Below are 51,122 nucleotides of genomic sequence, written 5' to 3' on the forward strand. Positions count from 1 at the left end.
AAGCCCGCCGATTGCACCGCCCCGTCCAGCATCGCGGGCGAGCCGTTGGACAGGATCGCGGTGTTCATACCGCCGGCTTTCAGGTCGGACAGCATTTGCGGCACTTCGGGGTAGGCCGAAAGCTCCCAGTAGAGTTGCAGCAGGCGCGCGCGCAGGGCGGGGTCGGACAGGCCCACGGCCTCCATCGCCCAGTCCAGACCATCCTGCGTGACCTGCCAGAAGTCGCAATGCTGGCCCATGACGGCGCGCAGCCAGCTGTATTGCAACTGCTTTTGGCGCCAGTGCTCGGCCAGCGCGGGCCATTTCTCGGCCAGGGCGGCGTTGCCGGGCTCAGTCGCAGCCTCGCGCGCGGCGGCGGCCACGTCGAACAGGGTGCCATAGGCGTCGAAAATGCAGGTCGTGATGGTCATGTGTGTCTCCTCCCGGTCCCGAAGGTGGCACGCGCGGACGCCGCTGGGAAGCCCGGTTTGCAATCCGGACCCATCACGGTTAGGTTCTCTGCCATCGCCAGAGTACCCGTCCGATGGGCGGCCTCTTCACTCAATCCCCTGAAAAAGGACAGGACTAGGCATGACGCAAGTCAAACCGGGCGACAAGGTGCGCCTTCACTATACCGGAACGCTGGAAGACGGCTCGCAATTCGACAGCTCGGCCGGGCGCGATCCGCTGGAATTCACCGTGGGCTCGGGGCAGATCATCCCCGGTCTGGACCGTGAAATCCCCGGCATGGTGGTCGGCGACAAGAAAACCGTCGTGATCGCACCGGCAGACGCCTACGGCGAAAGCCACCCCGACGCCATCCAGGCGATCCCGCGTTCGAACGTACCGGCGGAAATCCCGCTGGAGCTGGGCCTGCAACTGCAGATGCAGTCGCCCTCGGGCCAGATCGTGCCGGTGACCGTGGTCGGCATCACCGAAGAAGAGGTGACGCTGGACGCCAACCACCCGCTGGCCGGCAAGGCGCTGACCTTCGCGATCGAGCTGGTCTCGATCGGCTGACACGGCTGACGACGGAAGGCCCCACGCGGCGGGGCTTTCCCTTCGGTGGCGGCGTGCTAGGCTTTCGACAAAGCCGGAGGACGCCATGCCCAACACTGCCGAAACACTGCTGGAACGCATCCGCACCCTTCAGGACGAATTCGAAGCCGAACTGGCCAAACGCCGCGCCGAGTTCCGCTACCGGCTGGAAAACGGCCGCGTCGTCTGGGAGGAAGAAGCCCGCCGCCAACACCGCGAACTCAAGGTGCGCCTGCTGGCTTTCTTGCGCCGCACCCGCCCGATGGTGGTGCTGACCGCCCCGGCGATCTACGCACTGATCGTGCCCTTCGCACTGCTAGACCTGTTCGTGACGGCCTACCAGGCAATCTGCTTTCCGGTCTACGGCATCCCCAAGGTCCGCCGCATCGACCACATCCGCATCGACCGCCACCACCTGGCCTATTTGAACGGCCTGCAAAAACTGAACTGCGTCTATTGCGGCTACTGCAACGGCCTGCTGTCCTACGTGCGCGAGATCGCCGGCCGGACCGAGGCCTACTGGTGCCCTATCAAACACGCCGCCCGCGTCGATGGCGTGCATCCTCACTACGGCAGTTTCCTAGAATACGGCGACGGTGAGGGGTTTGAGAAGGGGCTTAGCCGGTCTCGAAACAAGCTGAAAAAGCTCAAAGGCACAGATTAGTCTCTCGGCGCCGCGCCACCGGCCCGGTTGGAATTTGAGTATTTGGGTCAGAAAGAAGCAGGGGGCCGGGAAAGCCCCCATCTTGGTTTCTTTCTGATAAAAATACTCTATTCCGCCGAGGGGGCCAGCGCGTGGGTTGTCAGGCGAAGTCGACCAGAATAGCCCCGCTGCGTTTGCCGGCTTCGACCGCCTGATGAGCGGTGGCGCAGTCGGCGGCAGGCAGGATTTGCGCGATGTCGATGTTGAGTGCGCCTTCGGTCAGGGCGGCGTGCAGACGCATGATGGCCTGGATGCGCTCGGGCATGGGCAGCAGGTAGATCAGCACCATGCGCAGTGTGACGTGTTTGAACATCAGCGCGTAGAAGGGCATTTGGAACTCGGGGCGCTGGGCGGAGCCGTAGGCGGCGATCGTGCCGCCGATGGTGATCACTTCGGCGATCATGTCGATGTTGCGCCCGGCTTCGACCTCGATCACCCGGTCGATGGGGCGGCCATCGTTTGCAGCCAGCACTTGCGCGGCCAGGTCGGGGGCGGTGTAGTCCAGCACCGCGTCGGCGCCTGCGGCTGTGACACGGCCTGCAAGCGCGGGGGAGCTGGTGGCGATGACCTTTGCGCCGCCCCATCTTGCCAGCTGCACGGCCAGCAGACCAACCGTGCCCGAGCCGCCTGACACCAGCACCGTTTGCCCGCGCACGTCGCCATCGGCGAAGACGCAATGGGCCGCTGTCAGTCCGGGAATGCCCAGCACGGCCCCGGTTTGCAGCGTTACGTCATCAGGCAGCGGCACCGCCTGGGCCTGCGGCAGGGCGACGTATTCGGCCGCCGTGCCGTGGGCGCGTTGCCAGGCGGCGTTCCAGATCCAGACACGCTCGCCGATCCGGTCCTTGGGGACGCCGGGGCCGACCGCCTCGATCACGCCGGAGCCGTCGGAATGCGGGATCATCACCGGAAAGGGCGGTTTGGTCACGCCGGGCCGCGCGCCACCGCGCAGTTTGACGTCCGAGGGGTTCACCCCGGAAAACCGCACCCGGACAAGTACTTCGCCAGCGCAGGGAACCGGCTTTGGCAGGGTTTCCAGCGTCAGGACGTCGGCGGCAGGTCCAAGGGACCGGTAGGTGATGGCGCGCATGATGATCCTCCCCTCTCATATGGCAGGGGAATGGTATCGCTGCGCCGCGCAAATGCAATTGCGCAAAACGCGTATTGTTCTGAAAGCCCTGGCGCTTACTTGCGGCGCAGGCGGATCACCACGTCGACGCTTGCGATCTCGGCGCCGCGGGGGGCGTCGGGCAGGCGCGAGATCACCAGTTGATCCACGGGCGCATCGGTCAGGCGGCCGTCATCCTCCCAGAAGAAATGGGGGTGGTCGCGGGTGTTGGTATCGAAATAGCTGCGCGAGCCGTCAACGGTGACTTCCTGCATCAGCCCCGCCTCGCAGAACGCGCGCAGGGTGTTGTAGACCGTCGCCAGCGAGACGCTTTCGCCCTGATCCATGGCGGCCGAGTACAGGCTTTCGGCGGTGACGTGGCGGTGTTGGCCGTCGCCCACCAGCAAGGCCGCCAGTGCCGCGCGTTGCCGCGTGGGGCGCACCCCGGCCTCTGCCAGCCAGCTGGCGCCGCGTTCCTTGGCCTGATCCGTCATGATCATGTCGTACATTCCCTTGTTCACCTGTTAATATAAGGGAGCAGGGCAGGCAATTTCAATTGAAAACAGGTCGCAACTGGCGGGGTGCGACATTGGCTTGGCCTTGCGTGGGGGGCAAGCCGGGTGCTACAGGGAAAGGCAACAGAAAAAGACCGATCAAAGGGGTTCCGGCCACATGTCCCAATATCCGAGCAGTTTCGACCGCGACGACCTTCTGAAATGCGCCCGAGGCGAGCTGTTCGGGCCGGGCAATGCCCAGCTGCCCGCGCCGCCGATGCTGATGATGGACCGCATCACCGAGATTTCCGGCGACGGCGGCCTGCACGGCAAGGGCCACGTGGTGGCCGAGTTCGACATCACCCCGGACCTGTGGTTCTTCGACTGCCACTTCCCTGGCAACCCGATCATGCCCGGCTGCCTGGGCCTGGACGGCCTGTGGCAGCTGACCGGCTTCAACCTGGGCTGGCGCGGCTGGCTGGGGCGCGGCTATGCGCTGGGCGTGGGCGAGGTCAAGCTGACCGGCATGGTCCGTCCGGACCGCAAGATGCTGACCTACAAGGTGGATTTCACCAAGGCGATCCAAACCCGCCGCCTGACCATGGGCGTGGCCGACGGCATCGTCGAGGCCGATGGCGAAGTGATCTATGTCGTCAAGGACATGAAAGTCGCGCTGAGCGAGAGCTGAGCTTTCGCGACCACCGAGATCGAAAATGGGGCCCGTCGGGCCCCTTTTTTGTTGCTCACTCCAGCAGCGGTGAGCCGGAGTTCTGGCTCAGCAATTCCTGCACCAGTGGGTTGGGGAAGCGGCGGCGCAGGGTGACGGCGTAGAAGGTTTCCCGGATCCGCGGGTGCTCGTTCGCCTCTTTGAGGCGGCCCGAGGTGAGTTCGTCCTTCACCACGATGGGGGCGACCAGGGCGAGGCCGATATCCTCGCGGGCCAGAAGGCGCATCATGGCCATGTCGTCGACCTCGGCCGCGATCTGGGGGCGGACGGACAGGCGGCTGGCCATCGCGTCGAACGCCGTGCGCAGGCTGCTGTCGGTGGTCGGCAGGATGAAGGGCTGTTCGCGCAGCAGATCGCGGATCGGGCGGTCGGGGTCCAGCCGGTCGGGGGTGCCGACGATGCTGACCTCTTGCTCGCCGATCTGGTGGGTCTCGAACGGGGTCAGGCTGTCGTCGGGGGGCGGGCGGTTCATCAAGACCAGGTCGAGGTTGAGCGTACCCAGCCCTTCGAGCAGTTCCGCCGGGCTGCCGGAGCGCAGGATCACCTCGACGTCCAGACGGGCCAGGATCGGGCGCAGAAATCCGATCTGAAAGTTGCGCGACAGGGTGGCCAGCGCACCGACGCGCAGCGCCTTGCGGGTCTGGACGGTGCCCGTCAGCGTGGCCACAAGCTCTTGTCCCGTCGAGAAAATCGCGTCCGCGTGGTCCAGCGCGATGCGGCCGGCCTCGGTCAGGTGCAACTGGCGGCCACGGCGTTCGAACAGCGGGTGGCCTAGGCGGTCCTCTAGCTGCTTGATCTGCACCGACAGCGCCGATTGCGACAGGTTCAGCCGCTGCGCGGTGCGCGTCAGGTTGCCGTCATGCGCGACGGCCCAGAAGTACCGGAGGTGATGATAGTTCAGCGGCATTCGATATAAATAATCGAACGAAAACTCCATAACAATGAATTTTTCATGGCATTTGGGCTGTTCTAAGTGATCGGGGCAACGACATCCGAGACCCGAAGGAGCCCGATCATGGCGTATCTGTATCTTCCCCTCGTCAGCCCGTTGGTGCTGCTGCTGGCCGCGTCTCTTGCAGCGCGTCACCCCGGCAAACGACCCGGCCGCGTGCCGCATCTGGCCGAGGTTGCTGCCTTTGCCGCCTTTGCCGTCGCGGTGCTGTCGGCGGGGGTGTTGGTGGTCAACGGCCCCGGCACCTCGGGGTTGATCGGGTTTGCCGGGGTGGGGCTGTCGGTGCGGCTGGATGCGGTCAGCGCGGTGATGCTGGTGCTGGTCAGCTTCATCGGGTGGATCGTGCTGCGCTACAGCCGGACCTATATGGACGGCGAGGCGCGGCAGGGTGCGTTCACCGGCTGGATGACGGTGACGCTGGCGGCGGTGCTGATGCTGGTGATGTCGGGCAATCTGGTGCAACTGTTCGCGGCGTGGATGCTGACCAGCCTGTCGCTGAACCGGCTGCTGCTGTTCTACCCCGAGCGTACCACGGCCCAGCGCGCCGCCCGCAAGAAGGCCGTCGTTGCGCGGCTGAGCGAAGGCGCTTTGGTGGGGGCGTTCGTGCTGCTGATCGCCACGACCGGTAGCACGGATATCGCAACGGTGCTGGATTCGGCTCAGGCTGATTGGATGACGGTCGGCGCGGCGCTGATGTTGGCGATGGCGGCGGTTCTGGCCTCGGCCCAGTTTCCGCTGCACGGCTGGCTGACCGAGGTGATGGAGGCGCCGACGCCCGTTTCCGCGCTGCTGCATGCCGGGGTGATCAACGCGGGCGGGTACCTGCTGGTGCGGTTCGCGGACGTGATGCTGCTGGCGCCCGGGGTGATGGCGCTGCTGGTCATGCTGGGCGGCTTCACGGCGCTGTTCGGCGGGCTGGTGATGCTGACGCAACCGGCGGTCAAGACCTCGCTGGCGTGGTCGACGATTGCGCAGATGGCCTTCATGATGATGCAATGCGGGCTGGCGCTGTTCCCGCTGGCGCTGCTGCATATCGTGGCGCATTCGCTGTACAAGGCGCACGCGTTCCTGAGCTCGGGCACGGCGGTGCGCAATGTCGCCGCGATCCGCAGGCCCGGCCCGATCGCGGTGCCGAGCGCGCGCAACGTGCTGCTGGCCTTTGCCATCGCCATCGCGATTTACGCCGGTCTCGGCGCGGTTCTGGGGTTCGAGGGCAAGTCGGTTCAGGCCATCGCCCTGGGCGTGATCCTGATCTTTGGCGTGGCCTATCTGCTGGCGCAGGGCTTTGCGGATACCGCCCCGCGCGAGCTGATGCGGCGCACCGTGGCCTATGCGCTGGTGACCTCGGTCAGCTATTTCGCGCTGCAACTGGTCGCGCTGTCGCTGACCGCCGGAACCCTGCCGCCGACCCCGGCCCCCGGCCCGCTGGAATGGGCGCTGATCGTGCTGGCGCTGGTCAGCTTTGGCGGCGTCGCGCTGGCGCAGGCGACGTTCCCGCTGTGGGCCTCGCACCCGGCGGCGGCGGGGCTGCGCGTGCACCTGACCAACGGACTTTATGCCAATGCCCTCTTTGACAGGCTGCTGGACGGTTGGTCCAGACGGTCGGCACTCTGAAAGGAACCTTGCTGATGTTTGCAAAACTGGAATCCTATCCCGCCGCGCTGCTGGAACTGGTGGCCGTGGCCAACCAGTCCGCCAAGGCGATCCCGCCGCTGTTCCCGCTGTCGGCCTCGGTCGCGGTGAACCCGTTCCTGGGCCAGGCCGGAGAGCCGCTGGCCGTTACCGCCGCCCGTCTGGCGCGGGTCGGGGGTGCGCGGGTTGTGCCCGAGCGGTCCCATTGGGCCGCGAAATGGCAAGCCGGAGTAATCACCGAGGCGGACCTGCGTGAGGCGCTTGCTGCTGTAGCGGGGCGGTTCAACCTGCCCACGTTGGCGGAGGTCATGGAGGCCGCGCGCCAGCCCGCCCCCGCGCCCAAGGCACTGCCGACCGTGGCTGAACTGGCGGCCGAAGTGTCGGGGATTGATTGGCCCGAGCTGATCGACGACCGCATCGGCGCTTGGGCCGCTGGTCATTTCGATCAGGGGCAGGCGCTGTGGAAACAGGCCGACGCGGGCGGGCCGTTCAGCGCATGGCGCGAGTTTGCCACGCGCGATCTGACGCCGGAAATCCTTGGCCTGACAGGGTTTTGCGCCTTCGCGGCGGGGACCAACCGCTCGCATTGGCGGGCGATTGGCCGGGCGTCGGAACGGCTGGGGCTAAGCTCGGCTGCCGCGCCGACGGCGTTCCATCGCTGGCTGATGACGCTGGGCGGCTGGGCGCAATACGGGCGCCATCTGCTGTGGCAGGCCGAGTTGGACGGCGTGCAGGACAGCACCGTGACCGAGCTGCTGGCCGTCCGGATGGTGTTCGACGAGGCGCTGTTCGATCTCTACGAAGACCAGATCGCCACCCGCTGGGCCGAGGCTGTCGCCGCGCATCAGGCTCCGGTCACGCCGTCGCGCGATCAGGTGATTGATGCGGTCTGGCAGGACGCGGCGGAGCGGGCGGAACAGCGGATTTTGGCGGGCAAGTTCGGGGGGGCGTCGCGCAAGGCTGCGGGGCGCCCGCAGGTGCAGGCGGCGTTCTGCATCGACGTCCGATCCGAGGTGTTCCGTCGCGCGCTGGAGGCGCAGGATGCGGGGATCGAGACGCTTGGATTTGCCGGCTTCTTTGGGCTGGCCAGCGCGCACAGGGCGGCGGGGTCCGATGTGATCGAGCGGCGCGGGCCGGTGCTGTTGCGGCCGGGTCTGGAGACGCGGGCGGCTGAACCAGTGCGGACTGATCTGGCGCGGCGTACCTCGGCCCGGGCCAAGCGGGCTTGGGGGCGGTTCAAGCTGGCGGCGGTGTCGTCCTTTGCGTTTGTCGAGGCGACCGGGCCGCTTTACGCCGGTAAACTGGTGCGGGACGCGCTGGGGCTGGGCGGCCAGTCCGCGCCGGAACCCGCGCCGGTGCTGGACCCCGCGATCGGGCTGGAGGCGCGGGTTGGCATGGCCAGGACGGTGCTGACCGCGATGTCGCTGACCGAAGGGTTCGCGCCCATCGTTCTGCTGGCGGGTCACGGGGCCGAGGTGACCAACAACACCCATGAAAGCGCGCTGCAATGTGGGGCCTGCGGTGGCTTTGCCGGCGACGTGAACGCGCGGTTGCTGGCGGGGGTGCTGAATGATGGCAACGTGCAGGCCGGACTGCGGGGGCAGGGGATCGAGATCCCCTTGGACACCGTATTCGTGGCGGCGTTGCACAACACGACGACCGACGCGGTGACGCTGTATGAGCGGGATTTGCCGGTGACCAAGCGGCCGGATGGCCTGAAGCAGCTGAAAAGCTGGCTGGCCAATGCGGGTGCCCTTGCCCGGGCCGAGCGGGCGCAGCGTTTGCCGCGCGCCTTGGCGGGGCGGGATGTGGCGCGGCGGGCGCGGGACTGGGCCGAAACGCGGCCCGAATGGGGGTTGGCCGGGTGCCGGGCCTTTGTCGCCGCCCCGCGCCACCGGACCGAGGGCGCGGACCTGTCCGGGCAGGCGTTCCTGCACACGTACGATTGGCGGCGTGACGATGGCTTTGCGGTGCTGGAACTGGTGATGACCGCGCCTGTCGTGGTGGCCAGTTGGATCAGCCTGCAATATTACGGCTCGGCCGTGGCGCCGGACCTGTTCGGCGGTGGCAACAAGCTGCTGCATAATGTGGTCGGCGGCATCGGCGTGCTGGAGGGCAACAACGGCGCCCCGCGTCCGGGCCTGCCATGGCAATCGGTGCAGGACGGAGAGCGCCTGCAACACGACCCGTTGCGCCTGTCGGTGATCATTGAAGCCCCGCGTGAGGCAATGACGGATATCCTGAGCCGTCACCCGCAGGTGCGCGCGCTGTTCGACAACGGCTGGCTGCACCTGATGGCCATGGACGATCACGGCCAGCTGGCCTGGCGCTATCGCGGTGATCTGAAATGGACGCGGATCGCCGCCCCCGCTGAGAAGGCGCAGTCGATCGCAGCGGAATAGCCATGCCCCCAGCCCGGCGATGATTGTCGCGGTTTCCCATCCCTCCTTGCACCCGGCCCCCCAAGCCCCTAGTAAGACAGTAGCAAATAAGGGAGTGCTCGTATGCGTCGAGTAGTGGTCACCGGGCTGGGCGTCGTGTCGTCCATCGGGAACAATGCCGCAGAGGTTCTGGCCTCGCTGAAAGCCGGGAAATCCGGTATCACCGCCAACGAGGCGATGAAGGAACACGGGTTCCGCAGCCAGATCGCGGGCGACGTGAAGCTGGACATCACCGAGCATGTCGACAAGCGCACGCTGCGCTTCATGGGGCCGGGCGCGGCCTATGCCTATATCGCGATGGGGCAGGCGATTGCCGATGCCGGTCTGGAGGAGGCCGATATCGTCAACCCGCGCACCGGTCTGGTGGCAGGGTCGGGCGGTCCGTCGACCAGCGCGCTGTTCGCGGCACATCAGGTGGCCCTGTCGTCGGGCGCGACCAAGCGGATCGGGCCGTTCGCGGTGCCGAAATGCATGAGCTCGACCATCTCGGCCAACCTGTCGACGGCCTACAAGATCAAGGGCATCAACTATTCGATCACCTCGGCCTGCTCGACCTCGCTGCATTGCATCGGCAACGCGGCGGAACAGATCATGCTGGGCAAGCAGGACGTGATGTTTGCCGGCGGCGGCGAGGAACTGGACTGGACCCTGTCCTGCCTGTTCGACGCGATGGGCGCTATGTCGTCCAAGTATAACGACACGCCGGACCGCGCGAGCCGCGCGTTCGACGCCAACCGTGACGGGTTCGTCATCGGTGGCGGCGGCGCGATCCTGGTGCTGGAAGAGCTGAGCCATGCGCTGGCCCGCGGCGCCAAGATTTACGCCGAAGTGACCGGCTATGCGGCGACCTCGGACGGCCACGACATGGTCGCCCCCTCGGGCGAAGGCGGCGAGCGCGCGATGCGCCTGGCTCTGCAGTCGCTGGAGGCTGGCCGCAAGGTCGGCTACATCAACGCGCACGGCACCTCGACCCCGGTGGGCGATGTCGGCGAGGTTGAGGCGGTGCGCCGCGTCTTTGGCGAAGGTAACACGCCGCTGATTTCGTCGACCAAGTCGATGACCGGTCACAGCCAGGGCGCGACGGGCGCTCAGGAAGCAGCCTACTGCCTGCTGATGCTGGAGAACGACTTCATCGCGCCCTCGATCAACGTGGAAACGCTGGATCCGGCGATCAACGCGGGCGAGATCGCGACGAAACTGGTGGAAAATGCGGGCCTGGATACGGTGATGACCAACAGTTTCGGCTTTGGCGGCACCAACGGTTCGATGCTGCTGTCGAAATACCGCGGCTGAGGTCGGCGCCGCTTTCTTGCAAAGAAAGCGGTCCGAAATCTTTGAAAGATTTCGGGGCCGGGCCGAAAGAGATACTGTCAGCCTGTTGGTTTGAGGGGGATAAATGTCTGCACTTGCTGGAAAACGCGGCCTGATCATGGGCGTGGCGAATGAGCGCTCCATCGCTTGGGGCATTGCTAAGGCGATGGCCGAGGCCGGGGCCGAGCTGGCCTTCACCTATCAGGGCGAAGCCTTCGGCAAACGGCTGGAGCCGCTGGCAGCCTCGGTCGGGTCGGATTTCATGGTCGATGTGGATGTGACCGACGACGCCTCGCTGGACGCGGCGTTCAAGGGTCTGAAAGAGCGTTGGGACCACCTGGATTTCCTGGTTCACGCCATCGCCTATTCCGACAAGAACGAGCTGACAGGGCGCTTCATCAACACCTCGCGCGAGAATTTCAAACAGTCGTTGGATATCTCCTGCTACTCGCTGATCGAGGTGTCGCGCCGCGCCTACCCGATGATGAAGCAAAACGGCGGCACCATCCTGACGCTGACTTACGGCGGCTCGAACCGCGTGACGCCGAACTACAACGTGATGGGCGTTGCCAAGGCAGCGCTGGAATCGGCCACGCGCTACCTGGCGAACGACCTCGGCCCGGACGGAATTCGCGTCAACGCGATCTCGCCCGGCCCGATGAAGACGCTGGCCGGTGCCGCGATCGGCGGTGCGCGCAAGACCTTCAAACACACCGACATGAACGCCCCCATGCGCGCCAACGCCACTTTGGAGGCCGTGGGCGGTACGGCGGTCTATCTGGCCTCGGACGCGGGCGCCTGCACTACCGGCGAGATCATCCACGTGGATGGCGGTTTCCACGTTCTGGGCATGCCGCAGGCGGAAAACCTCTGAAACGGTTAAATCAGTTTAAGCGTTGAGCAAGGAATGGGGGCGCTGCCCCCGCGCCTGCGGCGCTCCCCCGGGATATTTGCGAAAAGAAGAAGACATGGGCACGTGCTTGGCCTTCTTCTTTTTTCAAATATCCCGGGGATGAATTGGCCGAAGGCCAAGAAGGGGCAGCGCCCCTTTTTCTAGAACCATTGGCCGGGTTCCATCAGGCCGAGGTCCAGAAGTTGGCCGGAGTGCCACTGAAACCGTGCTGAATTGTGCCATCGGAAGCTGTCGATGCCGAAGGTCGAGCCGGGGTTGCGTTTCAGCGCCTTGGCGGTGCGGAAGCTGCAGATCGCGGCGGTCAGGTTGTGGTGCCACTGGCAGGAAAAGGTGTTGTATTCCGCTTGGTTGAACGTGTGATCGGCGCAGAGCACCAGTCCCGGCGCGGATTTGAACAGGCCGATGCGGTCGATCTTGCGACGGGCGGGGGGGATGTGTTCCTCGAACCGCCAGCGCAGGCCGCCGTAGAAATCCAGTTGGCGCTCTTTCGGGTGGCCGGTTTTGGCATCTTTGCGGGCCAGGGCGTAATAGCCGGTCTTGTCCAGCCAGGCCTCGTCCAGCGACACGGCGTTGGGGTGTTGCCAGAGGTCGCTGGCGTAGAGGTCAATGACATAGCACAGCATCGCGTCGCGGCGTTCTTCGGTGTGGAAGGCCAGCATTTCGCCGATGCTGCGGTGTTCGCAGAACGGGTAAAACAGGTATTCGGCGTTGAAGCCGTAATACATCCAGATCCCCGGCGCTGCCGCGATCACGCGGTTGATGGCGCGGATTGCGTCCTCGGTCGCCAGGGTGTCGTAGGGGACGCGGTGGATGCGTTCGGCCACGTCCTCGGCTAGGGCAAAGCTGTCGGGCATGAAACTGACCACCGCGCGGAACCCGCAATCCAGGTGGTGGCGCAGGGTCGAGTCGATCTCGGTCTCGTCCTCGCAGAAGATCAGGGCGACGGGACCTTTTTGCAGGGCTTGGGTGCCCTGTTTCAGAAAATCGTCAAGCCCTGCATATCGCATCGTTTTTCGCCCGTTTTCGCCAGTGCCAGAGTCACTTAATTCCCGCTGCATTGCAAGGCGTGGTCATTCTGGTATACGCAGCGCCTTGAAAATGCGTGAACGGGGTCCGGCGACATGAGCGACGTGAAGAAACTCTATATCAAGACCTATGGCTGCCAGATGAACGTCTATGACAGCGAGCGGATGGCCGAGGTCATGGGCGGGTCGGGCTATGTGACCACGGACAGCCCCGATGACGCCGACATGATCCTGCTGAACACCTGCCACATCCGCGAAAAGGCGGCTGAGAAAGTGTATTCGGAGCTGGGCCGCTTCAAGCCGCTGAAGGCCGCGAAGCCCGATCTGAAGATCGGCGTGGCGGGCTGTGTCGCTCAGGCCGAGGGCGAAGAGATCATGGCGCGCCAGCCGCTGGTCGATCTGGTGGTGGGGCCGCAGTCGTACCACCGTCTGCCGCAGCTGGAGGCGAAGGCGCGCGCCGGGGGCAAGGCGCTGGACACCGACTTCCCCGAGGAAGACAAGTTCGAGAAGCTGAAGGACCGCCCCAAGGCGCAACGCGGGCCGACTGCGTTTCTGACCGTGCAGGAGGGCTGCGACAAGTTCTGTGCCTTCTGCGTGGTGCCCTATACTCGCGGGGCCGAAGTCAGCCGCCCGGTCGATCGCATTCTGGCCGAGGCGCGCGATCTGGTGGAGCGTGGCGTGCGCGAGATCACCCTGCTGGGGCAGAACGTGAATGCCTATCACGGCGCCGGGCCGGATGGGGATTGGACGCTGGCTCAGCTGATCTGGGCGCTGGACAAGGTGGACGGGCTGGAGCGTATCCGGTTCACGACCAGCCACCCCAATGACATGAGCGATGACCTGATCGCGGCGCATGGGGAATGCAGCAAGCTGATGCCGTACCTGCATTTGCCGGTGCAGTCGGGTTCGAACAAGATTCTGAAGCGGATGAACCGCTCGCACACCGCCGAAAGCTATCTGAAGCTGATCGAGCGTATCCGCGAAGCCCGCCCCGATATCCTGATGTCGGGTGACTTCATCGTTGGTTTCCCCGAAGAGACCGAGGCCGATTTCCAGGACACGATGGAGCTGATCCGCGCGGTGAATTACGGGCAGGCGTTCAGCTTCAAATACTCGACCCGCCCCGGCACCCCGGCGGCGGAACGTGCTCAGGTCGATGATGCAGAGGCAAGCGACCGCCTGACCCGTTTGCAGGCGCTGATCACTCAGCAGCAGCGTGCCGTGCAGGACAGCATGGTCGGCCGCGAGGTGCAGGTTCTGTTCGAAAAGCCGGGTCGTCTGGACGGCCAGATGGTGGGCAAATCGGAATACCTGCACGCGGTCCACGTCGCGGATGCACAGGCCGCGCGGGGTGATATAGCGCGCGTCAGAATCGTCGAAAGCGGCCCCAATTCGCTGGCGGGCGTTCTGGCCTGATCCACCCCGGTGCGGGTTTTGGTGCGCGATCCGGCGATTTCGCTGTGATCGTGTACAATCAGGTTCGCGCCATATGTATTGTTGGGCTGCGGTCTACAATATCTGGTGGAATCTCCTTCACATAAGCGGCATCTCTGATAGAGTGTCGGTATTCTTTTCGTGTCGGAACCAATAATTCCGTGCCTTTTGGTCTTGGATGGTCAGGTTCCCGCTGGGATATCAGATAAAGGACAGGGGCTGTGTCGAAATTGGTTTCAAAAGCGCTGCAGGCGGTATTCGTCGGCGCCGTGGTTGCCGGGATGAGCGCGGGTGCCGCCTTGGCTCAGCAATACAAAAGCAATGCCCAGGTCGTTGACGGCGAACGCTATGTTCCCACGATCTGGATTGACCCGGATGGCTGCGAGCATTGGGTCATGGATGACGGCGCCGAAGGCTACATGGACAACCACCTGACCCGCGATGGCCGCCCGGTGTGTCACCCCGTCAACGTCTGCGGCGTGATGAACAGTGATCAGCTGTTTGCGACCGACAGCTACCGGATCGGTGCGGCTGGCAAGGCAAAGCTGCAATCGTTCTTCAAGCAGTCCAAGGCCCGTGCGTACATCATCGCGGGGCACACGGACAGCCGCGCGTCTGACGAATACAACATGCGCCTCAGCTTCAACCGGGCCAAATCGGTGGCGCGGGTTGCCTCGGGCGTCGGGGCGAACGTGATCGACGTGCGCGGTTATGGCGAGCGGATGCCCAAGGTGCCCAACACGAGCGCGGCCAACATGCAGAAGAACCGTCGCGTCGAAATCATCTGTGTGCAGTGAGCGAGGGAATCCACATGAAACTGATCAAGATCACCTCGGCCCTGCTGATCGCCGGCGCGCTGGCGGGTTGTGAATATAGCGGCCACGGCAGCGTCGGCGCGGACAAGACCCGCGACCGCGGCACCGACTCCAAGCACCTGAGCCAGCTGAAGGCCGGTATCTGGGTCGATCCCAACGGCTGCGACCACTGGATCATCGACGACGGCGTCGAGGGCTACCTGTCGTCCCGTCTGGACAAGTACGGCAAGCCGATCTGCTCGGGCGTTGCGCCGCCGAATACGGCGGTTGGGCCGTTCAAGAAGGGCTCGAAAATCCCCGATCCGCTATGAGCCGGATCGGCACATATGCCAGCGAAACAGGCCGCCAGGGGAACTTGGCGGTCTTTTTTTGCGCCGATTTCGCGACAATTGACCCCCACCGCTTGCGCGACTCTATGGATGGTGCCACCATATCTGTACATCACACACGCAGGAGACCTGTTTGCATACCAGCATTCTGACCCCGCCCGCCGATCCCGCCACGCTCGCTCAGGCGCTTCTGGAATTTCCGGACAATCGCCTTCTGATCGACCTGTGTGGGGAATATGATCGAAACCTCGCGCGGATCGAGCAGAAACTGGGAATACAGATCATCCGACGAGGCAACCAGCTGATCCTTCATGGCGACGAAACCGCCATCAAGGAAGGGCAAGAGGTGCTGCAATCCCTTTACGATCGTCTGCAGGCCGGCCGCGAGGTCGAAAGCGGCGACATTGACCGCGAGATTCGCATGGGCGGATCCGAGCGCGGCACCGGCATTCAGGACGGCGACCAGCTGGAAATGTTCAAGGGCGGCAAGGTGGAAATCCAGACCCGAAAGAAACTGGTCGAGCCGCGCACCGACGCACAAAAGACCTATGTCCAGAACCTGTTCGCGAACGAACTGGCCTTTGGCATCGGCCCGGCGGGCACCGGCAAGACCTATCTGGCCGTGGCCGTGGGCGTGTCGATGTTCCTGAACGGTGACGTCGACAAGATCATCCTGTCGCGCCCCGCGGTCGAAGCGGGCGAGCGTCTGGGCTTTCTGCCCGGTGACATGAAGGACAAGGTCGATCCCTACATGCAGCCGCTGTACGACGCGCTGAACGATTTCCTGCCCGGCAAGCAGGTCGCCAAGCTGATCGAGGAAAAGCGGATCGAGATCGCGCCGCTGGCCTTCATGCGCGGGCGCACGCTGGCCAATGCCTTCGTGGTACTGGACGAGGCGCAGAACGCCACCTCGATGCAGATGAAGATGTTCCTGACCCGTCTGGGCGAGGGCTCGCGCATGGTGATCACCGGCGACCGCAGCCAGGTGGACCTGCCGCGCGGTGTGTCTTCGGGTCTGCATGATGCCGAACGGCTGCTGCAGAACATCCGGTCGATCAGCTTCAACTACTTCACTGCCAAGGACGTCGTGCGCCATCCCCTTGTCGCCGCGATCATCGAGGCGTATGAGGCCGACGAAGCCTGATCCTGCATCCTGCCCCAATGGGACACGTGGGGGGATGGCCCCCCACGGACCTGCGCGACATGCTGACCGACACGATTTACGAAGACGACCGCTGGGAACAGGCCGACCTTGAGGCGCTGGCCGAAACCGCTGCCCGCGCGACGCTGACCCATCTGGGCCTTGATCCGGAAGGGTTCGAGATCGCCTTGCTGGCCTGCGACGATGCCCGCATCGCCGAGCTGAACGCCGATTTCCGTGACAAGCCGACGCCGACCAACGTGCTGTCCTGGCCCTCGGAGGAGCGCGGCGCCGAGGAGGATGGCGACACGCCCGAGCTGCCGGAAGGCAGCGACGGGGTCTTTGCCGAGGAGGATGGCGACACGCCCGAGCTGCCGGAAGGCAGCGACGGGGTCTTTGCCGAAGAGCTTGGCGATATCGCGATCGCTTGGGAAACCTGCGCGCGCGAAGCCGAAGAGGCCGGCAAACCGCTGGCCCATCACCTGACCCATTTGATCATCCACGCCACGCTGCACCTGCTGGGCTACGATCACATCCGTGACAAGGATGCCACGTTGATGGAGGGGATCGAGACCGAAATACTTGGCAAGATGGGTATCCCTGACCCATATTCAGAACATTCAGCGGATTAGACCGCGCTTTTTGGAAAGGTAAGATGGGCGACAGCACCGACGGGTCTTCTATGGCAGCGCAAAGCGCGCCTTTGGACGACCAAACCGAACCCCGGGTCAGAACCGGGTTCTTCCGCCGCGTGATCGGGGCGCTCAGCCCCTCGGATGTGGGCGAAGCCGCCCCTGATGACAGCGCCCGCACCAATGGACAGGCCCCCGCGCACGTCCCGCTGGACATGATGTCCCTGCGGCGCATGCGAGTCGAGGACGTGGCCATCCCCAAATCCGAGATCATCTCGGTGCCCGATACCATCGGCAAGGAAGAGTTGGTCGAGGTGTTCCGTGACACCGGCCTCAGCCGTCTGCCGGTCTATTCGGGAACGCTGGACACGCCCGTAGGCATGTTGCACCTGAAGGATTTCGCCCTGCGCCACGGCTTTAACGGCAAGGCGGCCGAGGCGTTCGAAATCCACAAGATGCTGCGCCCGTTGCTGTATGTGCCGCCCTCGATGCCGATTGGCGTGCTGCTGCAAAAGATGCAGACCGAACGCCGCCACATGGCGCTGGTGATCGACGAATACGGCGGCGTGGACGGGCTGGTCACGATCGAGGACCTGATCGAACAGATCATCGGCGAGATCGAGGACGAGCACGACACCGACGAAGCCGAACATTGGGTCAAGGAAAAGGAAGGCCAGTATCTGGCGCAGGCCAAATCCCCGCTCGATGAGTTCGAGGCCGAGATCGGCATGTCCCTGACCGAGGCCGACGAGGTCGACGAGGAAGAGATCGACACGCTGGGCGGTCTGGTCTTCATGCTGCTGGGCCGGGTGCCGGTGCGCGGCGAGGTGATCAAGCACCCCGCCGGGGCCGAGTTCACCGTGGTCGACGCCGACCCGCGCCGCATCAAGCGTCTGCGCGTGCGCCTGCCGCAAGCCGCGGCCTGATCCATGCCAATGCTGCGCCTGGCACTGCCTTTGGGGCTGGGCGCACTTGCGGCGCTGGGACAGGCGCCGTTCGGCCTGTGGCCGCTGACCATTCTGGGGCTTGCGGGCGGCGTTCTGCTGTTGCACCGCGCGGCCAGCCTGCGGGCTGCGGCGCTGAGCGGATGGCTGCTGGGAACGGGCTATTTCCTGCTGGCGCTGGTCTGGATCGTGCAGCCGTTTCTGGTCGATCCGCTGCGCTATGGCTGGATGGCCCCCTTTGCGCTGGTGTTCCTGGCGGGCGGGCTCGCGCTGTTTTGGGGGCTGGCCTTCGCTCTGGCCAAACGGGTCGGCAATGGCTGGGCGCTGATGGCCACGCTGACCCTGGCCGAGATTTTGCGCGGATACTTGTTCACCGGATTTCCCTGGGCTTTGCCCGGTCATGTGCTGGTCGATACGCCGCTGGCTCAGCTGGCGGCCATCATCGGCGCGCAAGGGTTGGGGCTGATCGTGCTGGCCCTGTCGGTGGCGCTGGCCGGTCTGGCGCAACGCCACTGGGTGCCTGCGGTGCTGACCGTCGCCGTTGTGGCTGCTGCATGGATCTGGGGGGCGCAACGGCCCGAAACGCTGGATTTGCAGGGCCGTCCGGTCCTGCGGATGGTCCAGCCCAACGCGCCGCAACACCAGAAATGGGACCCGGACTATGCGCCGGTGTTCTTCCGCCGCTCGCTTGAGTTCACCGCGGCCGGGGCGCAGCGCCCGGACCTGATCGTCTGGCCCGAAACGGCGCTGCCTGTGCTGCTGGACGAGGCCGAGCGCGCCTATGAGATCATCCACGACGCCTCTGGCCCCGTGCCCTTGGTGCTGGGCGGCGAACGGCTGGACGGTGGTGCGCTTTATAACTCGGCGGTGGTGCTGGGGGCGGACGGGCTGCCGGGGCAGGTCTACGACAAGCATCACCTTGTGCCCTTTGGCGAGTATATCCCGCTGGGCGATCTGGCCGCGCGGTTTGGCATCCACGGCTTGGCCGCGAAAGAGGGCAACGGCTTTGCCGCCGGTCCCGGCCCGCGCCTGCTGGACCTTGGGCCGCGTCTGGGCCGCGCGCTGCCGCTGATCTGCTATGAGGCGGTGTTTCCCAATGACGCCAGCCATCCCGACCCGCGCCCCGATTTCCTGCTGCAACTGACCAACGACGCATGGTTCGGCACGTTTTCCGGACCGTATCAGCATCTGGCGCAGGCCCGTCTGCGCGCGATCGAGCAGGGCCTGCCGCTGGCCCGCGCCGCTAATACCGGGGTTTCCGGCATGATCGACCCGTGGGGCCGCGTCACTGCGCAAATCCCGCTGGGGCAGGCGGGTTGGGTGGATGCGCCCTTGCCCAAGGCGCTGCCTGCAACGCCGTTCACGCGCTGGGGCGACTGGCTGGCATTGGGGCTGGCGGTGCTGGGTCTCGTGGCGTCAACGGGCTGGGCGCGTACGAATCGCCGCAGCTTAAGCCGTTGACCCCGGCCCCGAGGGGGCGTAACCACGCACTATTCCCTGTCACAACGGCTTCCTGACGTGGCGGGCAGATTTAATGGAGCACACTCTCATGTCCCGACAGAACTATATCTTCACCTCTGAATCCGTGTCAGAGGGGCACCCCGACAAGGTTTGCGACCGCATTTCCGATGCGGTGCTGGACGCGTTCCTAGCCGAAGAACCGAACGCTCGCGTCGCTTGCGAAACCTTTGCCACCACCAACCAGGTGATCGTCGGCGGAGAGGTGGGCCTGTCGGACAAGGCGCGCTTGGCCGAATACATGAACCGCATCGACGGCATCGTGCGCGATTGCGTCAAGGATATCGGCTACGAGCAGGACGCCTTTCACTGGGCGACGCTGAAGGTCGGCAACTTCCTGCACCCGCAATCGGCTCACATCTCTCAGGGTGTGGACAAGGACGGCGCGGGCGACCAGGGCATCATGTTCGGCTACGCCACCGACGAGACGCCGGAACTGATGCCGGCCCCGATCCAATACGCCCACGCGATCCTGCGCCGTCTGGCCGAAGCCCGCAAATCGGGCGCCGAGCCGACGCTGGGCCCGGATGCGAAATCGCAGCTGTCCGTGCGCTACCGTGATGGCAAGCCGGTGGGCGTCAGCTCGATCGTGCTGTCGACGCAGCACATGCACGAAAGCCAGACCAGCGACGATATCCGCGCGATCGTCGAGCCTTACATCCGCGAAACCCTGCCCGAAGGCTGGATCACCGAGGACACCGAATGGTGGGTCAACCCGACCGGCACCTTCGTGATCGGCGGCCCTGATGGCGACGCGGGCCTGACCGGCCGCAAGATCATCGTGGACACCTATGGCGGTGCGGCCCCGCATGGCGGCGGCGCGTTCTCGGGCAAAGACCCGACCAAGGTGGACCGCTCGGCCGCTTATGCGGCGCGCTATCTGGCCAAGAACGTGGTCGCAGCGGGTCTGGCCACCAAGTGCCTGATCCAGGTCAGCTATGCCATCGGCGTGGCCAAGCCGCTGTCGATCTATGCCGACACCTTTGGCACCGGCCAGATCCCGGACGAGCAGATCGAGCGTATCGTCGGCAAGTGCATGGACCTGACCCCGCGCGGCATTCGCACCCATCTGGACCTGTGCCGCCCGATCTACGCGCGCACCGCAGCCTACGGCCATTTCGGCCGCGCCCCCGAAGCGGATGGCGGTTTCAGCTGGGAAAAGACCGACCTGACCGAGGCGCTGAAGGCCGCCGTCTGAATCCGGCGCACAGGTTAAACGACTATAACAGGCCGGGTGATCGCCCGGCCTTTTTCATTTGCGGCGGTCACACGGGCCCAGTTTTGCAGGCATTGATCCGGAAGGCCGGGCGGGGTAAACCGCGCTCCAATCAGCGAAAGGACCCCGCCATGACCAAGACGGATGTATCGGGCCTGTCCCAATTGGGGCAAAATACCGCTCAGCCGACCTCGCCCGAAGAGGCGCAGTTGGAGCGGGTGCCGGCGGGCCATGCGGGCACCGATTATGTCGTGCGTTTCACCGCGCCCGAGTTCACCTCGATCTGTCCGATGACCGGCCAGCCGGATTTCGCGCATATCGTCATCGACTACATTCCCGGCGACTGGCTGGTGGAATCGAAGTCGCTGAAGCTGTACCTGCATTCGTTCCGCAATCACGGCGCCTTTCACGAGGATTGCACGATCGACATCGCCAAGCGGCTGGTCGATCTGCTGGCCCCGAAATGGCTGCGGATCGGGGCCTATTGGTACCCGCGCGGGGGCATCCCGATCGACGTGTTCTGGCAGACCGGCCCCGCGCCCGAAGGCGTGTGGATCCCGGATCAGGGCGTCGCAACCTATCGCGGACGGGGGTAAGCCATGTCGGAAGATCAGCATCCCTCGGGCGCGCCCTGGCGCAATTTCTACGGCCGTATCCGGGGCAAGACCCTGCGCGACAGCCAGAAGACCTTCCTCGCTGAGGATCTGGAGCCCCTCTCGCCCGGGCCCGTGTCGTGGGAGGACAACCCCGAGCGCACGCCGCTGGACCTGAACGCACTTTTCGGTGAACGCGATGTCTGGCTTGAGATCGGCTTTGGCGGGGGTGAGCACATGGTGCACCAGGCCAGCCTGAACCCGCAGGTGGGATTCATCGGCTGCGAGCCGTTCGTGAATGCCGTCGCGATGCTGCTGGGCAAGATCCGTGATGCGGGATGCGAGAATATCCGCGTCCATCCCGGCGACGCGCGCGACATGTTCGACGTGCTGCCCGAAGCCTCGATCAGCCGGGCGTTCCTGCTCTATCCCGATCCCTGGCCCAAGAAGCGCCACCACCGCCGCCGGTTTGTGACGCAAGATCACCTTGTGCCGCTGGCGCGGGTGCTGAAACCCGGCGCGATTTTCCGGGTGGCGACGGACATCCCCGACTACGTGCGCCAGACGCTGGAAGAAGTCCCGCAGGCCGGGTTCGAATGGCTGGCCGAGCGTCCGCAGGACTGGCGGGAGCCGTGGGATGACTGGTACTCGACCCGCTACGAGCAGAAGGCGCTGCGCGAGGGGCGTACTCCGCATTACCTGACCTTCCGCCGCACCTGAGCGGCTGCGCCCCTGATCGGCGGCCCGTTGGGCGGGTGTGTTGGCGCCGTGAGTATTTCTAATCAGAAAGAAGCAGCATTCGGGACATGGACCGGGGCGGCGGGCTGCGCTATGAGGCAGGGGAATTTCCCTGAGGAGGCATCCATGTCCGGCCACGGCACCCCGATCCCGATGACGTCCACCAAATGCGGCCCGCTGAGTGGCGAGGCGCATGTGCCGGGGGACAAGTCGATCTCGCACCGGGCGCTGATCCTGGGGGCGTTGGCGGTTGGTGAAACGGTTGTGACCGGACTGCTGGAAGGCGAGGACGTGCTGGACACCGCCAAGGCGATGCGCGCCTTCGGGGCCGAGGTGGAGCGTGATGCGGATGGCGTGTGGCATGTGCATGGCGTGGGCGTGGGTGGTTTCAAAGAGCCGGGCAACGTGATCGATTGCGGTAACTCGGGCACCGGGGTGCGGCTGATCATGGGGTCGATGGCGACCTCTCCGATCGTGGCGACCTTCACGGGCGATGCCAGTCTGAACAAGCGCCCGATGGCGCGCGTGACCGATCCGCTGGCGCTGTTTGGGGCGCAGTCGGTGGGGCGTTCGGGTGGGCGGTTGCCGATGACCATCGTGGGCGCGGCCGATCCGGTGCCGGTGCGGTACGTGGTGCCGGTGCCCTCGGCGCAGGTGAAATCGGCGGTGTTGTTGGCGGGGCTGAACGCGCCGGGGCAGACCGTGGTGATCGAGAAAGAGGCCACCCGCGACCATACCGAGCGGATGCTGGCGGGCTTTGGCGCCGAAGTGTCGGTGGAGGAGACCGCTGAGGGCCGTGTCATCACGCTGACCGGGCGGCCCGAGTTGAAGCCGCAGACGATCGTGGTGCCGCGCGACCCAAGCTCGGCCGCTTTTCCGGTCTGTGCGGCGCTGATCGTGCCCGGCTCGGACGTGTTGGTGCCGAATATCGGGCTGAACCCGACGCGGGCGGGGCTGTTCTACACCTTGCAGGACATGGGGGCGGACCTGACTTTTGAGAACCTGCGCGAAGAGGGCGGGGAGCCGGTGGCGGACCTGCGGGCGAAATTCTCGCCCAACCTGAAGGGGATCGAGGTGCCGCCCGAGCGCGCCGCCAGCATGATCGACGAATATCCGGTGCTGTCCGTGGTCGCAGCGTTCGCGCAGGGCGACACGGTGATGCGCGGGGTAAAGGAGTTGCGGGTCAAGGAATCCGACCGGATTGCCGCGATGGCGGATGGTCTGCGCCTGAACGGGATCGAAGTCGAGGACGGCCCGGATTGGTGGATCGTCAAGGGACGTGGCCATGGCAACGTGCCGGGCGGGGCGACTTGCGTCAGCCATCTGGACCACCGGATCGCGATGTCCTTCCTTGTGATGGGCATGGCCGCGAACGCGCCGGTCAGCGTGGATGACGGCAGCCCGATTGCCACCTCTTTCCCGATTTTCGAGGGGCTGATGGCCGATCTGGGCGCGCAGCTGTCGCGCGGCTGATGGCGCGGCTGTTCTGGATCTCGTTCCTGCTGGCGGGGGCGCTTTATGCGACGATGGGCCTGTGGTCCAGCCCCTACCTGCTGGAGGAGGCCGACGGCCTGCCGATGTTCGACCTGCGTCCGCTGGGCTATACCTATGACGAGGCGCGGGCTTATCTGGACGCGCTCTCGGACGAGGGGCGGGTGTTTTATCTGACGGTGCAACAGCGGCTGGATATGGCGTTTCCGGGACTGCTGGCGCTCAGCTTTGTTGCGGCGTTCCAATGGTTGCTGCGCGGCTCGATGCGCTGGGGGCTGTCGGCGGTCGCGGTGTTGAGCGCGGGCGCGGATTACCTGGAAAACATGCGGGTGCACGGGTTGCTGATCGCCGACACGGTGACCGAGCAGATGGTGGCCGACGCCAGCCTGGCCACACTGATCAAGTCGGTGTCCGTGACGGTGTGCTTTACGGCGCTGTTGGTGCTGTTCGCACGCGCCGTCTGGAACCGGCGATGACGCGGGGCAGCTGCCTGTGTGGCGCGGTGCGCTTTGAAACGCAGGCAACATTCGGCCCCGCCACGGCCTGCCATTGCACGCAATGTCGCAAGATTACGGGCAGTTACTCTATCGCCGCACCTGTCCCGGCTGACGCCCTAAAGATCAAGGGCGCGCCGCGCTGGTTCGCCTCGTCCGCCCATGCGCGGCGGGCGTTTTGCCCCGATTGCGGCAGCTACCTGTTCTGGGAGGAAGGCGACGGTCTGATCTGGGTCGCGCTTGGCTCGGTTGACGGGGCGACGGGGACGCATCTGGCCAACCACATTTTCTGTGCCTACAAAGGGGACGAATACGACCTGACCGACGCCTTGCCGCATCACGTGCGGGGCTGGTCCAGCCCGGAGGTTACGCCCATGCCGTTCACCATCGCCATCGACGGACCCGCAGCTGCGGGGAAGGGGACGATCTCGAAGGCCGTGGCGGCGCATTACGGGTTTGCCCATCTGGACACCGGCCTGTTGTACCGGGCCGTGGGCGCCAAGATGCTGGCAGGGGTCGAACCGATTGCCGCCGCGCAGGCGCTGCTGCCCGAGGATCTGGCCGATGCCAGCCTGCGCACGCCCGAGGTGGCACAGGCCGCCAGCAAGGTCGCCACGATCCCCGAAGTGCGCGCCGCACTGGTGGATTTCCAGCGCGCCTTTGCCCGCCGTCAGGGGGGCGCGGTGCTGGACGGGCGCGATATCGGCACGGTGATCTGCCCGGATGCCGAGGCCAAGCTGTTCGTCACCGCCAGCGCCGAAGTACGCGCCCAACGGCGTCATGCCGAACAGCAGGGCGCCCAGAGCTATGACGAGGTGCTGGCCGACGTGATCGCGCGGGATGAGCGTGACATGAACCGCGCCGAGGCGCCGCTGAAACCCGCCGCTGACGCGGTGCTGATCGACACCTCGGGCCTGAGCATCGAGCAGGCCGTGGCCGCGGCCATTGCTGCCGTGGACGCACGAAAGGACAACGTATGAAACTGCGCAAACTGGGCAAGAACGGCCCCGAAATCTCGGCCTTGGGGATCGGGGCGATGTCCTTTGCCAATTTCTACGGCCCCACGACCGAGGAAAACTCCTACGCCATCCTGCACGCCGCGCTGGAGGCAGGGGTGACCCATATCGACACGTCGAATGTCTACGGGATGGGCCGCTCGGAAACCACGATCGGGACGTTCCTGCGCGACAATCCCGGCACGCGCGAACGGTTCCACATTGCCACCAAGGCCGCGATCACCAAGGACGCGCAGGGCAACCGGTGCTTTGACAACTCGCTGGCGCATTTGGAGAGCGAGTTGGACGGCAGCCTGAAACGGTTGGGTCTGGACCATGTGGACCTGTTCTATGTCCACCGCCGCCAGGCCGACATCCCGATCGAGGAGGTCGCCGGCCACATGGCCCTGCTGCAGCAAAAGGGCAAGATCAAGGGCATCGGATTCTCGGAAATCGCACCCTATTCGCTGCGCCGCGCGGCCACGGAATGCCATGTGGATGCAGTGCAGAACGAATACTCGCTGGCGACGCGCCTGCCGGAAATGGGCCTGCTGCGCACCTGTGCCGAACTGGGCACCGCGCTGGTCGCCTTTTCGTCCGTGGGTCGGTCGCTGCTGACGGACACGCCGATCCCGCTGGAAACCATCCCCAATCTGGAATTCCTGCGCGTGAATCCCCGCTTTATCGAGCCGAATTATAGCGCCAACATCGCCGCCACCGACGGTCTGCGCACCTATGCGGCCGAGCTGGGCCATTCGACGGCGGCGCTGGCCATCGCCTGGGTGCTGGCGCAGGGAGAGCATGTGGTGACGATCCCCGGTACGCGCTCGGTCGGGCATTTCGCGCAACTGGTCGAAGGCGCGCAGCTGGAGTTGACCCCGGCACAACTGGCCCGCATCGAAGAAATCCTGCCCGTCGGCTGGGCCTGGGGTGACCGCTATAACGAGGCGCAAAACATCGGCCCGGAACGCTACTGCTAAGGGTGTTTTCCCTTGCCAGACAGGGGCGCAGCCGTTATATGCGCCCCGTCTACACGGCGATTTTCGTCGCAGGATGAAGAACTCAGGCAGGGTCGGACTCTACCGGCCCTCTTTGTTTTGTGACACGTCTGACCAACCGTTCGCCCCGGCGGACATCAACCAAGACCGGCGGACACAACCGCATGGCCCGAAAAAACGTTTGTAAAGGAACTGATGCCACATGGCTAAAAACATGATGGAGGAATTCGAAGCCCTCCTGCAAGAAAGCTTCGAAATTGACACCCCCCAAGAGGGTTCGGTTGTCAAAGGCAAGGTCATCGCGATCGAAGCGGGCCAGGCCATCATCGACGTCGGCTACAAAATGGAAGGCCGCGTTGATCTGAAAGAATTCGCAAACCCCGGCGAAGCCCCTGAAATCACCGTTGGCGACGAAGTCGAAGTCTTCCTGCGCGCGGCTGAAAACGCCCGTGGCGAAGCAGTCATCTCGCGCGAGATGGCCCGCCGCGAAGAGGCATGGGACCGCCTGGAGAAAGCCTACGCAAACGAAGAGCGCGTCGATGGCGCCATCTTCAACCGCGTCAAAGGCGGCTTCACCGTGGACTTGGGCGGCGCTGTTGCGTTCCTGCCCGGCAGCCAGGTTGACGTCCGCCCCGTGCGTGACGCTGGCCCGCTGATGGGTCTGAAGCAGCCCTTCCAGATCCTGAAAATGGACCGTCGCCGTGGCAACATCGTTGTGTCGCGTCGCGCCATCCTGGAAGAATCGCGCGCCGAACAGCGTGCCGAAGTCATCGGCAACCTGACCGAAGGCCAGACCGTGGACGGCGTCGTCAAGAACATCACCGAATACGGTGCGTTCGTTGACCTGGGCGGCGTTGACGGCCTGCTGCACGTCACCGACATGGCATGGCGCCGCGTGAACCACCCGTCCGAGATCCTGTCGATCGGCGAGACCGTCAAGGTCCAGGTCATCAAGATCAACAAAGACACCCACCGCATCAGCCTGGGCATGAAGCAGCTGCAAGAAGATCCGTGGGATCTGGTTGCTGCCAAGTACCCGCTGAACTCGGTTCACAAGGGTCGCGTCACCAACATCACCGACTACGGCGCATTCGTCGAGCTGGAGCCGGGCGTCGAAGGCCTGGTGCACGTCTCGGAAATGTCCTGGACCAAGAAAAACGTCCACCCCGGCAAGATCGTTTCGACCAGCCAGGAAGTCGACGTCATGGTTCTGGAAATCGACGGCGCCAAGCGTCGCGTTTCGCTGGGCCTGAAGCAGACCATGCGCAACCCGTGGGAAGTGTTCTCGGAAACTCATCCCGAGGGCACCGAGGTCGAAGGCGAAGTCAAGAACATCACCGAATTCGGTCTGTTCATCGGCCTGCCCGGCGACATCGACGGCATGGTTCACCTGTCGGACCTGTCGTGGGACGAGCGTGGCGAAGACGCCATCCAGGGCTACAAGAAGGGCGACATCGTCAAAGCTGTCGTTTCCGAAGTGGACGTGGACAAAGAGCGTATCAGCCTGTCGATCAAAGCCCTGGGCGGCGACAAGTTCGCTGAAGCCGTTGGCGGCGTGAAGCGTGGCTCGGTCATCACCGTGAACGTCACCTCGATCGAGGACGGCGGCATCGAGGTCGAGTACGAAGGCATGAAGTCGTTCATCCGTCGTTCGGACCTGGCCCGCGACCGCGCCGACCAGCGCCCCGAGCGTTTCTCGGTTGGCGACAAGGTCGACGTGCGTGTGACCAACATCGACAGCAAGACCCGCAAGCTGGGCCTGTCGATCAAGGCACGCGAGATCGCCGAAGAGAAGGAAGCCGTGGAACAGTACGGTTCGTCCGACTCGGGTGCATCGCTGGGCGACATCCTGGGCGCCGCTCTGAAGGGCGACAAGTAATCGCCCGATGCGATTATCGTGAATTGCGGCCTCGCCCTATACGGGCGGGGCCGTTTTCGTTTGCGCGGCGGACCCGGCTGAGGGGGTTTCGGGGTGCGCCTTCTCTGTAAGCAGGGGGCGATTTCGCGCCCGCCGAGGGGGCTTCGGATCGGCGCCAGCCTTGGCCAGCACGGCGCGATGCGTTGCGAATCAATGACTTCTCCGCGCTGCGGCATCTGTTGGGGCGAGGCGTCACGCGGCGGCCGACGCCGGGTCAGGTGGGAAAAAATGCCCCAACCGGCGCATTTCCTGCGACGATTTTTGCCGATAAGTTCAACTGCTTGTTTTCGAACGCGATCTTTCTTTCTATAGTTCTCATAACAATGGGGGCACAAAGCTTATCCCGGGGGAGGGTGCCGATGATCCGGTCGGAACTGATTCAAAAGATATTCGAGGAAAACCAGGATCGGTCTTCTGAGAACCAACTGACCATGCGCGACGCGGAAAAGATCGTGAACACGATCTTTGACGAAATCACCGACGCAATGGCACGTGGCGACCGCGTCGAACTGCGCGGCTTCGGCGCGTTTTCGGTGAAGCAGCGCGATGCTAGGGTAGGGCGTAACCCGCGCACCGGGGATTCGGTGGAAGTCGAGGAAAAGCACGTCCCCTTCTTCAAGACTGGAAAACTGTTGCGCGACCGTTTGAACGGAAAGTGAAGTAACAGACCATGCGCTATATCCGCTATGCCTTCCTCGCCGCTATCGGCGCGGTTCTGATCGTTGTTGCACTGGCGAACCGTGGTGCCGTGACGCTGACCCTGCTGCCTGAACCTCTGGCGGATCTGGTCGGGCTGAACCACTCGATCACCCTGCCGCTGTTTGGCGTGATTCTGGGGGGCATCGTGGTCGGGCTGTTGATCGGCTTTGTCTGGGAATGGCTGCGCGAGCATAAGCACCGCGCCAACGCCGCCGCCAAGCAGCGCCAGGTCCACGATCTTGAGCGCAAGCTGAAGCGCGAGCAGCGCAAGGCCGTCGAAAGCGGCCAGCAGGACGAGGTTCTGGCCCTGCTGGAGCAGAAGTCCTGATCCCATGCCCCGTGACGTCAAGGTCAAGATCTGCGGGCTGACCAAGCCCGAACACGTCCATGCCGCTGCCGATGCGGGCGCGGTCTATGGTGGCTTTGTGTTTTTCGCGAAATCCCCCCGGAATGTCTCGGTCGAGTTGGCCCGCGATCTGGCGCTGGAGGCCCCCGTCGGGCTGGCCAAGGTCGCACTGGTGGTGGACGCCGACGATGCGACGCTGGACGCGATCCTGAACCATGTTCCGCTGGACATGCTGCAACTCCACGGCAAGGAAAGCCCCGCCCGCGTGGCCGAGCTGCGCGCGCGCTATGGCCTGCCTGTGATGAAGGCGATCGGCATCGCTGAACCCGCCGACTTGGCGCAGATCGACGCCTATGCCGGGGCTGCGGACCAGCTGCTGATCGACGCCAAGGCCCCCAAGGGCGCGGCGCTGCCCGGTGGCAACGGGCTGTCCTTTGACTGGCGTCTGGTAAACCGCAAATACTGGCCTCTGCCCTGGATGCTGGCTGGCGGGCTGACCCCTGATAACGTCGGTCTGGCCGTACAGATGACCGGCGCGCGGCAGGTGGACGTGTCCTCGGGCGTGGAAAGCGCGCCGGGGGTCAAGGACGCGGCGCTGATCCGGGCTTTCGTTGCGGCGGCGCATGCCTGACATTGCGCGCAGGCCGCGAAATCTGTAGGAAACGGCAGGATAATCGGGCTCGGACGCATTGAAATGTCCGGGCTGGCACCATATTCACGAACGAACTTCACATCCCACCAAAGGGGAGCCGCATGGCCGACGATCTTTTCAACAGCTTCATGAATGTCCCCGATGAAAAGGGCCGTTTCGGCCAGTTCGGCGGGCGTTTCGTCTCGGAAACCCTGATGCCGCTGATCCTCTCGCTGGAGGCCGAGTACGAAAAGGCCAAGACCGATGACAGCTTCTGGGCCGAGATGGACTATCTGTGGAAACACTACGTCGGCCGTCCCTCGCCGCTGTATTTCGCCGAAGGTCTGACCCGCGAGCTGGGCGGGGCCAAGATCTACCTGAAGCGTGACGAGCTGAACCACACCGGCGCGCACAAGATCAACAACGTGCTGGGACAGATCCTGCTGGCGCGCCGCATGGGCAAGACCCGGATCATCGCCGAAACCGGCGCCGGTCAGCACGGCGTCGCCACGGCAACCGTTTGCGCCAAGTTCGGTCTGAAATGCGTGGTCTACATGGGCGCGCATGACGTCCAGCGTCAGGCCCCCAACGTGTTCCGCATGCGCCTGCTGGGCGCCGAGGTGATCCCTGTCACCAGCGGCCGTGGCACCCTGAAAGACGCCATGAACGACGCGCTGCGCGATTGGGTGACCAACGTGCGCGACACGTTCTACTGCATCGGCACCGCCGCAGGCCCCGCGCCGTACCCGGCGATGGTGCGCGATTTCCAGTCGATCATCGGCAAGGAAGTCCGCTGGCAGCTGGCCGAGCAAGAGGGCGAGGGCCGTCTGCCCGACACCGTGATCGCGGCGATCGGCGGTGGCTCGAACGCGATCGGGCTGTTCTACGATTTCCTCGACGAACCCTCGGTCAAGATCATCGGCGTCGAGGCCGGCGGCAAGGGCGTGGACGAAAAGATGCAGCACTGCGCCTCGCTGACGGGCGGTCGCCCCGGCGTGTTGCACGGCAACCGCACCTATCTGCTGCAGGACGAGGACGGCCAGATTCTCGAAGGGCACTCGATCTCGGCCGGTCTGGACTATCCCGGCATCGGGCCCGAGCATAGCTGGCTGCACGACATCGGCCGCGCCGAGTATGTCTACGTGACCGACACCGAGGCACTGGAAGCGTTCCAGCTGTCCTGCACCACCGAAGGCATCATCCCCGCCCTGGAACCCAGCCACGCGCTGGCCCATGTGATGAAGATCGCACCGACCCTGCCCAAGGACCACATCATCGTCATGAACATGTGTGGCCGGGGCGACAAGGACATCTTCACCGTCGCCAAGCATCTGGGATTCGACATGTCGACCACCGAGGGACGCAGCGCCAACTAAGCCGAGCGAACCAAAATCAAACGGCGCTGCCAGAAATGGCGGCGCCGTTTGCGTTTCCGGGGTTGAACTGCCCTATCGGTTTCGTGATCTGCGCGGGCCAGTTATCCACAGAAAACCCGCGAAATCTGTCATATACACGATCTTCTGTGGATAAGTCAGGTCCGGTTGGCATCGTGTTCCTGCAGCACCTCCAGCGGGACGATCTGCAAGGCCGCGGCGTGGGTGGCGGCCAGATTGACGCGCGGGGCGCAGCCCTCGTCATGGGCTTGCAGGAACCGCGCGGCGCACAGGCACCACTGATCGCCGGGTTTCAACCCCGCGAACCGGTATTCCGGGCGCGGGGTGGACAGGTCGTTGCCGACGTATTTCGAATAGGCCAGAAACTCGGCCGTCATCACCGCGCAGACGGTGTGGCTGCCGGTGTCCTCGGCGCAGCTGTTGCAATGGCCGTCGCGGAAGAAGCCCGTTAACGGATCTTCAGAGCAAGGTTGAAGAACGCCGCCCAACACGTTGACGGATGGGAATTTCTGCATGGCTCATTCCTTAACAAAGCTGTCCGTGATGCGCCGGAACATCTCGATGTTCTGGCGGTTCACGCCGTCCTCCTTGAACAGCCGGTCGGCCGAGTTCATGGCGATCACCACGCCCTTGGGTCGGTTGATGTAGATGTACTGCCCGTAAACACCGATGGCGTAGAACTCGCCCGGTTGCGCGTCCGAGGGCAGCCACCATTGCAGGCCGTATTTCTCTTTGCCGGGCGACGTCGGGGCGCTGGGGGCGCTGGCGGTTTCGACCCAGCCTTCGGGCAGCAGCCGCTGGCCCTGCCAGGTGCCGCCCTGCGCGACCATCTGGCCAAAGCGGGCATAGTCGCGGGTGCGCATGTTCAGCCCGCCCAGCACAAAGCCCACGCCGGTGCCGTCGGTGATCATCAGCGGCGTTTCCTCCAGTCCCAGCGGGCGGATCAGCTTTTCCGCCATCAAATCGGGGATCGTGCGGCCCGTGGCCCCGCGGATGACCATGCCGATCACATGCGTGTCGATGGACACGTAATGCCAGGTCTGCCCCGGAGTCGCGTCACGCTCTGCAAGTCCTGCCGCGAACCCGTCCATCGAGCCACCCAGCGCCAGTACCCGGCCCATGCGGTTGATGTCCGAGTTGAAATCCAGGTAGTCCTCGTTGAATTTCACGCCGCTGGCCATGTGCAACACGTCGATGATGCGCGCGCCGTCATAGGCGCTGCCGGCCAGCTGGGGCGCGTATTTCGTCACCGGGTCGTCCATGCTGGCGATGGCGCCGTCCTGCAGGACGATGCCGAACAGCGAGGCCAGAAAGCTTTTGGCCATCGACCAGGAAATCCGCCGATCCTCAGGCCCGGTGCCCTGATAATAACCTTCGTGCCGGATTTGGCCGTCCTTCAGCACCACCAGCGCCGTCACCGCCCGTTCCGTTAGCCACGCGTCCGAGCCTTCGGGCAGCGGCGCGTCCTCGCCCTTGGGCAGCGGGCTGACAGGAGCCGTGCCGCGATCCAGCGCCGCAGTCCAGAACATCTGATCCATGGACGAGAAATTCTGGACGATCCGATCGGCATCGAACAGGTGATTCACGGCCAGCAGGCGCGTGATTTCCTCTTTCTTCCAGACGACAAGGCCGCCTGAAATCAGGATGATGACGGTGATGACCCTGAAGGCCCATTTGGCATAGCGCATGTTTCCCTCCCGCTCTGGGGCGAGTGAATCATGCGACGGGGGCGTCAGGCAAGCCTCAGCGGAACTTATCCAGCAGCTTTTCCATCGGACTGCGCGTATCGGGGGCGTCTGGCTGGTCCGGCTTGCCCGGGGTTGCATCGGGCTTGGCTGCGGTTTTGGACGATCGGGGCGGGGCCACGCGCTGCGCCACGGCGTTCAGGAATTTCGAGCCGTTCCCGTCCGCCAGCGCCGCCGCACCATCGCTGATGCCGCGCATCAGGTCGTCCAGCCAGTCCTGATCGGCCTTGGCGAAATCGGCCAGCACGTAGCCCGCAACGCGGTCCTTATGGCCGGGATGGCCGATGCCCAGACGGACGCGGGCGTAGGATTCGCCGATATGTTGGTGGATCGAGCGCAGCCCGTTATGGCCCGCGTGCCCTCCGCCCTGTTTCAGGCGGATCTTGCCGGGGGCCAGGTCCAGCTCGTCATGGAAAACGGTGACGTCGGCGGGGGTCAGCTTGTAAAAGCGCATCGCCTCGCCCACGGATTGACCGGACAGATTCATGAAGGTTTCGGGCTTCAGCAACACGACCTTGTCGGTGCCCAGGCGGCCCTCGGTCAGCTGGCCCTGAAACTTGGACCGCCACGGGGCAAAGCTGTGGTCACTGGCCACGCGGTCCAGCGCCATGAAGCCGATATTGTGCCGGTTGCCTGCGTATTTCGCGCCCGGATTGCCCAGACCCACCCAAAGCTGCATGTCGTTTCCCCTGTTCGGACGTGGCGCAGGGTAGGGGCCGTGCACCGCGATTTCAATCACTTGAAACGAAAAGGGCGCGACCCGCAGGCCGCGCCCAAGACTGTCCCCCATAAGCGGGGTGCGCGCCGATTATTCTTCGGCTTCGGCTTCTGCTTCGTTCTCTTCCGAACGCAGGCCCGACGGAGCCGAGATGTTCGCGATGACGAAGTTACGGTCGATGGTCGGCTTCACGCCTTCCGGCAGGACCACGTCGCTGATGTGCAGAACGTCACCAACCTGTGCGTTTGCCAGGTCGATGGTGATGTGGTCGGGGATGTCACCGGCCAGCACTTCCAGCTCCACCTCGGGACGAACGATGGTCAGAACGCCACCTTTCTTGATGCCCGGGCAGGTGTCCTGGTTGTCAAAGTTCACGTGGATGAACAGGTTGATGCGCGAGGTACGACGCAGGCGCATGAAGTCCACGTGGGTCGGCAGGTCCTTGACGACATCGCGCTGAACGTCGCGGCAGATCACGCGGACGTCTTCGTGGCCCTCAACCTTCAGGTTGAACAGGGTCGACTTGAAGCGACCGGCTTTCAGGCTTTTCAGCAGCGAGTTGAAGGGCAGGTTGATCGGCAGGGGCTCTGCCTCGCCACCGAAAACGATACCCGGCACTTTGCCGTCGCGGCGTGCCTGACGAGCGGCGCCCTTGCCCGTCCCCGTCCGGACTTCTGCGTGAAGGTCAGGAATAACTCCAGCCATCATAATTCTCCATAAGTTGATGTTGGGGGATCCTCCAAGGCTGTATCCCCGCATGAAGCCGCGCGTATAGACGAGTCTTGCCTGTTTGGAAAGCCCCAAAACGCCTTATTTTCCAAGCGGCGTGACCAGATGGCCGCCTGCCTCCAGGATGCGCTGGTGCAGCTCGAATTCCGGGGCGCGGGCCAGGCGCAGGGCGACCTCGACATCGGCCGACAGTGGCGCTGGAATGTCGGGCGAGACGTTGTGCGGCTTGGTTTTCACCGGCTTGCCCAGCCGGTCGGCCAGAAACTGGCGCAGGACCGTCGGCCGTTCGTAGGCGATCAGGTGATCGACCCGCAATTCCCCCTTGCCCGAGCTGACAAATGTCCGCTGATCGCCCACGCGGGCATAGTCGGGCGGGCGCTTGCTGATGACGGCGGTGATGAAGTCGTCAAAGCTGAGGCGGGAAACCACGCTGGGTTCGCCCTTGGGATTGGGGCGGCAGCGATATTTGTACCAGCTGCGCAGCTGTTCGACCGGATCGCGGATCACCGCCAGCCGTTCGGGTGTCAGCCCATGCGCGGCCTTCAGGTAGGGCGCTAGGTGCCGGTCGTATTTGCGGGCGGTCATGTGCTTGATCGACGCGCGTCCCGCCAGAACGATGTCCGCCTGTCCCTTCAGGGCCAGATGATACGCGGTGGACCCGGTTTTCGGCACCGCGAAAAACACGAGATTGGCATTGGCAAAAACAAGCATTCGAGGGCTCCGGCGCGTCTGCGCGCATACTGCCGGAGCCCCCGGATATTGTCAAAACGCGGCGGGCTTATTGCCAGCGGCCTTCGAAGTTTTCGGGGATCATCAGGATTGTACGATCCAGGTCCGAAATCGTACGACGCCCGCACAGGGCCATCGAGATGTCCATTTCCTTGTGCAGCACTTCCAACGCCTTGGTGACGCCGGCCTCGCCCATCGCGCCCAGCCCGTAGACGAACGAGCGCCCGATATAAGTGCCCTTGGCGCCCATCGCGACGGCCTTGAGGATGTCCTGACCTTTGCGGATGCCGCTGTCCAAATGCACCTCGACCTCATCACCCACGGCGTCCAGGATCGACGGCAGCGCCCGGATCGAGCTGATCGCCCCGTCCAGCTGCCGCCCGCCGTGGTTGGACACGATGATCGCGTCGGCCCCCACCTGCAACGCCATCTTCGCGTCCTCGGCGTCCAGAATCCCCTTCAGGATGACGGGGCCTCCCCACATCTCCTTGATCTTGGCGATTTTTCCCCAGTCGAGCGTCGGGTCGAACTGTTCCGCCGTCCACGCGCCCAGGTTCGCGGCATCGCTGACACCGGTGGCATGGCCCACGATATTGCCAAAGTTGCGGCGCTTGGCGCCCAGCATGCCCAGGCCCCAGCTCCACTTCGTCATCAGGTTGGCGATGGTCGCGGGGGTCAGCTTGGGCGGGGCGGACAGGCCGTTTTTCAGGTCCTTGTGCCGCTGGCCCAGGATTTGCAGGTCCAGCGTAATCACCAGCGCCGAGCATTTCGCCGCCTTTGCCCGCTCGATCAGGCGCGACAGGAAATCGGTGTCTTTCATGGTGTAAAGCTGGAACCAGAAGGGCTTGGTCGTCGCTTCGGCCACATCCTCGATCGAGTTGATCGACATGGTCGACAGCGTAAACGGCACGCCGAACTTTTCAGCAGCGCGCGCGGCCTTGATCTCGCCATCGGCGCATTGCATCCCGGTCAGGCCGACCGGCGCCAGCGCCACCGGCATGGTCACGTCCTGCCCGATCATCTTGGTCGCGGTCGAGCGGCCCGACATATCCACCGCCACGCGCTGACGCAGGCGGATCTCGTCAAAATCGCTGGTATTCTCGCGAAAGGTCTGCTCGGTCCAGCTGCCGCTTTCGGCGTAGTCATAGAACATCTTGGGCACGCGGCGGCGGTAGATGCGTTTGAGGTCTTCGATATTGGTGATGACGGGCATGGAAGCAGGCCTTATTGCTCAATTTGGTGAGGATTTCTTACCAATAATGCCGTTTCAGAGCAACGCCAAATGCCATTGCCCCCTGCGGCGCATTGCGCCACTGTGACCCCGACAGCGCGGAGGGAAAACATGTATTTCGACGATTTGCCCGTTGGGTTCACTTTTGAAACGGGCAGCCAGCAAATTCCACTCGAGGAAATGCTGGATTTCGCCCGCAAATATGACCCCCAACCGTTCCACGTCAGCGAAGAGGCCGCCAAGGACACGATCTACGGCGGGCTGATCGGTAGTGGGTTCCAGACCATGGTCGTGGGGTTTCTGCTGACACTGGACGCCGGAATCTGGAACGAAGCCTCTCTGGGTTCGCCGGGGATCGACAGTTTGCGATGGCTGAAACCAGTGCGCCCAGGCGACACGTTGCGCGTCAAGGCCGAGGTAATCGGCTCGGAACCGTCACAATCGCGCCCAAGGATCGGCCGCACACAAATCCGCTACGACACTTATAACCAGAACGACGAACTGGTGATGACCTACACCACGATCCACATTTTGCGCCGTCGCCCACTGGACTGACATCGACAGAAAAAGGGGGGCGTTGCCCCCCTCGGCCTGCGGCCTCCCCCGGGATATTTGCGAAAAGAAGAAGGACAGGCGCGCGCCCTTGCCTTCTTCTTTTTCCAAATATCCTGGGGTGAATGCGCGCAGCGCAGAGGGGCAAAGCCCCTCAATCACGTTGCATTTTGCGCAAGGTCAGGCGCGGTGGGCGCCGTCTGCCAGGGATTTGACGAAGGCCAGCACTTCGGGGACAGATTTGCCCGAGGCCAGCTCGCCCACGATGGCAGAACCGACGACGCAGCCATCGGCCACGCTGGCGATGGATTGCGAGGTCTCGGGGGTGCGGATGCCGAAGCCGACAATCACTGGCAGGTCGGTTTTGGCCTTGATCCGGGCGACTTCGGGGGCGACGTCGGCGGCCTGGGCGGCGGCGGCGCCGGTGATACCGGTGATCGAGACGTAATAGACGAAGCCCGAGGTGTTTTGCAGCACGGTGGGCAGGCGTTCATCATCGGTGGTGGGGGTTGCCAGGCGGATGAAGTTCAGACCGGCCTTTTGTGCGGGAATGCACAGCTCGTCATCTTCTTCAGGGGGCAGGTCCACGACGATCAGGCCGTCGATGCCAGCGGCTTTCGCATCCACCAGGAATTTCTCGACCCCGCGCGAGAAGATCGGGTTGTAGTAGCCCATCAGCACGATCGGCGTGGTGTCGTCGGTCTTGCGGAACTCGGTCGCCATATCCAGCGTTTTTTGCAGGGTCTGGCCGCCGTCCAGAGCGCGTTGGCCGGCCAGCTGGATCGTGGGGCCGTCGGCCATCGGGTCGGTGAAAGGCTGGCCCAATTCGATGATGTCCACACCCGCAGCCGGCAGGCCCTTCAGCACCTCAAGCGAGGTCGCGTAATCGGGATCGCCCGCCATGATATAGGCGACGAAGGCCTTCTTGCCTTCGGCTTGCAGGGCGGCGAATTTGGCGTCGATCCGGGTCATGGGCTGTCCTTTGTCTGCAGTCCGGCCAGATGTGCCAAAGGACGGCGGCAAAGGCAATGCCCGCGTTGTCATGGGACGCCAATCAAGGCGTTTACATTGTCGAAGGCCCGCTGATCATCCAGGTCGTTCCAAAGCGGTCCGTCATCATACCGAAACCGTCGCACCAGAACACGTCTCCGAATGGCATCATGACCATTTGCGCGCCCTCGGCCAGTTTGTCGAACAGTGCCGCGGCGGTGGGTCGATCCGTGCATTCGTGCGAGATGGAGACTGAGGCTTGCGGCTGGTCCATCTCGGCTGAGGGGTAGTCCGAGGCCAGCAGCATCCGCCCATCCAGCAACAGGCAGGCGTGCATTACGCGTGACGGGTCATGGGGCATCTCGGGGGCCTGGCCCTCGGGGGCGGCGGCATAGGGCATGACGGCCAATTCGCCGCCAAAGATGTCGGCGTAGAATTGCATCGCCTCGGCGCAGGTGCCGGGGAAGTGGATGTAGGGATCGAAACTCATAACGGGACTCCGGGGTAAAACGCAGGAAAACGCTGCCCTGCGGGGCGCAATCCGTCAACGAGTCTTCGCCTGCGCTTGCAGTGGGGCGGGGGTTTGCCTATGAAGCCACGACACCAGCATCAGGAGAGCGCAATGGGTTTCAAGATGGGCATCGTGGGTCTGCCGAACGTGGGCAAGTCGACCCTGTTCAACGCGCTGACTAAAACCGCGGCCGCGCAGGCGGCGAACTTTCCCTTCTGCACCATCGAGCCCAACGTGGGTGACGTGGCCGTGCCGGATGCGCGCCTGGACAAGCTGGCCGAGATTGCGGGCTCGAAGCAGATCATCCCGACGCGGATGACGTTCGTGGACATCGCGGGCCTGGTGAAGGGCGCCTCGAAGGGCGAGGGTCTGGGCAACCAGTTCCTGGCCAACATCCGCGAAACCGATGCCATCGCCCATGTGCTGCGCTGCTTTGAAGACGGCGACGTGACCCATGTCGAGGGCCGTGTCGATCCGGTTGCCGATGCCGAAACCATCGAGACCGAGCTGATGCTGGCCGATCTGGAATCGATCGAGAAGCGCCGTGCCAACCTGGTGCGCAAGCTGAAGGGCAATGACAAGGAAGCGGTCGAAACCGATCGCCTGCTGGCCGCCGCTCAGGCGATGCTGGAGGACGGCAAGCCCGCGCGTCTGGTGCAGGTCGCCGCCGAGGACATGAAACTGTGGAAACAGCTGCAGCTGCTGACCTCGAAGCCGGTTCTGTATGTCTGCAACGTGGCCGAGGAAGACGCTGCCAATGGCAACGCCCACTCCGCCGCCGTCGCGGAAATGGCCGCCGCGCAGGGTAACTCGCATGTCGTCATCTCGGCTCGGATCGAGGAAGAGATCAGCCAGCTGGACGACGAAGAAGCCGAAATGTTCCTGTCCGAGATGGGGCTGGAAGAGGCCGGTCTGGATCGCCTGATCCGCGCCGGTTACCAGCTGCTGCAACTGCAGACCTATTTCACCGTCGGCCCGAAAGAGGCTCGCGCCTGGACCATCCGCAAGGGCACCGGGGCGCCTCAGGCGGCTGGTGTGATCCACGGCGATTTCGAAAAGGGCTTCATCCGCGCAGAAACCATCGCCTATGACGATTACGTTGCCTGCGGTGGCGAGGCGAAGGCCCGCGAAACCGGCAAGCTGCGCGCAGAAGGTAAGGCCTATATCGTGCAGGATGGTGACGTCATGCACTTCCTGTTCAACACCTGATCAGGCCACCAGAAATGCAAAAAGGCGCGGAGTTTTCCGCGCCTTTTGTTTTGTCTGACTGCTGGCTTAGCGGCGCAGCAAGCGGATGTCGTAATAGCCCTGCATCGGGCTGATCCACTGCTGCGAGGATAGGATCGTGCCGCTGCCATCCACTAGGTAGGTGTTGGTGAACTTGTGGCTGCTGGAGACGCAGTTCTCCGTCAGCTCGGTCGCGTTGGCCGAAATCACACCCTGCGCGACACGCTCGGACCCGGTCACGTAGGTTTCGCAATCATAGCGCACGGCGACGCGTTCCTTCGCACCGTTGAGGTAATGCAGAACGCGGTTAGAGGTTCCGGCCCGACGGGCGGTGATCAGCGACAGGCTGCCCGAGACCTCGGACGACATGATGTCGTCGCCCAAGCCGCGCGTGTTGGTGACCAAACCCTGACGTAGTGTCAGCGTCTGGCGCGAGGCGGTGGCGTAGGTGCGGTAGGGGCCGTTCTGCTCGATCTGGACGACCAGCGCCTGGGTGCCGCCACGATCCTTTTGCGAGATCAGCGCCATCGAAGCATCCGTCGCCTTCAGCGCCGCCGCGACGTCCAGCTGTTGCGGGGCAGCTGCGCTGTCGCCTTTCAGCTTGGACAGCGCGCTGGTGCGCAGCGATTTGAGCATGCTGCCCTGATCCGGGCCATTGCCGCACCCGGCCAGCAGCAGAACGGATGCCAGTGCCAGCATCGGAAATTTCATGACGGTTTTCATGGTCATCGCCAGAAGCCTCCCCATGCGCGGGCCAGTTCGGGCTGGTGGTAATCACGCACCAGCGGATAGAGGCGGTCGTTCACGTTCAGGCGCGCACCGCCGTCGCGGGTCAGCGACTGGATGGCGATGGTGTTTTCCTGACGCGTCGGCTTGCCGGTGACCCAGGCGAACGGGATCGTCATGCGGATCCCCTTGTCGAAAGAGCCTTCGCCGAAGTCGTCGATATTGGCGTCGGTGAAGCTGGCATAGGCGCCCACGCGCCAGCCATTGGCAAACTCACGGTCCAGCGACAGGGTGGTGCCGATGTCGCCCGCCAGGTAGCGGCCCACATCCATCTGACCGTGGAAGCCGTTGCCGAAGTCGTAATAGGCGGACAGGTGGCCGTTCAGCTCGGGGATGGTGCCCGACGAGGTGACGTTGCTGCGCAGGCCGAACATCTGGTCAAAGTCGCGCGGACGGACCCAGTTCAGCTCGGCCCCGAGGGCAAGGCGGCTGCCAACGGGTTTCCACAGCAGCTCGCCCGAGGCGCCGGCATACATGGATTCCAGATAGCCCAGGGTGACGCGGCTATACAGGTTCTTACCGGGACGGCCGAAATGGGTCAGGGTCAGGTGCTCGATCGCGGGGTCGCCCTGACGGCTGTATTGGGCATAGTCGGTGCGTACGCGCGGCAGGCCGGAAGTCACGGTCCGCGTGACCGAATCCAGGTTACCGTTCAGCTTTTTCGACAGAGAGCCCGAGAGGACCAGGTTCGGCATCAGCAGATAGCTGGCGCGCGCCCGCAGGCCCAGGTCATAGCGAATGGGGTTGTCGGGGTCGAACACGCTCAGTTGCATGAACGGGCCGAAGGACCAGTTCAGGCGTTGCAGGGTGCCGGGGGCAAGGCTAGGGGCCTGACCTGCGCCGTCCGCGATGCCCAGACGCGCCAGCATCTGGTCGGCGGGGGCGTGTTCCAGACGCTCCAGATCGGTGCGTTTCAGGGTGATGGCGGCCATCGGCACGCCCTTCACCATCGGCACGATCACGAAGGTTTCGATCGAGCCGGGCAGGATGCGCGACATCACGCGGGCGGCGCGACCGATCGCTTCGGGCTCGTTACCGTAGCGGGGGTTGTTCAGGCGCAAGGTCGCGGTGGTCGCGGTCAGCTCCATCCCTTCGAAGCGCATGCCCTGCGATTCCAGCTGGCTGCGGACGCGCACGGGCAGGCCGTTGACCACGTTGACATCGTTCTGCCAGCCCAGATCCGAGCGTTCGGCATTGCCGCGCACGCGGATGGGGGGCGGCGCTTGCTCCAGCCCGCTGGGGAAGGACGAGCGGTAGGGGTTGGCGTGCATGGTGAACATCGCGCCAATTTCCGAACCGTAAAGCGAATAGAGCGACAGCTGCGAGCCATTGCGCAGGCGGTAATCCAGCCCGAAGTTCCACGGCGATTTCTTGTCGAAGACCGGGCCATAGGCGGTGCCGCTGTTGGTGCCGCTGCCCACTTCGTCATCATAGGCGTCCGAGGAATATTCGACCTTCAGCGTCAACCGGTCGGTGGCTTTCCACGCGATGCCGCCAAAGGCCGCGAAATCGCCGCGGAACCAACGGTCATAGGTGGGAATGCCGCCCTGGCCAATCACCTCGTTCGGGCGGGTGCCGGTCGATCCGAGCGCGCCAAAGCTGCCCAGACGGCCCCAGCCCAGACCTGCGGTGAATTGCAGGCGGCGGCCGACATTCTTGCTGGCGACGATGTATTCGGCGCCGTAAAGGCCGGTGCCGATGAAATCCTGCAGACCGACCGAGACGGCGGGGCGCATATCGGTTTCGCTCAGCACCAGATAGCGCATGTCGAAGCTGCGGTCGTAATATGTGTCACGGGTCCAGCCCGGCAGGTACAGGTTCTGGATCGCGGTATAGCGGAAGCTGGCCGACAGGCGCGGCAGAACCTGGAACGAGATCGTCGTACGGGTCGTGCCCGCAAAGTTCGAGATCGAGGTCGACAGCGTGGCGTCAGGGGCCATGTCCGCCGAGGGCATGTCGATGACGCCCGGTGTGCCATAGAGGCCAAAGAACGGGACATCCTGCGCCATTGCAACGCCAGCGCCCAGCACCGCTGCGATCACACCGCCACCCAGCAGAGCCTTGCGGCGCGCTGTCGTCCGGGTGCCCGAAATGTCTGTGCGCTTATTGCCGCCGTGTTTCATCATGTCCAAAACTGCCCATGGTCAAATTTATTACCCACGGGTAAGCGATCCGGACCGAGGATGGCAACAGTTTACTGCCCGCTTCTGGCAAGGTGACTCACAACGGGTGCGATTTGCCACAGTGCCGGGCATTGGCGGGTCCGGTGCGTCAGCGCCCCTCGGCCTGGTCGATCAGGCCCTGCACCCAGCGGGTCACCAGCCAGTTCGCGGGAATGCCCAGAGGGATCGCCAAATACAGCGCGATCAGCGGGGGCATTGCGGGGATGCCCACCGCCTGCAGCATCAGGAACAGCAGGAAAAGGTTGATCGCAACCGCCCCCGCCGAGAACGGGTACAGCAGCAATTGCAGCCGGATCGGCGCCCGTTTAGTGGCTGGTTCCGTCCGAGAAGGTGATCTTGTTCCAGACATTGTATTTCCCCGAGGGCTTGCGCATCGGCAGGCGTTTCACCTCTTCCAGCGTTTCGGCATCATAGACGATGACAGCGCCGTCATCCTCCCAGATCGAGACAAGGGCGTATTTGCCGGTCTTGGTAAACTCGATATGGGCAACGGTCTTGCCCGGTGCCGGGTCCAGCGTCTTGACGATCTCCAGCGTTTCCTTGTCGATGACGTGCATCTTGTCCTTGTTCGGCCCGAAAAACACATCTGCCCAAACGTATTTCGAGTTTTCATGACTGCGCAGGAAGAACCCTGGCCCCAAGGTCTCGATCACTTTGACGATCGACCAGTCCTTGGTGTCGATCACGCTCAGCTTGCCTTCTTTCAGGTGCGGCGTGGCCATGACGTCATGACCTGCGCGCTGCCACGAGATCCCAGATCCAAGGTGGGGCATGCCGGGCAGGGGCAGTTCGGCGATTTCCTTGCCCGCATCCAGATCGACCACCACCCCACGGTCGCCCGCGCGGCTGGCCCCGATCAGCTTGCCGTAGTCCGGGGTGAAAAAGAAATCGTCCAGCGGTTCGTCCACGACGATCCGACGGCGCGCGAAAACGCCTTTTTCCTCGCCGGTTTTCGCATCCGCAAAGGGGCCGGCATCGTCCGAGGTTCCGATCTCCCAGATCTCGGGCGCGTCTTTCAGCGCCAGAATGAAGCTGCGCCGCTGCGGGGCCTGGTAGACCGCCGAAACCCGGCTGCTCTGGCCGTCCTGCGCCACGATTTCGCGCACGCTGGCGACGTGCAAATCCTCGGTCGACAGGATGGTCAACGTGTGCGGCAGGTAGTTCGCCACGGCCAGCCAGCGGCCATCCTCGCTCATCGCGATGTTGCGGCTGTTGACGCCGGCGCGGATGCGGCCGACCTCTTTCAGCGCCCAGATGTCGTATTTCTGCACCCAGCCATCGCGCGACATCACGAAGACATAGCGCCCATCGGGGCTGAACTTCGGCCCGCCATGCACGGCAAACGGGGTCGCAAAACGATCCAGCACCTCGAACGTGTCGCCATTCAGAACCGAGACATGGTGATCCCCGGTTTCCACCACCAGCGTGATGTTCATCAGGTCAGCCTCGAAGACAGGCTTCTGCACTGGCAGGTAATTCTCGGTCATCACGCGGCTGGCTTCGATCTCTGCAACGCCCCAGTCGGGAATATGCGCCAGCGGCGATGAAACATAAGCGGCCACCGCCTCGACCTCTTCGGCCGACAGCGTCGTGGCAAAGGCGGGCATCTGCGTGGCCACGCGGCCATTCGCGATGATCCCGCTCAGCGACTCGCCGCGCAAGCGCCCTAAGGCTTCGGGGATCAACGCCGGCCCGATGCCGCCCAGACGCGCCTCTCCGTGGCACGAGGCGCAAAGATCCATGTAGATGCCCGCGCCATCCGGGTCCGCCCAGGCGCCGCTTGCCGCGACCAGCCCGAACATCCCGGCCATCAGCTTCTTTCTGAATGAAATACTCCGGGGTCCGGGGCAGCGCCCCGGGGCTGCGGGGCTCGCAACACGGCGGCGGTCAGAAAAAACGGTGTTCGGGGTCATGGCTCTTGCCTCGGAATGGGGTCACGGTCAGCCGTTCAGCGTCGGTCAGGCCGATTTCGGCGTTCGAGAAATAGCAGGCCGGATCCTCGGCCCAGGGGTCGCCCGAGATCTGCAGCGCCCGGATGCGGGTATTGCCGCCGCAAACCTGTTTGAAGGCGCAGGCTCCGCAGCGGCCTTTCAGCGGGCGGGGGCGCTGGCGCAGCGTGGCCAGCATCGGGTCGTCGCCGGTCCACAGCTGGGTAAAGGGCGTCTGTTTGACGTTCCCGACCGTGTAGACCGACCAGTAGGTGTCGGGGTGGACCGTGCCCAGCGGGCTGATATTGGCAACACCCAGCCCCGAGGAATTGCCACCCCAGGCCTCCAGGTGCTTCTCTACGTGCTGCGCGCGGGCCTCGTCGAAATTCTTGCGGACCCATTTCAGGAAATAGACCGCGTCGGCGTCGTTGTTGCCGGTGACGATCTCCAGCGGCTGGTCTTCGGCGACGGCGATCCAGGCGCGGTCGATCAGCGTATCCATCGCACGGCGGGTGCGCAGGTGCTGGGTGTCGTCGCCCCGGTTCTTGTCGCCCCGGCCGCTATAGACCAGATGAGACAGGTAGAACTTGTCGATGCCTTCGCTGTCGCACAGGTCCAGCATGTCCTCCAGCATATGGGCGTTCTGCTCGGTGATGGTGAAGCGCAGGCCGACCTTGATGCCGCGTTTCTTGCATTCGCGGACGCCGGACATCGCCTCGGCAAAGGCGCCCTCCTGTCCGCGGAACCAATCGTTGAAGTCCTTCAGCCCGTCGATCGAGATGCCGACATAGTCAAAGTTCAGATCGGCCACGCGTGCGGCAGTGTCACCCACCAATTTCGTGCCGTTGGTGCTGAGTGCCAGGTAGCGGAAATCCAGCTGCCGCGCCCGTGTCGCCAGATCGAAGAAGTCGAAGCGCGACAGCGGCTCGCCGCCCGACAGGATCAGCGCGGGGATGCCGAAGCCGTTGAGGTCGTCCAGCACGCCCATCGCTTGTTCGTGCGTCAGCTCTCCGGGGAAATCGACGTCGGCCGAGGTGGTATAGCAATGGCGGCATTTCAGGTTGCAGCGCCGGGTAAGGTTCCAGATCACCACGGGTTTCACCGGGCCAGAGCCTCGGCGGCCACGGATCGGCGTGGGTTGGGTCAGCTCTCGCATGTATTGGGTCAGGCGGAACATTGTCAGGCTCCTTCGGCCAGGCGCATGCCGGTTTTTTTCAGGATGCGCGCGGAATAGAGAATGTCGCTGGTGCGGCAGGACGCGCCCAGCAGGGCCCGTACCTCGGTTCGGTGGGCCTCGACCGCGTCGCGGTCTGGGCCATGCAGCATGGCGAACAGGTTATACGGCCAGTCGGGCAGGGCGCGCGGCCGCAGGTAGCAATGGCTGACGAAGTCCAGCGCGCCGACCTGGGCGCCCAGCTCTTCGGCGACGGCATCGTCAACGTCCCAGACGCTCATGCCGTTGGCGACGACACCCAGCGCGTAGTGGTTGGGGGCGACGGCGATGCGACGGATCACGCCGCGGTCCTTCATTTTGGCCAACCGCTCGATCACCTCGGCCTCGGTCATATCCAGCCAGCGGGCGACCTCGGCATAGGGTTCGGCCACCAGGGGCAGGCCCGCCTGGGTCGCTGTCAGGATTTTTCTGTCGGTGGCGTCGATGCTCATGCGTGGACCCTGAACCCTATGAAGAACTCCTTGAGTTTCGGAAAGCGCAGAACCGTCAGCCCGGTTTCTGCCTCGATCCGGTCCGCCACCCGGTCGATCTGGCTGGCCTTATCGCAGGCCAGCACGAACCACATGTTCAGGCGGTGGATGCGCTCATAATTATGCGCGACCTCGGGATGCGCATTGACCAAAGTCATGACGTCTTCGAAGCGGTCCTCGGGGACGGCGATGGCGCACAGGCAGAACGCCCCGCCCATCGCGGCCGCGTCCAGAAACGGGCCAAACCGGGTGACCGCGCCGATGTCGCGCAGATGCGAAATGCGCGAGATGACCTCGGACTGATCCAGCCCCAGTTCCTCGCCAATCTCGGCAAAGGGGTGCGAGGACAGGGGGAAACCGTCCTGCAAGCGGTTGATGAGCACACGGTCAGTGCTGTCCAGCGCGTCAGGGGGAAGGGTGATGCGGCGCATGTCAGCCTGCCTTTCGGATTGGCTGATCCAGAACGGCGCCGGTCTGCTTGTAGCAATGCAACGAGTAGAGCGGCAGGTGGTCGATCCCGGCCAGTTCGGGCAGGGCGGCGGCGCTGCGCAGGGTTGCGTCGGCTTCGCTGCGGCTGCGGGCGTGGATCATCGAGTAGAGGCCATAGTCCCAGACACCCGGAACCGTGCGCCGCTGATAGCACAGCGTCACGCCGGGATGCGCGGCCAGCGCGGTGCCGGCGGCGATCATGCGGTCCTGGGGGACGTTCCAGACCACCATCGCGTTCGACGACCAACCGACCGAGCGGTGCCGGACGATCACCCCGATCCGCGTCAGGATCGCAGCGTCGAACAGCGTCTGGATTCGGTCGATCACCGCGTTCTCGGCCATGCCCAGGGTCTGAGCCAGCTTGGCGAACGGGGTCTGGCAGATCGGCATGCCCTGAGACAGGGCGTGCAGCAGGCCGCGGTCTTGCTCTTGCAGGACGCTCAGGTCCGGGTCGCGCTGCGGCGGCAGGCTGCGCTTGTCGCCGGACAGCGAAAAACCAAGGTCGATGTTGAACGGGCGCACAAGGCGCAAGTCCAGCACTTGCAGGCCGGTATCGCGGCGGATAGCGTCCAGCGAGGCTTCCAGCAGCGCCTCGTTCGGGGCGGTGTTGACGAACCACAGGTTCCAGTCGTTTTCGCGCAGATAGGAATGGTTCACGCCGGGTTCCTGGCTGACCCGTTGGGCGACGTCATGCAGCGCCTCGTCGGGGACGGCCATGGCCGCCAGGGTCGAGGCCCCGGCCGTGTTCGGGCGCACCGTTCCGCCAACACGGGCGATGCGGCCCTCGTTTTGCAGGCGAGTGAGGTGGCACAGCACCTCGTCCTCGGTGGCGCCGACGGTTTCCGCGATCTGCGCAAACGGGCGGTTCACCAAGGGAAAATCGCGCTGAAAGTCGTTCAACAGGGTCCGGTCAAGCTGATGCAGGCGTGAAATCATCGGTCATAATCCCGGCTGGTGGGCGCGCGCGGTGAAGAAAATGCCCGAGGGTGCCTGCGCGGCGATCTCGGCCTTTTTCTCGAAGGTGCGGGTGTCGTAGATGACGATCTTGTTCTCGTCGCGGACCGAGACCCAGGCCTCGGCGCCGCGCGGGGCGAACTCCATGTGCAGAACTGCCTTGCCGGGCTCCAGCGTCTTCACGACCTCATGGGTGCGGGTGTCCACGACCTGCACCACGCCGTTGCGCGGGGTGGCGAAGTTGACCCAGACATAGGGGCTGGCGGGTTGCGCGATGATGAAAACCGGCTGGCCGTGCACTTCGGTGGTGCCGGTGTCCTTCAGGGTTTCACGGTCGACCCAGAGCAGCCGGTATTGTCCGACCGCGGGCAGAACGAACTGCCCCTCGCTGAAGGCCCAGCCTTGCAGGTGGGGCATCTTGTAGACCGGCATATCCTCTTGGTCCTTGCCGTAATCATTGAGGAAACGGATGGGTTTGGGCGGGTCTTGCCACAGGTCGATGGCGGTGACGCCCTTTTCGCCGAACAGGCCGATCAGGTAGGTGTGCGCGTCGTCCGTCACCACGGCGTCGAACGGGTTCTTGCCGACATGGCCCAGGCTGGTCACGACCGGTTCGTCACCGGAAAAATCGCCCAGGTAAGCCTCGCCCGAGTCCCAGACCGACCAGATGAATCGGCGGCCCGGCAGATCGGCCAGACCGATCGTTTTGCCCGGCGCGGGGATGTCGGCCACCAGTTCGAGCGTGTCAGCGTCAAAGACCTTGACGCCGCCGGGGGTGTAGTTGGACACGGCGACCAGTTTGCCGTCGTCCGAAATCGCCCCGCCGATCGAGTTGCCCGCCTGTATGGTGCGGGCGACGATCTTTTGTTCAAGGATGTCCACCTTGCTGAGACCGCCATCGCGGCCAAAGACATAGGCGAAGCGTTCATCAGGGCTGTAGGTCATCGAGGCGTGGGACATGTCCCCCAAGCCTTCGATCCGGCCGACCGCTGCATGTTCGGAGCGATCGACAACCAGCAGCGATCCGGTCGCCCGTTCGATGATCAATCCCAGATCACCGGTCGAGCAGCAGGGCGTTTCCGCCAGCGCAAAGCAGGGAAGAAGGGCCAGGGCGGTTGCGGCAAGAAATCGTTTCATTGGGTCTGTTCTCTGTTCAGCAGGTAATCGGCGATCCAGAGCGCCTCTTCCTCGGTAATCAGGGGGCGCCAGGGGGGCATGGCGGTTTCGGGGACGCCATCCAGAATGATGGTGGCCAGCACCTCGCGGTCGGCGCCGTCCAGCGCCTCGCGGGTCAGGGGACTGCCCAGCCCGCCTTTCATCGTCAGGCCGTGACAGGACCCGCAGTCCTGAATGACCATGTGTTCCAGTTCAGCTGCACGCGGCTGCGCGATCTCGGCCCATACCGGCAGGGCCAGCGCGCAGGCAGCGACAGCGATCAGCGTGGCAGAACTAGGCATAGGCGGCCACCGCGTCTTGGGTTGCATGGGCCGCAACGACATCGGGATACAGCGACACGACGTGGCCGATGACCACAAGGATCGGCGCGATCAGGTCCGAGCGGTCCAGCGCGCCGGACAGTTGTCCCAGCGTCGAGACCAGCCGCTGTTCGCGCGGGGTGGTGGCCGAGGCAATCGCCATCGCCGGGATCGAGGCGGGCAGACCATGCGAGATCAACTCTCCGGCGATCTCCTCCATGTTCATGGCGCCCATGTAGACGACCAGCGTGGTGTCCTGATTGGCCAGGCTGGCCCAGTCCAGATCCAGCGTGGCGTCCTTGGCGCGGTGGCCGGTGACATAGCGAACACTGGTTGCCAGCCCGCGATGGGTCAGCGGCACGCCCGTCGAACAGGCCGCGCCTTGTGCCGAGGTGATGCCGGGCACGTATTCGACAGCGATACCATGCAGGCGCAGCTCGGCGGCTTCTTCGCTGCCGCGCCCAAAGATCAGCGGGTCGCCGCCTTTGAGTCGGACAACGCACAGCCCGCGGTTGGCCTCTTGCACCAGAATGGTGTTGATCTGGTCCTGCGGCACCTTGTGGCACTTGGGCATCTTGCCCACGTCAATCAGGCGCGCACCACGGGGGATCAGGCTCATGATCTCGGGAGAGACCAACCTGTCATAGACAATGACATCCGCCGATTGCAGCAGTCTCAGCGCCTTGAGGGTCAGCAATTCGGGATCTCCCGGACCTGCTCCGATGAGGTAAACTTTGCCCTCGGTCAAATCTTTCATGGCTTTGGCTTTCACGGTCTGCATGTCGGGAAACGGGAACGGTCCGGACGGGTCGTGATGGGCGACTCGGATCCCAGTGAAATTGCGGGCTGCAAACAGGTTTGCAGAAACCCCCCGCATCGCTGGGTGAATCGGAGGACCACGGGCGTTCTCCATTTCGGGTTAAGGCTGGAGGCAATCTGCGCAAGGACGCTCTGGGCTTCCTTGACTTAAGTTAAGGAAGCCAGAGACGGTTCGGACTTTGGTCAGGGAAACACCCGTCAGCGCATGTCGCTTCTCGGGCGGTGGGGGTGGTTTAGCAGCGCCCAGAGTCCCAAAAAGAGGCTTCGGAAATGGTTTTTGCTTCGGTTCGTCGTCTGTTTTCCGCCGGATATCGGGTTTTCTTTCTGGCTGCGGGACTGTTCGCCATCGTCAGCATGGCGCTCTGGCTGGGCTGGTTCGCTGCACAGGTCTACGGGCTAAACACCGATCCGTTCCAGCACATGACGGCCCCCTATCTGTGGCACGCGCACGAGATGATCTTTGGCTACGGCAGTGCCGCGATCGCCGGGTTTTTGCTGACCGCCGCGCCGAACTGGACCAACTCTCGCGGCGCGCCGGCACGGTTTTTCGTCATCGCCTCGGCCATCTGGTTTCTGGGGCGGCTGGTGATGTGGGCAGCACCCGGCTTGTCGGCAGGGGTGGTGGCGCTGGTCGATCTGACCTTTGTTCCGATCATTGCGGTCAGCATCGCGGCCATGCTGTTGAAGCGGTTCAATCCCCGTCAGTTTCTGATCGTCGTGGTGATCGCCCTGTTCTGGGTCGGCAATCTGTTCATGCATCTGGACTGGTTGGGCCTGGTCGAGCAATCGGCAGACGCGGGCATTCGCATCGGGCTGTTGGCCCTGGCTGCGCTGATCCAGATTCTGGGCGGGCGCGTGACGCCAGCCTTTACCCGCAACGCGATGGTGCGCACCGGGCGCGATGATAACCTGCCCAGGACACCCATGCCACTGGCCGTGATCTCGATCCTGACCGCCATCGTCGCCGTGCTGGCTTATATCGTGGGCCTGCCCGAATATGTGGTCGGTGCGCTGTGCCTGTTGGCAGGCGTCACCGGATTGGCGCGGCTGGCCTTGTGGCAGGGTCTGTGGACGCGCGGCCAGCCAATCCTGTGGACCCTGCACCTGTCCTATGGGCTGAACGGCCTGGGGTTGATCGCTTTGGGTGCCGCGTTCCTTGGGCTGGGGTCCGAGGTCGGCGCCTTGCACCTGTTGGGCATCGGTGGCGTTGCCGGGATGACCATATCGGTGATGTCTCGCGCCGCGATCGGCCATTCCGGGCGGCCCCTGATCGCCCCCGCGCCGGTCGCTCTGGCCTATGCGTTGGTGCCCGTTGCGGCCGCAGTGCGATATGCCGCAACCGTCATGCCCGGGCTCTATGAAATGGCGATTCTGGTGTCCGGTGGGCTCTGGCTGCTGGCCTTCTGCCTCTATGTTGTCGGTCTGTGGCGCGTGTTTTTCGGCCAAAGATACCGCGAAAACGCCGCCTAGGCCGCATATCCGCCCCTCCGGTTGACTTTCGTTAAGGAGCGACTCGGCTGCGACCCGCATGACTTCTGTCACCAAAAACCAACAACCACTCGAGGGAAGGAATGGCGCGATGCGCGAAGTCATGACCAAGAGCATGGCCCGGAACATATTTTATGGCGGGTCGTTGTTCTTCATATTGATATTTGTGGGTCTAACGGCCCAGTCACATCGTTACATCGTGAAGGAGTCGACGG

The 51,122-nt window shown here is 64.1% G+C and carries 53 protein-coding genes, 3 pseudogenes and 1 riboswitch (1 of these 57 only partly in view); of the genes and pseudogenes, 32 read left to right on the plus strand and 24 right to left on the minus strand.

Annotated features, from left to right (window positions below; translation table 11 throughout):
• Window positions 1–410 carry the 5' portion of a haloacid dehalogenase type II gene (locus E7681_RS13845; protein WP_136339895.1) on the minus strand. Its footprint begins 274 nt before the window's first position, so only the first 410 of its 684 coding nucleotides appear in the window; the start codon lies at window positions 408–410; the stop codon falls past the left edge of the window.
• Between the two features lie 160 nt (window positions 411–570).
• On the opposite strand from E7681_RS13845, the gene E7681_RS13850 reads away from it, so the two are divergent.
• Together E7681_RS13850 and E7681_RS13855 are read left to right on the plus strand one after the other, a co-directional pair.
• The gene (locus E7681_RS13850; protein WP_136339896.1) at window positions 571–999 is read left to right on the plus strand and encodes an FKBP-type peptidyl-prolyl cis-trans isomerase; all 429 of its coding nucleotides are present in this window, start codon (window positions 571–573) and stop codon (window positions 997–999) included.
• Between the two features lie 85 nt (window positions 1,000–1,084).
• On the plus strand, window positions 1,085–1,681 hold the full coding sequence (locus E7681_RS13855) for a hypothetical protein (RefSeq protein ID WP_136339897.1): 597 nt from the start codon (window positions 1,085–1,087) through the stop codon (window positions 1,679–1,681).
• Between the two features lie 139 nt (window positions 1,682–1,820).
• On the opposite strand, the gene E7681_RS13860 is transcribed toward E7681_RS13855, so the two are convergent.
• Together E7681_RS13860 and irrA are read right to left on the minus strand one after the other, a co-directional pair.
• Complete coding sequence (locus E7681_RS13860) at window positions 1,821–2,810, minus strand: NADPH:quinone reductase (RefSeq protein WP_136339898.1); 990 nt, start codon at window positions 2,808–2,810, stop codon at window positions 1,821–1,823.
• Window positions 2,811–2,905: 95 nt separating this feature from the next.
• On the minus strand, window positions 2,906–3,322 hold the full coding sequence (gene irrA, locus E7681_RS13865; RefSeq protein ID WP_136339954.1) for an iron response transcriptional regulator IrrA: 417 nt from the start codon (window positions 3,320–3,322) through the stop codon (window positions 2,906–2,908).
• A gap of 178 nt (window positions 3,323–3,500) precedes the next feature.
• Between irrA and fabA the strand changes: the two genes are divergently transcribed.
• Window positions 3,501–4,010, plus strand: a complete 510-nt coding sequence (fabA, locus tag E7681_RS13870) for a bifunctional 3-hydroxydecanoyl-ACP dehydratase/trans-2-decenoyl-ACP isomerase (protein WP_136339899.1) — start codon at window positions 3,501–3,503, stop codon at window positions 4,008–4,010.
• Window positions 4,011–4,065: 55 nt separating this feature from the next.
• Here the strand turns inward: fabA and E7681_RS13875 are convergent, their stop codons facing one another.
• Window positions 4,066–4,956 carry a LysR family transcriptional regulator gene (locus tag E7681_RS13875; RefSeq protein ID WP_136339900.1) on the minus strand — a complete coding sequence of 297 codons (891 nt, stop codon included), beginning with the start codon at window positions 4,954–4,956 and terminating at the stop codon, window positions 4,066–4,068.
• Window positions 4,957–5,064: 108 nt separating this feature from the next.
• On the opposite strand from E7681_RS13875, the gene E7681_RS13880 reads away from it, so the two are divergent.
• The 4 genes from E7681_RS13880 to E7681_RS13895 all read left to right on the plus strand — a co-directional run bounded on the left by E7681_RS13880 (window position 5,065) and on the right by E7681_RS13895 (window position 11,259).
• Window positions 5,065–6,615, plus strand: a complete 1,551-nt coding sequence (locus E7681_RS13880) for a proton-conducting transporter transmembrane domain-containing protein (RefSeq protein WP_136339901.1) — start codon at window positions 5,065–5,067, stop codon at window positions 6,613–6,615.
• 14 nt (window positions 6,616–6,629) lie between these two features.
• Entirely contained in the window at window positions 6,630–9,035 is a 2,406-nt protein-coding gene (locus tag E7681_RS13885) for a YbcC family protein (protein WP_136339902.1), read from the plus strand.
• Between the two features lie 102 nt (window positions 9,036–9,137).
• A complete protein-coding gene (fabB, locus tag E7681_RS13890) occupies window positions 9,138–10,367 on the plus strand; it encodes a beta-ketoacyl-ACP synthase I (protein ID WP_136339903.1) in 1,230 nt (409 codons plus the stop codon).
• 103 nt (window positions 10,368–10,470) lie between these two features.
• On the plus strand, window positions 10,471–11,259 hold the full coding sequence (locus E7681_RS13895) for an enoyl-ACP reductase FabI (RefSeq protein ID WP_136339904.1): 789 nt from the start codon (window positions 10,471–10,473) through the stop codon (window positions 11,257–11,259).
• A 179-nt stretch (window positions 11,260–11,438) separates the two neighbouring features.
• Here the strand turns inward: E7681_RS13895 and E7681_RS19410 are convergent, their stop codons facing one another.
• A complete protein-coding gene (locus tag E7681_RS19410; protein ID WP_425471390.1) occupies window positions 11,439–11,957 on the minus strand; it encodes a hypothetical protein in 519 nt (172 codons plus the stop codon).
• Between E7681_RS19410 and E7681_RS19415 the strand changes: the two are divergent.
• From E7681_RS19415 to trpB, 21 genes and pseudogenes are all read left to right on the plus strand, one after another.
• A pseudogene (locus tag E7681_RS19415) lies at window positions 11,946–12,134 on the plus strand (hypothetical protein); the annotation flags it as partial. The gene E7681_RS19410 and the pseudogene E7681_RS19415 sit on opposite strands and share 12 nt — an antisense overlap.
• Window positions 12,135–12,419: 285 nt before the next feature.
• On the plus strand, window positions 12,420–13,739 hold the full coding sequence (gene miaB, locus E7681_RS13905; RefSeq protein WP_136339906.1) for a tRNA (N6-isopentenyl adenosine(37)-C2)-methylthiotransferase MiaB: 1,320 nt from the start codon (window positions 12,420–12,422) through the stop codon (window positions 13,737–13,739).
• 299 nt (window positions 13,740–14,038) lie between these two features.
• The gene (locus E7681_RS13910; protein WP_136339955.1) at window positions 14,039–14,554 is read left to right on the plus strand and encodes an OmpA family protein; all 516 of its coding nucleotides are present in this window, start codon (window positions 14,039–14,041) and stop codon (window positions 14,552–14,554) included.
• Window positions 14,555–14,568: 14 nt separating this feature from the next.
• Window positions 14,569–14,883 carry a hypothetical protein gene (locus E7681_RS13915; protein ID WP_211089803.1) on the plus strand — a complete coding sequence of 105 codons (315 nt, stop codon included), beginning with the start codon at window positions 14,569–14,571 and terminating at the stop codon, window positions 14,881–14,883.
• Between the two features lie 151 nt (window positions 14,884–15,034).
• On the plus strand, window positions 15,035–16,045 hold the full coding sequence (locus E7681_RS13920) for a PhoH family protein (RefSeq protein ID WP_136339907.1): 1,011 nt from the start codon (window positions 15,035–15,037) through the stop codon (window positions 16,043–16,045).
• Between the two features lie 59 nt (window positions 16,046–16,104).
• Entirely contained in the window at window positions 16,105–16,674 is a 570-nt protein-coding gene (gene ybeY / locus E7681_RS13925; protein WP_136339957.1) for an rRNA maturation RNase YbeY, read from the plus strand.
• A 23-nt stretch (window positions 16,675–16,697) separates the two neighbouring features.
• Window positions 16,698–17,600 (plus strand): hemolysin family protein, encoded by a 903-nt coding sequence (locus E7681_RS13930; RefSeq protein WP_136339908.1) that lies wholly within the window; start codon window positions 16,698–16,700, stop codon window positions 17,598–17,600.
• A gap of 9 nt (window positions 17,601–17,609) precedes the next feature.
• A complete protein-coding gene (gene lnt / locus E7681_RS13935; RefSeq protein ID WP_136339909.1) occupies window positions 17,610–19,079 on the plus strand; it encodes an apolipoprotein N-acyltransferase in 1,470 nt (489 codons plus the stop codon).
• Window positions 19,080–19,112: 33 nt separating this feature from the next.
• Window positions 19,113–19,160: riboswitch (SAM-SAH riboswitch) on the plus strand.
• A gap of 7 nt (window positions 19,161–19,167) precedes the next feature.
• The gene (gene metK / locus E7681_RS13940; protein ID WP_136339910.1) at window positions 19,168–20,334 is read left to right on the plus strand and encodes a methionine adenosyltransferase; all 1,167 of its coding nucleotides are present in this window, start codon (window positions 19,168–19,170) and stop codon (window positions 20,332–20,334) included.
• Between the two features lie 149 nt (window positions 20,335–20,483).
• Entirely contained in the window at window positions 20,484–20,948 is a 465-nt protein-coding gene (gene queF, locus E7681_RS13945) for a preQ(1) synthase (protein ID WP_136339911.1), read from the plus strand.
• A 3-nt stretch (window positions 20,949–20,951) separates the two neighbouring features.
• Window positions 20,952–21,665 (plus strand): tRNA (guanosine(46)-N7)-methyltransferase TrmB, encoded by a 714-nt coding sequence (gene trmB / locus E7681_RS13950; protein ID WP_136339912.1) that lies wholly within the window; start codon window positions 20,952–20,954, stop codon window positions 21,663–21,665.
• Window positions 21,666–21,809: 144 nt separating this feature from the next.
• Window positions 21,810–23,156, plus strand: a complete 1,347-nt coding sequence (gene aroA / locus E7681_RS13955; protein WP_136339913.1) for a 3-phosphoshikimate 1-carboxyvinyltransferase — start codon at window positions 21,810–21,812, stop codon at window positions 23,154–23,156.
• On the plus strand, window positions 23,156–23,650 hold the full coding sequence (locus tag E7681_RS18855; protein ID WP_168733214.1) for a hypothetical protein: 495 nt from the start codon (window positions 23,156–23,158) through the stop codon (window positions 23,648–23,650). The genes aroA and E7681_RS18855 overlap by 1 nt, the downstream gene beginning before the upstream one ends.
• Window positions 23,647–23,949 (plus strand): annotated as a pseudogene (locus tag E7681_RS19135) (GFA family protein); the annotation flags it as partial. The gene E7681_RS18855 and the pseudogene E7681_RS19135, both read left to right, overlap by 4 nt.
• A 93-nt stretch (window positions 23,950–24,042) precedes the next feature.
• On the plus strand, window positions 24,043–24,648 hold the full coding sequence (locus E7681_RS19140) for a (d)CMP kinase (protein ID WP_168733218.1): 606 nt from the start codon (window positions 24,043–24,045) through the stop codon (window positions 24,646–24,648).
• Window positions 24,645–25,643, plus strand: a complete 999-nt coding sequence (locus E7681_RS13965; protein WP_136339915.1) for an aldo/keto reductase — start codon at window positions 24,645–24,647, stop codon at window positions 25,641–25,643. Before E7681_RS19140 ends, E7681_RS13965 begins: the two co-directional genes overlap by 4 nt.
• A 220-nt stretch (window positions 25,644–25,863) precedes the next feature.
• Window positions 25,864–27,540 (plus strand): 30S ribosomal protein S1, encoded by a 1,677-nt coding sequence (gene rpsA, locus E7681_RS13970; protein ID WP_136339916.1) that lies wholly within the window; start codon window positions 25,864–25,866, stop codon window positions 27,538–27,540.
• Window positions 27,541–27,938: 398 nt separating this feature from the next.
• A complete protein-coding gene (gene ihfB / locus E7681_RS13975; protein ID WP_136339958.1) occupies window positions 27,939–28,238 on the plus strand; it encodes an integration host factor subunit beta in 300 nt (99 codons plus the stop codon).
• Window positions 28,239–28,249: 11 nt separating this feature from the next.
• Window positions 28,250–28,606: a lipopolysaccharide assembly protein LapA domain-containing protein gene (locus E7681_RS13980; RefSeq protein ID WP_136339917.1), complete on the plus strand. Its 357-nt coding sequence runs from the start codon at window positions 28,250–28,252 to the stop codon at window positions 28,604–28,606.
• 4 nt (window positions 28,607–28,610) lie between these two features.
• The gene (locus tag E7681_RS13985) at window positions 28,611–29,255 is read left to right on the plus strand and encodes a phosphoribosylanthranilate isomerase (protein WP_136339918.1); all 645 of its coding nucleotides are present in this window, start codon (window positions 28,611–28,613) and stop codon (window positions 29,253–29,255) included.
• 122 nt (window positions 29,256–29,377) lie between these two features.
• Entirely contained in the window at window positions 29,378–30,631 is a 1,254-nt protein-coding gene (gene trpB, locus E7681_RS13990; protein WP_136339919.1) for a tryptophan synthase subunit beta, read from the plus strand.
• Window positions 30,632–30,786: 155 nt separating this feature from the next.
• Here the strand turns inward: trpB and E7681_RS13995 are convergent, their stop codons facing one another.
• From E7681_RS13995 to E7681_RS14020, 6 genes are all read right to left on the minus strand, one after another.
• Window positions 30,787–31,164, minus strand: a complete 378-nt coding sequence (locus E7681_RS13995) for a DUF2237 family protein (RefSeq protein WP_136339920.1) — start codon at window positions 31,162–31,164, stop codon at window positions 30,787–30,789.
• A 3-nt stretch (window positions 31,165–31,167) separates the two neighbouring features.
• On the minus strand, window positions 31,168–32,337 hold the full coding sequence (locus E7681_RS14000; RefSeq protein ID WP_136339921.1) for a serine hydrolase domain-containing protein: 1,170 nt from the start codon (window positions 32,335–32,337) through the stop codon (window positions 31,168–31,170).
• 55 nt (window positions 32,338–32,392) lie between these two features.
• Window positions 32,393–33,073 carry an aminoacyl-tRNA hydrolase gene (gene pth / locus E7681_RS14005; protein WP_136339922.1) on the minus strand — a complete coding sequence of 227 codons (681 nt, stop codon included), beginning with the start codon at window positions 33,071–33,073 and terminating at the stop codon, window positions 32,393–32,395.
• Between the two features lie 129 nt (window positions 33,074–33,202).
• Window positions 33,203–33,817 (minus strand): 50S ribosomal protein L25/general stress protein Ctc, encoded by a 615-nt coding sequence (locus E7681_RS14010; RefSeq protein ID WP_136339923.1) that lies wholly within the window; start codon window positions 33,815–33,817, stop codon window positions 33,203–33,205.
• 105 nt (window positions 33,818–33,922) lie between these two features.
• The gene (locus E7681_RS14015) at window positions 33,923–34,552 is read right to left on the minus strand and encodes a sulfotransferase family protein (RefSeq protein ID WP_136339924.1); all 630 of its coding nucleotides are present in this window, start codon (window positions 34,550–34,552) and stop codon (window positions 33,923–33,925) included.
• A 67-nt stretch (window positions 34,553–34,619) separates the two neighbouring features.
• Window positions 34,620–35,783, minus strand: a complete 1,164-nt coding sequence (locus E7681_RS14020) for an alpha-hydroxy acid oxidase (RefSeq protein WP_136339925.1) — start codon at window positions 35,781–35,783, stop codon at window positions 34,620–34,622.
• 129 nt (window positions 35,784–35,912) lie between these two features.
• Here E7681_RS14020 and E7681_RS14025 point away from each other — a divergent pair, with 129 nt between their 5' ends.
• Window positions 35,913–36,356 (plus strand): MaoC family dehydratase, encoded by a 444-nt coding sequence (locus E7681_RS14025; protein ID WP_136339926.1) that lies wholly within the window; start codon window positions 35,913–35,915, stop codon window positions 36,354–36,356.
• 177 nt (window positions 36,357–36,533) lie between these two features.
• On the opposite strand, the gene trpA is transcribed toward E7681_RS14025, so the two are convergent.
• A complete protein-coding gene (gene trpA / locus E7681_RS14030) occupies window positions 36,534–37,325 on the minus strand; it encodes a tryptophan synthase subunit alpha (RefSeq protein ID WP_136339927.1) in 792 nt (263 codons plus the stop codon).
• A 91-nt stretch (window positions 37,326–37,416) separates the two neighbouring features.
• Entirely contained in the window at window positions 37,417–37,833 is a 417-nt protein-coding gene (locus E7681_RS14035) for a VOC family protein (RefSeq protein ID WP_136339928.1), read from the minus strand.
• 132 nt (window positions 37,834–37,965) lie between these two features.
• On the opposite strand from E7681_RS14035, the gene ychF reads away from it, so the two are divergent.
• Window positions 37,966–39,063: a redox-regulated ATPase YchF gene (gene ychF, locus E7681_RS14040; protein ID WP_136339929.1), complete on the plus strand. Its 1,098-nt coding sequence runs from the start codon at window positions 37,966–37,968 to the stop codon at window positions 39,061–39,063.
• A 66-nt stretch (window positions 39,064–39,129) separates the two neighbouring features.
• Here the strand turns inward: ychF and E7681_RS14045 are convergent, their stop codons facing one another.
• The 11 genes from E7681_RS14045 to cobA form a co-directional block, all read right to left on the minus strand.
• Window positions 39,130–39,810 carry a YjbF family lipoprotein gene (locus tag E7681_RS14045; RefSeq protein WP_168733215.1) on the minus strand — a complete coding sequence of 227 codons (681 nt, stop codon included), beginning with the start codon at window positions 39,808–39,810 and terminating at the stop codon, window positions 39,130–39,132.
• On the minus strand, window positions 39,807–41,993 hold the full coding sequence (locus E7681_RS14050; protein WP_246032488.1) for a YjbH domain-containing protein: 2,187 nt from the start codon (window positions 41,991–41,993) through the stop codon (window positions 39,807–39,809). Before E7681_RS14050 ends, E7681_RS14045 begins: the two co-directional genes overlap by 4 nt.
• Window positions 41,994–42,138: 145 nt before the next feature.
• On the minus strand, window positions 42,139–42,333 hold the full coding sequence (locus tag E7681_RS14055; protein ID WP_342777062.1) for a hypothetical protein: 195 nt from the start codon (window positions 42,331–42,333) through the stop codon (window positions 42,139–42,141).
• A 22-nt stretch (window positions 42,334–42,355) separates the two neighbouring features.
• Window positions 42,356–43,861: a nitrite reductase gene (locus tag E7681_RS14060; RefSeq protein ID WP_136339932.1), complete on the minus strand. Its 1,506-nt coding sequence runs from the start codon at window positions 43,859–43,861 to the stop codon at window positions 42,356–42,358.
• Between the two features lie 76 nt (window positions 43,862–43,937).
• Complete coding sequence (gene nirJ, locus E7681_RS14065) at window positions 43,938–45,155, minus strand: heme d1 biosynthesis radical SAM protein NirJ (protein ID WP_136339933.1); 1,218 nt, start codon at window positions 45,153–45,155, stop codon at window positions 43,938–43,940.
• Between the two features lie 2 nt (window positions 45,156–45,157).
• Complete coding sequence (gene ahbB, locus E7681_RS14070; protein WP_136339934.1) at window positions 45,158–45,643, minus strand: siroheme decarboxylase subunit beta; 486 nt, start codon at window positions 45,641–45,643, stop codon at window positions 45,158–45,160.
• Window positions 45,640–46,113, minus strand: a complete 474-nt coding sequence (locus E7681_RS14075) for an Lrp/AsnC family transcriptional regulator (RefSeq protein WP_136339935.1) — start codon at window positions 46,111–46,113, stop codon at window positions 45,640–45,642. Before E7681_RS14075 ends, ahbB (E7681_RS14070) begins: the two co-directional genes overlap by 4 nt.
• Before the next feature lies 1 nt (window position 46,114).
• Window positions 46,115–47,107 (minus strand): siroheme decarboxylase subunit beta, encoded by a 993-nt coding sequence (gene ahbB / locus E7681_RS14080; protein ID WP_136339936.1) that lies wholly within the window; start codon window positions 47,105–47,107, stop codon window positions 46,115–46,117.
• Window positions 47,108–47,110: 3 nt separating this feature from the next.
• Entirely contained in the window at window positions 47,111–48,262 is a 1,152-nt protein-coding gene (locus E7681_RS14085) for a cytochrome D1 domain-containing protein (RefSeq protein ID WP_136339937.1), read from the minus strand.
• Window positions 48,259–48,582, minus strand: coding sequence for a c-type cytochrome (locus tag E7681_RS14090; RefSeq protein WP_136339938.1), 324 nt, complete (start codon window positions 48,580–48,582; stop codon window positions 48,259–48,261). The genes E7681_RS14085 and E7681_RS14090 overlap by 4 nt, the downstream gene beginning before the upstream one ends.
• A complete protein-coding gene (cobA, locus tag E7681_RS14095; protein WP_136339939.1) occupies window positions 48,575–49,357 on the minus strand; it encodes a uroporphyrinogen-III C-methyltransferase in 783 nt (260 codons plus the stop codon). The genes E7681_RS14090 and cobA overlap by 8 nt, the downstream gene beginning before the upstream one ends.
• Before the next feature lie 332 nt (window positions 49,358–49,689).
• Here cobA and E7681_RS14100 point away from each other — a divergent pair, with 332 nt between their 5' ends.
• Window positions 49,690–50,889 carry an NnrS family protein gene (locus E7681_RS14100; RefSeq protein WP_136339940.1) on the plus strand — a complete coding sequence of 400 codons (1,200 nt, stop codon included), beginning with the start codon at window positions 49,690–49,692 and terminating at the stop codon, window positions 50,887–50,889.
• Between the two features lie 109 nt (window positions 50,890–50,998).
• A pseudogene (locus E7681_RS19145) lies at window positions 50,999–51,122 on the plus strand (c-type cytochrome); the annotation flags it as partial.

Source organism: Thalassobius vesicularis (genome assembly GCF_004799325.1).
Classification (GTDB): Bacteria; Pseudomonadota; Alphaproteobacteria; order Rhodobacterales; family Rhodobacteraceae; genus Thalassobius; species Thalassobius vesicularis.

What these genes read in the sequence shown, in the direction of transcription:
- ybeY (WP_136339957.1), top strand. Translation starts at nt 16,105, where the DNA reads ATGCTGACCGACACGATTTACGAAGACGACCGCTGGGAACAGGCCGAC.
- E7681_RS14025 (WP_136339926.1), top strand. Translation starts at nt 35,913, where the DNA reads ATGTATTTCGACGATTTGCCCGTTGGGTTCACTTTTGAAACGGGCAGC.
- trmB (WP_136339912.1), top strand. Translation starts at nt 20,952, where the DNA reads ATGTCGGAAGATCAGCATCCCTCGGGCGCGCCCTGGCGCAATTTCTAC.
- cobA (WP_136339939.1), bottom strand. Translation starts at nt 49,357, where the DNA reads ATGAAAGATTTGACCGAGGGCAAAGTTTACCTCATCGGAGCAGGTCCG.
- E7681_RS13910 (WP_136339955.1), top strand. Translation starts at nt 14,039, where the DNA reads ATGAGCGCGGGTGCCGCCTTGGCTCAGCAATACAAAAGCAATGCCCAG.
- fabA (WP_136339899.1), top strand. Translation starts at nt 3,501, where the DNA reads ATGTCCCAATATCCGAGCAGTTTCGACCGCGACGACCTTCTGAAATGC.
- E7681_RS13915 (WP_211089803.1), top strand. Translation starts at nt 14,569, where the DNA reads ATGAAACTGATCAAGATCACCTCGGCCCTGCTGATCGCCGGCGCGCTG.
- ahbB (WP_136339934.1), bottom strand. Translation starts at nt 45,643, where the DNA reads ATGAGCATCGACGCCACCGACAGAAAAATCCTGACAGCGACCCAGGCG.
- E7681_RS14020 (WP_136339925.1), bottom strand. Translation starts at nt 35,783, where the DNA reads ATGCCCGTCATCACCAATATCGAAGACCTCAAACGCATCTACCGCCGC.
- E7681_RS19140 (WP_168733218.1), top strand. Translation starts at nt 24,043, where the DNA reads ATGCCGTTCACCATCGCCATCGACGGACCCGCAGCTGCGGGGAAGGGG.
- ihfB (WP_136339958.1), top strand. Translation starts at nt 27,939, where the DNA reads ATGATCCGGTCGGAACTGATTCAAAAGATATTCGAGGAAAACCAGGAT.
- E7681_RS14050 (WP_246032488.1), bottom strand. Translation starts at nt 41,993, where the DNA reads ATGATGAAACACGGCGGCAATAAGCGCACAGACATTTCGGGCACCCGG.
- pth (WP_136339922.1), bottom strand. Translation starts at nt 33,073, where the DNA reads ATGCAGCTTTGGGTGGGTCTGGGCAATCCGGGCGCGAAATACGCAGGC.
- E7681_RS14045 (WP_168733215.1), bottom strand. Translation starts at nt 39,810, where the DNA reads ATGACCATGAAAACCGTCATGAAATTTCCGATGCTGGCACTGGCATCC.
- nirJ (WP_136339933.1), bottom strand. Translation starts at nt 45,155, where the DNA reads ATGTTCCGCCTGACCCAATACATGCGAGAGCTGACCCAACCCACGCCG.
- E7681_RS14075 (WP_136339935.1), bottom strand. Translation starts at nt 46,113, where the DNA reads ATGCGCCGCATCACCCTTCCCCCTGACGCGCTGGACAGCACTGACCGT.
- E7681_RS14010 (WP_136339923.1), bottom strand. Translation starts at nt 33,817, where the DNA reads ATGGCTGGAGTTATTCCTGACCTTCACGCAGAAGTCCGGACGGGGACG.
- ychF (WP_136339929.1), top strand. Translation starts at nt 37,966, where the DNA reads ATGGGTTTCAAGATGGGCATCGTGGGTCTGCCGAACGTGGGCAAGTCG.
- E7681_RS14090 (WP_136339938.1), bottom strand. Translation starts at nt 48,582, where the DNA reads ATGCCTAGTTCTGCCACGCTGATCGCTGTCGCTGCCTGCGCGCTGGCC.
- ahbB (WP_136339936.1), bottom strand. Translation starts at nt 47,107, where the DNA reads ATGATTTCACGCCTGCATCAGCTTGACCGGACCCTGTTGAACGACTTT.
- E7681_RS14085 (WP_136339937.1), bottom strand. Translation starts at nt 48,262, where the DNA reads ATGAAACGATTTCTTGCCGCAACCGCCCTGGCCCTTCTTCCCTGCTTT.
- irrA (WP_136339954.1), bottom strand. Translation starts at nt 3,322, where the DNA reads ATGACGGATCAGGCCAAGGAACGCGGCGCCAGCTGGCTGGCAGAGGCC.
- aroA (WP_136339913.1), top strand. Translation starts at nt 21,810, where the DNA reads ATGTCCGGCCACGGCACCCCGATCCCGATGACGTCCACCAAATGCGGC.
- lnt (WP_136339909.1), top strand. Translation starts at nt 17,610, where the DNA reads ATGCTGCGCCTGGCACTGCCTTTGGGGCTGGGCGCACTTGCGGCGCTG.
- E7681_RS14015 (WP_136339924.1), bottom strand. Translation starts at nt 34,552, where the DNA reads ATGCTTGTTTTTGCCAATGCCAATCTCGTGTTTTTCGCGGTGCCGAAA.
- E7681_RS13875 (WP_136339900.1), bottom strand. Translation starts at nt 4,956, where the DNA reads ATGCCGCTGAACTATCATCACCTCCGGTACTTCTGGGCCGTCGCGCAT.
- E7681_RS14000 (WP_136339921.1), bottom strand. Translation starts at nt 32,337, where the DNA reads ATGCGCTATGCCAAATGGGCCTTCAGGGTCATCACCGTCATCATCCTG.
- E7681_RS14060 (WP_136339932.1), bottom strand. Translation starts at nt 43,861, where the DNA reads ATGGCCGGGATGTTCGGGCTGGTCGCGGCAAGCGGCGCCTGGGCGGAC.
- fabB (WP_136339903.1), top strand. Translation starts at nt 9,138, where the DNA reads ATGCGTCGAGTAGTGGTCACCGGGCTGGGCGTCGTGTCGTCCATCGGG.
- E7681_RS13895 (WP_136339904.1), top strand. Translation starts at nt 10,471, where the DNA reads ATGTCTGCACTTGCTGGAAAACGCGGCCTGATCATGGGCGTGGCGAAT.
- E7681_RS13885 (WP_136339902.1), top strand. Translation starts at nt 6,630, where the DNA reads ATGTTTGCAAAACTGGAATCCTATCCCGCCGCGCTGCTGGAACTGGTG.
- E7681_RS13855 (WP_136339897.1), top strand. Translation starts at nt 1,085, where the DNA reads ATGCCCAACACTGCCGAAACACTGCTGGAACGCATCCGCACCCTTCAG.
- trpA (WP_136339927.1), bottom strand. Translation starts at nt 37,325, where the DNA reads ATGACCCGGATCGACGCCAAATTCGCCGCCCTGCAAGCCGAAGGCAAG.
- E7681_RS13985 (WP_136339918.1), top strand. Translation starts at nt 28,611, where the DNA reads ATGCCCCGTGACGTCAAGGTCAAGATCTGCGGGCTGACCAAGCCCGAA.
- E7681_RS13880 (WP_136339901.1), top strand. Translation starts at nt 5,065, where the DNA reads ATGGCGTATCTGTATCTTCCCCTCGTCAGCCCGTTGGTGCTGCTGCTG.
- trpB (WP_136339919.1), top strand. Translation starts at nt 29,378, where the DNA reads ATGGCCGACGATCTTTTCAACAGCTTCATGAATGTCCCCGATGAAAAG.
- E7681_RS13980 (WP_136339917.1), top strand. Translation starts at nt 28,250, where the DNA reads ATGCGCTATATCCGCTATGCCTTCCTCGCCGCTATCGGCGCGGTTCTG.
- rpsA (WP_136339916.1), top strand. Translation starts at nt 25,864, where the DNA reads ATGGCTAAAAACATGATGGAGGAATTCGAAGCCCTCCTGCAAGAAAGC.
- E7681_RS14035 (WP_136339928.1), bottom strand. Translation starts at nt 37,833, where the DNA reads ATGAGTTTCGATCCCTACATCCACTTCCCCGGCACCTGCGCCGAGGCG.
- E7681_RS18855 (WP_168733214.1), top strand. Translation starts at nt 23,156, where the DNA reads ATGGCGCGGCTGTTCTGGATCTCGTTCCTGCTGGCGGGGGCGCTTTAT.
- miaB (WP_136339906.1), top strand. Translation starts at nt 12,420, where the DNA reads ATGAGCGACGTGAAGAAACTCTATATCAAGACCTATGGCTGCCAGATG.
- metK (WP_136339910.1), top strand. Translation starts at nt 19,168, where the DNA reads ATGTCCCGACAGAACTATATCTTCACCTCTGAATCCGTGTCAGAGGGG.
- E7681_RS14100 (WP_136339940.1), top strand. Translation starts at nt 49,690, where the DNA reads ATGGTTTTTGCTTCGGTTCGTCGTCTGTTTTCCGCCGGATATCGGGTT.
- E7681_RS13995 (WP_136339920.1), bottom strand. Translation starts at nt 31,164, where the DNA reads ATGCAGAAATTCCCATCCGTCAACGTGTTGGGCGGCGTTCTTCAACCT.
- E7681_RS13850 (WP_136339896.1), top strand. Translation starts at nt 571, where the DNA reads ATGACGCAAGTCAAACCGGGCGACAAGGTGCGCCTTCACTATACCGGA.
- E7681_RS13965 (WP_136339915.1), top strand. Translation starts at nt 24,645, where the DNA reads ATGAAACTGCGCAAACTGGGCAAGAACGGCCCCGAAATCTCGGCCTTG.
- queF (WP_136339911.1), top strand. Translation starts at nt 20,484, where the DNA reads ATGACCAAGACGGATGTATCGGGCCTGTCCCAATTGGGGCAAAATACC.
- E7681_RS19410 (WP_425471390.1), bottom strand. Translation starts at nt 11,957, where the DNA reads ATGCTGGCCTTCCACACCGAAGAACGCCGCGACGCGATGCTGTGCTAT.
- E7681_RS13930 (WP_136339908.1), top strand. Translation starts at nt 16,698, where the DNA reads ATGGGCGACAGCACCGACGGGTCTTCTATGGCAGCGCAAAGCGCGCCT.
- E7681_RS13860 (WP_136339898.1), bottom strand. Translation starts at nt 2,810, where the DNA reads ATGCGCGCCATCACCTACCGGTCCCTTGGACCTGCCGCCGACGTCCTG.